The following is a 55,902-nucleotide window of genomic DNA, read 5'->3' on the forward strand; positions in this document are numbered from 1 at the left end:
AGCAGGCACGTGCTTCACGGGATGAGGGCAGCTTAACAGGTCGACTGGAGTACGCCGATAATGGCGGGGCAAAGTCGCCCAGCAATCGCGTATGCGATCCCTCGCAGGCTGGCGCACCTCTATTTCTGAAGTTTCACTTGCTTTATTTGGAGGGCTGGGATCACATATTTGAATAAGGAGACCTCCTTAAATCGAAAATTATGTAGTACTCGCTGCATAGTGATGCCTGCCGTCGAGCCCGTTGGCGAATGGCTGCCGCCCCGGCTCGACTCGCGGTGGTCCGTTGCAACCGCCGCGCGCCCGCGGCATGACGGCGCGATGGCGAGCGAGCACGGATCCGGAGAGATGAGGCGGGAGGACAAGGCCGGCAAGGCGCTGTCGGTGCTCGCGCGGCCCGAGGCGCTGACCGGGCGGGTCGCGGGACTGATCCGCCAGGCGATCCTGTCGGGCGAACTCGCCCCCGGCGAGCGGCTTAGCGTGCCCGAGCTGGCCCGCCGGCTGGGCGTCAGCCGGACCCCGGCGCGGGAGAGCCTGCTGCTGCTCGAACGCGAGGGGCTGGTGGTGCCGCGGTCGAGCGCGGGCATGGCGGTGATCGCGGGCGGGCGCGAGGAGATACTCGACCTGCTCGACATCCGCGAAGGGCTGGAGATCATGACCGCGCGCCGCGCGGCCGAGCGGATCGACGCGGCGGGCGTCGCGCGGCTCGAGGCGATCCTCGCCGATCACAAGGCGGTGCTGGAGGAGGGCGACCTCGCCCGGCATGTCGAGCTCGACGCGGCCTTCCATGCCGCGATCCGCGAGGCGGCGGGCAACGACCGGCTCGCCCGCCAGCTCGGCCAGATCGAGCTGCAGCTCCGCGTGCTCAACGGCCGCCTGTCGCGGGCCGAAGGCTGGAGCGGGCGCGCGGTGCTGGGCGATCACGATGCGATCGCCAGGGCGGTCGTCGCCCGCGATGCCGACGCCGCCGAGCGGCACATGCGCGCGCATATCGAGCGCACCCGCGCCTTCCATCTCCGCTCGCTCGCCACCGGCTGAAGCACCCCCGATCACCATCATGATGCTTTGACGCCGATCGCCCCCGGCGGCTTGCCGCGCGACCGGGGCGGGGCATGCTGCGCGTGGATCGGGGCGAGGGCCCCGGCGGGCGGAAGCGAGGAGAAGCGACATGGCGCAGGTCGAATGCGTGCTCGATATCAGGGCGGAGTCGGGCGAGACCCCGGTCTGGTCGGTGGCCGAGCAGCGGCTGTTCTGGGTCGACCAGCTCGCCTTCACGCTCAACGCCTTCGATCCGGCGACGGGACGCAACGAGGCCTGGACGATGCCGGCCCATATCAGCAGCTTCGCGATCCGGGGCAGGGGGGAGAAGCTGCTTGTGGCGCTGCGGACCGGGTTGTTCGACTTCGACCGGGCGAGTGGAGCGCTGACCCCGGTCGCGGCACCGCCACCCTATGATCAGGCGGCGCTGCGCTACAATGACGGTCGCTGCGACCGCCAGGGGCGTTATGTCGTCGGTTCGGTCGACCTCAGCTTCTTCGAGAACCGGATCCCGGGCCGAGCGGCGGTCTATCGGCTCGACGCTACGGGTCTGGCTCCAATCGTCAGGGATATCACCTGCTCCAACGGCCTGGCGTTCAGCCCCGACGGGCGGACCATGTACCTGGCCGACACCGTCCAGAACGCGGTGTTCGCCTATGATTATGACGTAGCGACCGGGACGCCCGGCAACCGGCGCGACTTCGTCCGCTTCGGCCCCGTCGAGGGCAAGCCCGACGGCGCCGAGGTCGACAGCGAGGGCGGCTATTGGGTCGCGCTGCTGATGAAGGGCGCGGTGGCGCGCTACACCCCCGACGGCAAGCTGGACCGGCTGATCCCGGTGCCGGTGCTGCAACCGACCAAGATCGCCTTCGGTGGGCCGGACCTCGCCACGCTCTACCTCACCAGCGCGGGCCATCGCCACCTGCCCGGCGATGAGCCGCTGGGCGACCAGGCGGGCGGGCTGTTCGCGATCGATACGGGCTTCAGGGGGATTGCCGAACCGCAGTTCGCATTTTAAATTTGCATGCAACATGTAAATTCGTTTAGGCGAAGGTCATGACGATCCAAGTTCTCGATCCCACCGCCTCGCTGGCGCACGATGTCGCCGATCCGGGGCCCGATGCCGGCGTCCTGAAGGACAAGCGCATCGCCATCCGCATCGACATGCTTTGGCGGTCCTGGGACTGGGTCAGCGCGATCTGGGCAGAGGGGCTGCGCGCCGAGGGCGCCGAGGTGACCTTCTGGCGGAGCTGCGGCCGGACCGGCGCCGAGGGCGAGGCCGCGGCGAGGGACTATGCCGCGCTGCTGCGCGAGAGCGACGCCGCGATCGTCGGCCTCGGCAATTGCGGCTCCTGCACCTCCTGGACGATCGCCGATGCGCTGGAGGCGGCTGCCACCGGCATGCCGACCATCGCCGTCGCCACCGCCCATTTCGAGGGGCTCGCCCATAATCTCGCCAAGCGGGGCGGCCGCTCGGGGCTCAGGCTCCACGTCCTGCCCTATCCGCTCGACATCCTTCCACGGGACCAGGTTGATGACATTGCAAGAGACCAATATCGATCGTTCCTGCGGAATTTCGGGGTGCGAGGCGGACTGGCTGAGCAGTCGGCGGCATGAGGTCGACGAGGATATCGTCGCCTTCAACCGCTTCGCCATGGCGCAGGGGTGGGGCGACGGCCTGCCGCTGATCCCGCCGACCGAGGCGCGGGTCCAGGACTTCCTGGTCGCTGGCGGGCGCTTCCCCGACGAGCTGATCGCCGTCCTGCCGCCGTTGCGCGCCGAATGCACCGTCGAGAAGATCGCGGTCAACGCGGTGATGGCGGGATGCACAGGCGACGCGATGCCGTTGCTCTGCGCCGCGATCGAGGCGATGGCCGATCCGAGTTTCGACTTGGCCGGGCTCAATGCCACGACCGGATCGGTCGTGCCGGCGATCATCGTCAACGGCCCGATCCGTAACGCGCTCGACATTCCCTATCAGGCGGGCTGCCTGGGCGGCGTCGCCGGTCCCGCGCCGGCAATCGGTCGGGCGATCCGGCTGATCATGCGCAACGTCGCGGGACAACTGATCAACGCCACCTCGCAAAGCGTGTACGGCACGCCGGGGCGGGTCGCCGGCATCGTCTTCGGCGAGTGGGAGGAGCGCTCGCCCTGGGCGCCGCTGGCCGAGCGTCGCGGCGTCGCGGGCGATGCGGTGACCGTCTACGGTGCGATGGGCACCGCCAATATCTGCGACGTGGTGGCGGACAGCGCCGACGGGTTCCTGGACATCATCGCCAAGTCGATGGCCTATCCGGGGGCCAACGGCTTCCTCACCTCCTCGGCCTTTTCGGAGACGCTGTGCGCGATCAACCCGGTCTGGGCCGAGGTGATCGCCAGGTCCTATCCCGACATGGCCGACGTGCAGGCCTATCTGTGGGACAAATGCGCGCTGCCGATCGACTGGTGGCGCCCCGAATATCGCGCCCCGATCGAGGCGCTGGGCCGGATCGGGGCCGAGGGGCGCGTCCACCTGACGCCGACGCCCGACGACGTCATCGTCATGGTCGCGGGCGGCCTGGGCGGGCTCCACGCGGCGATGCTGCACAGCTGGGGCACCTGCCTGACCGTGACCCGGCCGATCCGATGACGCCGGTCGTCATCGTCGGCGACCGGATCCGCACCCGCGACGAGGAGGTCGAGCGCGGCGCGCGGCTCGCGGCGGCGATGCACGCGGCGGGGGTGGGAGCGGGCGACGCCGTCGCGCTGCTGCTGCGCAACGACTTCGCGGTGCTGGAGGCCAATCTCGCGGTGCGGCGGCTCGACGCCTATGGCGTCCCGGTCAACTGGCACTGGCACGCCGACGAGATCGGCTATGTCCTGCGCGATTGCGCGCCGCGGCTGCTGATCGGCCACCACGACCTGCTCGAGGCGATCGAGGACCGCATTCCGGCCGGCCTGACAGTCGTCGCGATCGGCGGCGATCCGTCGCGCGGGTGGATCGACTATGACGACTGGATCGCCAGCCATGAATCTCATTCCGGCGCCGGCACGGGGCTGGGTTCGTCGATGGTCTATACCTCGGGGACGACCGGGCGGCCCAAGGCGGTGCGGCGGCTGCCCGCGTCGGGCGAGGAATCGGCGCAGCGCGCGCGGGTGCTCGCGGCGATCCACGACAGCGCCCCCGGCAATGTCGCGCTGGTCACCGGACCGCTCTACCATCTGTTCGGCCAGGCGCTGATGACCGCCACCTTCGGCGCGGGCGGGTCGGTGGTGATCATGGAGCGCTTCGACCCCGAAGCCTGCCTGGCGCTGATCGAGCGCCACCGCATCACCCACAGCGCGCTGGTGCCGACCTTGTTCGTTCGGCTGCTGCGGCTGCCCGACGCGGTGAAGGCGCGCTACGACCTGTCGAGCCTGCGCCACGTCGTCCATTCGGGGGCGCCCTGCGCGCCCGAGGTGAAGCGGGCGATGCTCGGCTGGTGGGGGCCGGTACTGCACGAGACCTATGGATCGACCGAGACCGGCGTCGTCACCAAGATCGGTCCCGCCGAATGGCTCGAACGGCCGGGCAGCGTCGGCCGCCCGGTGCTGACCGGCGAGGTGCGCATCCGCGGCGAGGACGGGGACTGGGCGCCGGCGGGCACGGTCGGCGACGTCTATCTGCGCATCCACGGCACCCCCGATTTCACCTTCCACGGCGATCCCGCCAAGCGCGCGGCTGTCGAATATGACGGCCTCATCACCTGCGGCGACATCGGCTGGCTGGATGAAGAAGGCTATTTGTTCCTGTGTGACCGCCGCGTGGACATGGTGATATCCGGCGGGGTCAACATCTACCCGGCCGAGATCGAGGCGGCGCTGCTCGAGCACCAGGCGATCGGCGACTGCGCGGTGTTCGGCGTTCCCGACGCCGAATATGGCGAGACTCCGGTCGCCTTTGTCGAGCCCGTCGGCGCGATCGACGCCGGGGCGGTGCGCGCCTTCCTGCGCGGCCGGCTGGCGGGCTACAAGGTACCGCGCCACATCGTCGTCACCGACCGGCTGCCGCGCGAGGAGACGGGCAAGATCATGAAACGCAAGCTGCGCGAGCAATTCCTGGCGACAGAGCAGGTCGATGGCTGATCCGGCGATGGCGGCGCTGGCCGGGCTCAAGGTGATCGACATGGCGTCGCTCTACGCGGCGCCGTTCGCCGCGACGATCATGGCCGATTTCGGCGCCGACGTGCTCAAGATCGAGCCGCCGGGCGGCGATCCGTTCCGCGACGGCAGGATGTGGCCGCTGGTTGCGCGCGGCAAAAGCTGCCTGGAACTCGACCTGCGCGCGCCCGAGGGGATCGAGGCGCTCAAGACGCTGGTCGCCGAGGCCGACGTGGTGGTCGAGAATTATCCGGCGGCGGTGCTGCGCAAGCGCGGCATCGACTGGGAGACGCTGTCGGCGATCAATCCCCGGCTGGTGATGCTCAGCGTCTCCTGCTTCGGCGCCGACGGGCCCTATGCCGACCGGCCCGGATCGGGCACGATCGGCGAAGGATTTGGCGGGCTGACCTGGCTGACCGGGGAGGGCGACGGGCCGCCGATGCTGCCCTCGGTCGCGCTGGGTGACGCGGTGGGTGCGATGAGCGCGGTGATCGGCGTGCTGTCCGCGCTCTACTGGCGCGAGCGGAGCGGGAAGGGTCAGCAGGTCGACGCCAGCCTCTACGAGCCGATCCTCCAGATCGTCGCCCATGCCGCGCAGCGCTGGTCGCCGGGCGATCCGCCGATGCGTTGCGGATCGAAGCTGCCCGGCGTGCTGCGCAACGTCTATGCGACCGGCGACGGCCATTTCGTCGCGCTCTCGGCCAGCACCGCGCGCCACCATGCGGATTTGATTGCGCTGGCCGGAGGCGGGGAAGGGGACGATGATACCCGTGTCGCGGCCTGGATGGCGGGCCGGACCCGAAGCGAGGCGATCGACGCGCTGGTCGCCCGGCGCATCCCGATCACGCCGATCAATGATCTCGATGCACTGCTCGCCGATCCGCACGTTCGGGCGCGCGACAGCCTGCGCCATGTGCGCAGCGATCGGCTCGGGAACCTCGCCCTGGCCGCGCCGTCGCCGCGCCTGTCGCGCACCCCGGCGCAGATTGGCGAGATCGATCCGCCGCTCGGGGCAGACTTCGACGCGGCACTGGCGCGATGGACGGCGGCCTGACACCGCCGCTGTGGGGGCGCCGGCGCTTCGCAGCGCATCTCGGCATCGCATCCCCCGATCGGCCGCTGCTCGAAGGCGGCATCGATCCGATCGCGCAGATCGAGCGGGCGCATGCGCTGGGCTTCGCCGGCATCACCGACAACGGCCTGATGCTGCGCCCGCCCGAGGTGCAGCGGCGCATGGGCGAGCGGCTGCGCGCCCTCGGCATGGAGATGGGGAGCTTCACCCATGACTCGCCTGGCGAGCGGCCGCGCTTCTTCTGGGGCGCGTCGCAGCCCGATCTCGATGCCGCGCTCGCGCCGACCTTCGCGGCGGCCGAGCGGGTCGGCGGCGTCGTCAACCTCGTCCTGCTCGATACCGGCGCCCCGCGCCCGGACCAGTTGGCGCGGGCGACCGACAATCTCGGCCGGGCGGCGATGCTGGCCCGAGAGCGCGGAATCCGCCTCGCGCTGGAGCCGGTCAGTCGCATCCGGGTACCGCTCGCGCTGGTCGAGCATATGGCCGAGGCGGCGGCGATCGTCGTCCGGATCGACGACGCTGCGTTCGGGCTGATCCTCGATAGCTGCCACATGGCGCTGGGCGGCGAGGATATCGCCGCCGCGATCCTGGCCCAGGCCGATCGCCTCCGCGTGGTCCAGATCGCCGACATGCCGGGCCGGGTCGAGCCGGGAGCGGGAGAACTGGACTTCGCATCGATCCTCGCCGCGCTCGATCGGATCGGATGGCAAGGAATGCTGGAGGCCGAGTTCGATCCGCTCGGCGACGAACCCGCGATGCTCGGGGCATTGGCCAGGCTGGGCTAGAGTCCGCCTTGGTAAATTGCACCGTTCGTCCCGAGCGCCTGCCTCGCAGGCAGTCGAGGGGCTCGACACGAACGGATGGTTTCGGTTCGTTCTACCCCTGGCTCTCGGGGACATGGACGGTCAGACCGTCGAGCGCGGGGGTGACCCGGATCTGGCAGGACAGCCGGGAGTCGGGCCGGCGGCCGCGCGCGAAGTCGAGCATGTCGGCCTCCCCCGGGCTGGGCTCGCCCACCGCCTCCAGCCAGGCGGGGTCGATATGGACATGGCAGGTCGCGCAGGCGCAGGAGCCGCCGCATTCGGCGACGATGCCGGCGACGCCGTGGCGCCTGGCGACCTCCATCAGCGAGAAGCCATTGTCGCCCCGCGCGATCGTCACCGTTCCGTCCGCATCGATGAATCTGATCTCGGTCATCCTGTATTCCTAGGGCTGGGAGCCCGTTTTCGTCTTCTATGTAGTGGCGGCATCATAGTTGCGATCCCTTGGTGGACGATCTTGCAACGAAGTGGCGCGCCCGGCCACATCCCGGTGACAGAAGGACGCCGGAACCGGCGCGGAGGAGGGATGATGCGAGCCGCCATGTTCCACGGCGCCGGCCGGCCGATGACGATCGAGGAGGTGCCCGATCCCGAGCCTGGCCCCGACGAGGCGGTGATCAAGGTGTGCCGCTGCGGCATCTGTGGTTCCGATATCAGCATGACGTCGGGCAGCTATGCCGATTATCCCGCCGGCACCACCCTGGGCCACGAATATGCCGGCGAGGTCGTCGCGGTCGGCAAGGCGGTGTCGAACCTCAAGGTCGGCCAGCGTGTCTCGGCGATGCCGGCCAAGGGGTGCGGCCATTGCGCGTCCTGCCTGGCCGGCTTTCCGCTGGGCTGTACCGCGATGGCGGGCATGATCGGCGGCTTCGGCCAATATATGCGGATCTACGCGCCGGCCGCGATCCACCTGCCCGATACGCTGTCGATGGCCGACGGCGCGCTGGTCGAGCCGCTTGCGGTCGGCCTGCGCGGCGTCGCTCTGGCCGAGTTGAAGCCGGGCGCGACGGTCGCGGTGCTCGGCGCCGGCGCGGTCGGGCTCGCCGCGATCTACTGGGCGCGGCTGCTCGGCGCCGGGCGCATCGTCGCCATGTCGCGCTCGGCGCGGCGAGCGGACCTCGCCACGGCGATGGGCGCCGACGGGTTCGAGGCGTTTGGTGAAGGCGAGGGCGACCGGCTGGCGGCGGCGCTGGGCGGTCTGCCCGACGCGGTGCTCGAATGTGCCGGGGCGGTCGGCCTGATGCAGAAGGCGGTCGAGCTGGTGCGGCCGGGTGGCACGATCGTCTCGCTCGGTTTCTGCGGAAGCCCCGACCCGATCATCCCGTCGCTCGCCACCTGGAAGCAGGTGACGATGAAATTCTCCTTCGCCTACGACCTGCGCGAGTTCCGGCATTGCGCCGACACGCTCGACGCCGGCCATGTCGCGCCGCGCATGATGATCAGCGAGACGATCGGGCTCGACGCGCTGCCGGTGAACTTCGAGGCGCTGCGCACCGGATCGACCCAGACCAAGGTCCATGTCGATCCGTGGATCGCGGCATGAGCGCGCAGGACCTGCTCGCGCCCGAAGCAATGCTCGCGGCTTCGGCCGTACGCACCGGCCTGTCCGACTTCGGCGATCCTGGCTTCCGCGAGGGGCTCGACCGGCTGCTGTCCGACATCCGCGCGCTCGACCTGCCCGAGGCCTTCGCCCAGGCGACCGCCTTCCGCATCGGCCAGTTCCTCGATGCACGCGCGATGGCGGTCGACGGGTTGCGGCGGCACGGCGAGGTGCGGTCGACGCCGATCCGCCAGCCGCTGATCATCGCCGGGCTGGTCCGCTCGGGCACCACCGCGCTCCACCAGCTGCTCTCGCTCGATCCGCAGTTCCAGGGGCCCGAGCATTGGCTGACGGTGGCGCCGATGCCGCGCCCGCCGCGCGACCGGTGGCAGGACATTCCGCAGTATCGCGCCGTCGCCGATGCGATCGCTGCCTTCGTCGCGAGCGCGCCCGAGATGCTCGACGACCATATGATGTCGGCGGAGGGGATCGAGGAATCGCTGTTCATCCTCGCCACCGGTTTCGCCAGCAACATGTGGCCGTCGATGTGGCCGGTGCCGCGCTACGACCTCTGGTATCGCGATCGCGACGACAGCGACAGCTATCGCTGGCTGGCCGACGTGCTGCGCCTGATTGGCAAGGGCGACGACCGCCGCTGGCTGCTCAAGAACCCGACCGATCTCTTCTCGCTCGGCGAGGTGCTGAACGTCTTTCCGGATGCGATGATCGTCCAGACGCATCGCGACCCAGTCGAGGCGATGCCGTCGATCTGCAACCTTATTCTCGCCGCGCAACGCGTCTTTGCGGGCGATCGCGCCGATCCCGTGGCGATCGGCGAGCGCGAGGCGGAGATGTGGGCGATGGCGCTCGACCGCGCCGAGCGGGTGCGCGCCGGCAGCGGCAATCGCTTCTTCGATATCGAGTTCCGCGATTTCACCCGCGACCAGCTCGGCACCGTCAAGCGGCTTTACGATCATTTCGGCCTGACGCTCGACGCGTCGACCGAGGCGGCGATGCAGGCCTGGCTCGACGCCCATCCGCGCCGCGCCACCGCCGGGCCGCGCTACCGGCCCGAGGATTTCGGCCTCACCGCCGACGGCCTGCGCGAGCGCTTCGCCGGCTATCGCGCTCGGCGCGGCTACGCCTGATCGTGAAGGAGACGGAGATGCAGAACCTGCTCGGCGGCACATTCCACCAGATCGCCTATGTCACCGCCGACTTCGATGCGGGGCTGGCGGCGCTGCGATCCGGCCATGGCATCGAGCACTTCCTGGAGCTGCGCGACATGCGCTTTCCGGTCGATCGGGTCGGCGCCGAGGCGCATTGCCATATCGCGCTCGGGCGGACCGGCGACCTCGAGATCGAGCTGATCCAGCCGCTCGGCGGCGCGGTCGACCTCTATCGCGAGCCGCTCGACCGGCCCGGCCCGCTGCACTTCCACCATGTCGCGCAGCGGCTCGACACGCTCGCCGAGCTGGAGGCGCTGCAGCGGACGGCGCGGGAACGCGGCTTCGCGATCCCGATCGATTCCCAATCCAACGGCATGACCTATTTCTACGCCGATGCGCGCGCGACGCTCGGCCATTATGTCGAATATATCTATGGCTCGCCCGACTATTGGGCGGCGGTCGGGGCGATGATCCCGGAGAATTGATGGCGAACCGCACATCCTGAGAGGTGGAAAGTGCCTTACCGCTCATCCTGAGGTGGGACTGAGCCTTGGCGAAGGCCCGTATCGAAGGATATTTGAGCCTCGAGCGCCCCTTCGAGACAGCATTTCGACTAGGCCAATGCTTCCTCAGGGTGAGCGGGGACACTCTCGGGAGGAGCGGAAGCTTAAGCACATACTGCGCTAGATCACCCCTTCGTCCCCGAGCGCATCGATCTCCGCCTCGCTCAGGCCCAGCTCCCCCGCGAGCACCGCGCGGGTATGTTCGCCCAGCATTGGCGGGGCGCGATAGTCGGTGATCGGCGTCGCGGAGAAGTTGAGCGGGCTGCGGATCAGGTCGAGATCTGGCTTGAGCGGGTGCGGCGCACGAACGCGCATGCCGCGATGTTGCGCCTGGGGATAGTCGAATACCTGCTCCAGGTCGTTGATCGGGCCGCTGGGGATGCCGGCTTCGCCCAGCTTCTCCAGCCAGTAGGCAACGGTATTGGTGGCGAAGATTGCGTCGAACACCTCGGTGATCTCGTCGCGATGCTGGACGCGCAGCACGTTGGTGTGGAAGCGCGGATGGGTGGCGAGCTCGGGATGGCCGACCGCGTCGCACAGCGCGACATATTGCTTGTCGTTGCCAGAGGTGATCATGATCGCGCCGTCGCTGCACGCGAACTTGCTGGTCGGCATCCCTCCATTGCCCTGGGTGCCGCGCCGCACCGGAACCTCGCCCGAGGTCAGGTAGATCTGGGCATAGTGCGACAGGGCGGAAATGCCGCAGTCGAGCAGGGCGACGTCGATATACTGGCCTTCGCCGCCGGCCGCATCGCGATGGTAGAGCGCGGCGAGCACCGCGTTGGCGACGTTGAGCCCGGTGAACAGGTCGATGATGCTGGGACCGACCTTCATCGGCCCGGCGCCAGGCTTGCCGTCGGGCACGCCGGTCACGCTCATCAGCCCGCATTCGCCCTGGAACACCGCGTCATAGCCCGGCTTGGCGGCAAGCGGCCCGGTCTGGCCGTAGCCGGTGACGGAGCAGTAGATGATGCGCGGGTTGGTCGCCTTCAGGCTTTCATAGTCGAGCCCGTAGCGCTTGAGGTCACCGACCTTGTAATTCTCCATCACCACGTCGCACGACAGGACCAGCTTGCGGATCAGGGCCTGGCCGCGCGGGGAGGCGATGTTGAGCGCCACCGACCGCTTGTTGCGGTTGACCGACATGTAGAAGGCGTTCTCGCGGGTGCGGTTGCCCTCGGCGTCGCGCAGATAGGGCTCGCCGAATATGCGGGCGTCGTCGCCGACCACCGGCCGCTCGATCTTGATCACATCGGCGCCCATGTCGGCGAGCACCTGCGATGCGAACGGGCCCGCCAGCACGCGGGTGAGATCGAGGACGCGGATATTCTCGAGGGGTAGTCTGGCCATGGTTCAACCTGCAATTGCCCGATCATCCCTCGTCATGGCCTGCGGCCATGGCAAGGGACGCCGCCCGCCTGTTCACAACCATGATATGCCGATCCGCGCGCTTTGCGGGAGGGCCGCGGCTCTCGCCTTTGCGGCGGGGTTGGTCCAATTGCTGGGCCGAGAACAACCGAGGATAGGATTGGAGGCCGCATGGGCGACATCTTGCGGGACACCCCGGCCGAAGGCGTCTGCCGGCTCACGCTCAACCGTCCGGACGCGCTCAATTCGCTGAGCTACGCCATGTATGGCGAGCTGATCGATCATCTGGAAGCGGTCCGCTACGATCATGACGTCCGCGTCGTGCTGCTGACCGGCGCCGGCCGCGCCTTTTGTGCGGGGCACGACACCCGCGCCGGCGGCGCTCCCGACTGGGTGGATGAGGGGCTGGGCAAGGCGCAGTGGCAGCGCCGGATCATGGACAAGCTGGGCCAGATCCCGCTGCGCATGCGCGCGCTGCCGCAGCCGGTGATCTGCGCGGTCAACGGCGCGACGGCGGGGGCGGGCTATGCGCTGGCGCTGGCCGCCGACATGACGATCGCCGCGCGATCGGCCAAGTTCGTCAACGCCTTCCACAATGCCGGCACCGGCCATGAACTGGGTTTCAGCTACATGCTGCCGCGCCTCGTCGGTGCCCAGCGGGCGGCGGAGCTGATGCTGACCGGCCGTGCGGTGATGGCGGAGGAGGCCGAACGGATCGGCCTGGTGCTGCGCTGCGTCGACGACGAGCGGCTGATGGACGAGGCGCTGGCGCTCGCCGACGCGGTGATGGCCAACAGCCCGATCGGCATCGCGCTGACCAAGAGCTCGATGTGGATCAACGCCGACGCGCCGAGCCTGGAGGCGGCGATCGAACTGGAGAACCGCGCCATCTTCATGAGCCAGTCGACCGGCGACACCGCCGAGAAGCGCAAGGCCTTCTTCGAGAAGCGCCGGCCCAATTTCACGGGACAATGAGATGAGCGCGATCGAACCGCTGCTGCGGCCGTTCGCGCTGCGCGGCCTGGACCTGCCCAACCGCGTCGTGATGGCGCCGATGACGCGCTACCGCTCGCCGGCCGGCGTGCCGACCGGGGAGGTGGCAAGCTATTATGCCCGCCGCGCCGCGACCGGCCTCGGCCTGATCCTGACCGAGGGCGTGGCGCTGCCGCATTATGCCGCCGCCGATCATCCCGACATCCCGCGCATCGACGGGGTCGAGGTGCTGCAGGGCTGGCGCAAGGTGATCGACGCGGTCCATGCGGCGGGCGGGCGGATCGTGCCCCAGCTCTGGCACCAGGGGCCGATGTGGAACGTCGAATATGCCGGCACCGGGACAGGCAATCCGATGCGGCCGTCGGGGATATGGGGCCCGGCCGACGGGGTGATCTCCTTCCGGCCCGAGGGCCGCGAGGCGAGCCTGGCGCCGGTGCCGCCGATGACCGACAGCGACATCGCCGACGTCATCGCCGCCTATGCGCTGGCGGCGCGCAACGCGGTGGCGCTGGGCACCGACGGCATCGCGATCCACGGCGCGCACGGCTATCTGATCGACACCTTCCTTTGGGACTATACCAACCGGCGCGACGACCGCTGGGGCGGCGATCCGATGCGCCGCGCCGCGTTCGGGGCGGAGGTGGTCCGTGCCATCCGTGCCGAGATCGGCGAGGCCCGGCCGATCGTTCTGCGCTTCTCGCAGTTCAAGATGCAGAACTACCAGGCGCTGCTCGCCGACACGCCGGACGCGCTCGGCGCGCTGCTGGGCCCGCTCGCCGATGCCGGGGTCGACCTGTTCGACGCCAGCCAGCGCTATTTCGACACGCCGACCTTCGAAGGGTCGAGCCTCAACCTTGCCGGCTGGGCGAAGAAGCTCACCGGCAAGGCGTCGATGACGGTGGGCGGCGTCGCGCTCGACAAGGCGCGGGGCAATGCCAAGCATATCGACGACAGCCAGCAGTCGGTGAACAACCTGCCGTTGCTGGTCGAGCGGTTCGAGCGCGGCGAGTTCGACCTGGTCGCGGTCGGCCGGGCGATCCTCAACGATCCCGCCTGGTTCACCAAGGCGGTGGCGGGCGAGCCCTTCCTGCCGTTCGATCCCGCCAGCCTGGAGCGGCTGACATGACCGCCATCGAGCAACGCATCGACCGGCTGGAATCGCAGGCGGCGATCCAGCAACTGCCGATCCGCTACGCCCTGGCGGTCGACGGGCGCGACCTTGACGCCTGGGTCGGGCTGTTCGTCCCCGACGTGAATTGCGGGCGGCGCGGATCGGGCCGCGCGGTGCTGCGCTCGATCATCGAGCCGGCGGTGCGGACCTTCTACCGCTCGATCCACCAGATATGCGGCCACCGGATCGAGTTCGACGATGCCGACCATGCCCATGGCGTGGTCTATTGCCGCGCCGAGCATGAGGCCGATGGCCAGTGGATCGTCATGGCGATCGCCTATTTTGATAGCTACGAACGGCGCGACGGCGCCTGGTATTTCGTCCGCCGGCAGGAGAAGCACTGGTATGCCGCCGACTGGCAGCGGCGCCCGACGGCGCCCTTCACCGGCTGGGCCGCGCATCCGCATCCGCCGACCCTGCCGCAGGAATTCGAGGCCTGGAATCCCTTCTGGGCCGAAGAGGCCGCAGACCGCATCGCCGCGCTGACGGCGCTTCCGACAGGAGACACAGTATGAGCAGCAACCGCCGTTTCGAGGGCCGCTCGGTGATCGTGACCGGCGCCGGATCGGGCATCGGGGAGGCGACCGCGCGCGCCTTCGCCGCCGAGGGCGGGCTCGTCACCATCGCGGAGCTCGACGGCGACAAGGGCCGCGCGGTGTGCGACGCGATCGTCGCCGATGGCGGCAAGGCCCGCTTCGTCGAGACCGACGCGACCGACGAGGCATCGGTCAGGGCGATGGTCGAGGCGGCCTGCGCCGCGCACGGCCCGGTCCGCCACGCCTTCAACAATGTCGGCGCGGCGAAGCTCGGCTCGCTGGAGGAGCTGAGCCTGGAGGACTGGAACTGGACCGTCCAGATCTCGCTGACCAGCACCTTCCTAGCGATGAAGCACGAGATACCGGTGATGAAGGCCAATGGTGGCGGGACGATTGTCAACACCGCATCGATGTCGGGCCGCATCTTCACCCCTTCGGCGCCGGCATCCTATTCGGCGGCGAAGGCGGGAGTGATCCACCTCAGCCATTATGCGAGCTGTACCTATGCGCGCGACAATATCCGGGTGAACAGCGTGCTGCCCGGTCTGACCGCCACGCCGCAGATCGCCTCGATGTTCACCTTGGAGCAGCAGGCCGAGGTCGCCAGCCACCACCAGATGATCCACCGCTGCGTCCAGCCGTCCGAGATCGCGGCGGCGGTGCTGTTCCTGTCGAGCGACGAGGCGGCGATGATCACCGGGCGCGGGATCGAGATTTCGGGCGGCGGGGCGCACGCTTCCTAGGGAGGGATCGGTTCAAGCCACCCATTCGTGTCGAGCCCCTCGACTGCCTGCAAGGCAGGCGCTCGGGATAAACTTCAGCCTTTGGCTGAAGTCGAGACACGTTCCGGGAGCCAACGTCCCTCGACTTCGCTCGGGACGAACGGATCGTGGTATCGGAACGCCCGCCGCCCCCCGTCACACCATCTCGTCCATCCTGATCCAGCGGCGCTCGGCGTCGGCCCGTTCGACCGCCTCGACCACGCGGTGGACGGCGGCGGCTTCGGTGAAGCTCGGCGATCCCTCGCCGCCCGATCGGATCGCGGCGGCCATGTTGGCGAACATCCAGTCCATCGCCACGAACGGGCGCGGGCCGGTCTCGCCGCCGATCGTGCCGGGCACTGCATAATAGGCGGGATCGATCTCCACCTCGGCGCAGGCGCGCTCGCCATAGGGCATCAGCCGCGCGTCGCCGGCATAGAGCTTGGCCGAGAGCAGGTTGCCGAAGCTGGAGTCGCTCAGCAGCAGCCGGCCGCGATCGCCCCAGACCTCGACCCGCCAGCCCTCGGTATCGGGCACGCACCAGCCGGCCTGGAGACTGCCGATCGCGCCGTTGGCCATGCGCAGCGTGGCGGTGCCCAGGTCGTGGGTCTCGGGGCGCAGCACGTCGCCATTGGGCAGGAACCATTCGGGCACGCCGGTCGCCAGCAGGCCGGTGGCCTCCTCGACCGGCCCGATCAGATGGGTGAGGAACAACAGCGAGTGGGTCGCGAAATTGCGCCAGCCGCTGCCGCCGCTGCTCTTCTCGGCCAGCCAGTAATAGGGGTCGGTATTGCCGGACCAGGCGCTGTAGCAATAGGGTTTGTCGTTCTCGACGATCAGCGGCAGGAACAGCTGGACGTGGAAGCCCAGCGGCTTGCCGATGAAACCGGCGTCGATCATCGCCTTCATCTGCTGGGCGGGCGGCGACCAGCGGAACTGCGCGTCGACCACGCCGACCACGCCCGCCGCCTTCTGCGCATCGCGCATCGCGTCGGCGTCGGCGACCGAGGTGGCGAAGGGCAGCGCATCATAGACGTGCTTGCCGTTCCTCAGCGCGGCCATCACCATCGGGAAGCGGAAGGAGGGGCGGGTGCCGACATCGATGATGTCGAGATCGGGATCGGCCGACATCTCCTCATGGTTCCAATAGGCCTTGGGAATGCCGAAATCGGCGGCGGCCTTTTCGGCGGTCTCGCGGCGAGAGGTGCAGATCGCCGCGACCTCGACCCCCTCGATCCTGCGCCACGCCGCGCCATGGACTTTGAGGCTCCAGTTCGCGCTGATGATGCCTACCTTGAGCGGCTTCGCCATAGGACCGTCTCCCTCTCTTTCCGATCGAGACTGGCCCAGTCCGCCGCGACGGAAAACCGCCGGCCACGGCCTATCACCTATGTGATCTTGCGGCTCGCGGCCGTCGCGCGGATTGGCGATGGCGCGCGCCGCCGCTTATGCCGATGCCCGAGAGGACAACGCATGGACCGGATCGATTTCAGCGGGCAGGTGGCGGTGGTGACCGGCGCGGGCGGCGCGCTCGGCAGCGCCTTCTGCCGCGAGCTGGCGAAGCGCGGGGCGGCGATCGTCGCCAATGATCTGGGCGGCAGCACCACCGGTGAGGGCGGGTCGACCGACTATGCCGACGCGATCGTCCGCGAGCTGCGCGCGGGGGGCGGAAGGGCGGTCGCGAACTATGACAGCGTCGCCTCGGCCGCCGGCGGACAGGCGATCATCGATGCGGCGCTCGAACATTTCGGCCGGGTCGACATCGTCATCAGCAACGCCGGCAACCAGCGCAACGCGCCGTTCGGCACGCTGACCGAGGAGGATATCGAGGCGGTCTACGCCGTCCATGTGAAGGGCGCGTTCAACGTCTGCCAGCCCGCCTATCGCGAGATGGTGAAGCAGGGCTATGGCCGGCTGGTGCTGGTCGGCTCGCAATCGGGGGTGTTCGGCAACCCGATGCGCGCCAATTACGGATCGGCCAAGACCGCGATGATCGGGCTGATGAACGTGATCGCGCAGGAGGCGCCCGCCGGCATCGCGGTCAACACGCTGTTTCCCAATGCCCAGGGCGGGCGGTTGGGCGGCACGCCGCTGGCCGAGCGGCCCGACATCGATTTCCTGAAGGCGGCGGGCGAACGGACCCGCCACTTCGCCGATGCGATGAAGCCCGAATTCGTCGCGGCGCTGGCCTGCTACATGGCGAGCCGCCAGTGCGACAGCTCGCAGAACATGTATTCGGTGCTGGGCGGCAAATATTCGCGGCTGTTCGTAGGGTTGACCGAGGGCTGGTACACGCCGGGCCCCGACGCGCCGAGCTGCGACGACATCCTCGCCCATATTGGCGAGATCGACGATCGCGGCCGCTATGCGGTGCCGCTGAGCGGGCTCGACGAGATGGACACGGTGCTCGCGGCGCGGCGCTCGGCCCATGGCTGACGGCGGGGTCGAGCATGGCGGGGATGCGGAGATGCGCGTCTCGGCCGGCGAGATACTGGCGATCGAGCCGGTCGGCGAGGACCGCTTCATCGGCGGCGCGGGCGGCGTCAACCATATCGGCACGGTGTTTGGCGGCCGTCTGGCGGCGCAGGCGCTGCTGAGCGCGGCCCGCACCGTCGAGGCGATGCCGCCCACCTCGCTGCACGGCTATTTCCTGGCGCCGGCGCAGATATCCCTGCCGATCGAATATCGGGTGGAGCGGCTGCGCGACAGCCGGCGCTTCGCCCATCGCCAGGTGACGGCGGTGCAGGAGGGGCGGGCGGTGTTCACGCTGCTCTGCCAGTTCCATGCGCCCGAGGACGGTTTCGTCCACCAGGCGGCGGCGATGCCCGACGTGCCGCCGCCGGAGGAGGTCCCGACCCTCCAGCAATTCGTGCGCGACAATGGCGACCGCCTCGATTTCGCGGCGATCCGCAACTTCTCCGGTGCGCTGCCGATCGAGATGCGCGCGATCGCGCCCGAGGCCTATTTCTACGAGCGGCCGCGGGAGCCGGAGCGCGCCTTCTGGTTCCGCCTGCCCGGCGCGGCGACGATCGACGATCCGCGCGAACAGGCCTGCCTGCTCGCCTATGCCAGCGACTATTGGCTGGCGGGGGTGTCGGCGACGCCGCATGGCTTCCCCACCAACAGCAGCTCGCTGCTGATCTCCAGCCTTGACCACAGCCTTTGGTTCCACCGTCCGGTGCGCTGCGACGAGGGGTTGCTCCACCACACGCACAGCCCCGCCGCCGGCGACGGCCTCGGCTTCGCGCAGGGGCGGATCTTCGATCGGAGGGGGCGGCTGGTGGCGTCTACTGCGCAGGAATGCCTGCTGCGCCAATTGCGGCCGGACGCGTAGCAAGGGAAGGAGATCAGGGCATGGCGTTCACGGATACCCCGCTGGCCCCGGCGATCGGATCGATCGTTGAGGGGCTCGACCTGTCGCGGGACATGAGCGAGCCGACGATGCGCCGGCTGCTCGCGCTGCTGTTCGATCGCGGCGTGGTGGTGATCCCCGGCCAGACGATCGACGACGCGGCCTATGTCCGCTTCGCATCCTTCTTCGGAACCCCGCTCGACTTCTTCATTCCCGAACATCGCAACGCCGATTTCCCGGCGATCATCCGCATCAACAACGATCCGGCGACCCCCGCCATGATGCGCGACGGCGCGGTCCACTGGCATTCGGACAGCAGCTATGAGAGCGTGCCGGGCTGCGTCACCATGTTGTTCGGCAAGGAGGCGCCCGACAGCGGCGGCGAGACCCACTTCGCCAGCACCAGCGCCGCCTATGCCGACCTGCCCGAGGCGACCAGGGCGCGGATCGACGGGCTGGTCGCGCGCCACGAGCTGGGCCGCGCGCCCTGGATCGAGGGCGAGACGCGGCCCGATCCCAACCGGCCCCCGCGCAAGACCGACGCGCCGAGCCATCCGCTGGTGATGGTCCATCCGGTGACGGGCCGGAAGGGCATATTCACTTCGGGCACCGCCTATGCGATCGAAGGGATGGACGATGCCGAGGCGACGGCGCTGATCCGCGAGCTGCGCGAGCACATCGTCAGGCCTGCCTATCGCACCAGCTACAAGGTCCGGCCCGGCGACATCGTGCTGTGGGACAATTTCGGCACCGTCCACTGCGCCAGCCCGATCGAATATTCCAACGAGGACGGCAAGCGCCGGCTGCTCCACCGGATCAGCACCAAGGGGGTGCCGGCGCTCTGTTCGTGACGCATCGTCCAGCCGGTCAGTCCGGCTGGCGTTCCGGATAGCGGCCCATCGCCAGATAGCAGCAGGCGGCGAGCGCGAACGAGGCCGAGGCGGCCATCAGCGCGAAGTTGTAGTTGCCGAAGATATCGTAGCCCTTGCCGATCATGCTGGCGCCGAAGGCCACGCCCAGCGCGATGCCGAGGGTCGAGACGCCGTAGATCGAGGCATAGCTGCGCAGCCCGAAATAGCGGGCGATCATGAAGGCGACGATATCGATCTCCGCACCCTGGCCGAGGCCGATCAGCAGGATCGCGCCGTAGAACATCACCGGCGGCACATGGTCCTGCAGCAGGAACAGGCAGCCGACCGCCGGCAGTGCGTTGAGCACGAAGGCGACGGCGGGCGCCCAGAAGCGGTCGACCAGCAGCCCGCTGAGCAGCGCCCCCGCGGCGGCGGCCAAGCCGAGGGTGGAGACCGCCGCCACCGCCATCGACGCCTCCAGCCCCTTCGAGACGGCAAGCGGCTTCATCTGCGACATCAGCGAGACGACCGGCACATAGTTTAGTACTGCCGCGGCGGTGAGGATGCGGACCTTGGGCTGGGCGAGCAGCACCCGCCAGCTGTCCGCCAGGCCATGGGCGGCGGTGGCGCCGACCCGTTCCTGCGCCTTGGTCGGCACCCAGAACCAGACCAGCGGCAGCGCCACCACCAGGACCAGGCTGCCAAGCAGAAGAAATCCGCCGGCAGTGCCGTAGTGGCTGATCACCGGGAACAGCGCCATCGGCACCAGCGCCCCGGCGATGGCGAGCCCGGATCGGCCGATCGCCAGGGCGGTGCCGCGTGTATGGTGGAAGGCACCGCTCAGGATGCGGGTGAAGGTGATACCGGTGGTCGACATGCCGACCAGCGAAAAGAAGAAATAGGCCGCGTAATAATAATCGAGCGACCCGCGCATCAGCGCGAGCAGCCCATAGCCGATCGCGGTCAGCACCAGCCCGGTCGACAGAACCGGGCGGACGCCGAAACGATCGGTGAGCGCACCGACCACGGGCGCGGCGAAGGCGGTGACCAGGCCGAAGCTGTGGACCAGCGCGATCTGTCCACGCGACCAGCCGAACTGGGCCTGGAGCGGCTCGACGAACAGGCTCGAGACCGCGGCGTAGAGCGAATAGCTGATCGATCCGCCGATCAGCGCGGCGAGGCCGGGCCGCCAGGCCTGGCGCCACTCGTGGACGACCATCGCCCCATGCGACCGGCCGTCGTGCGCTTCGCCCATTACCGTCCGATCAGCACGCACATCCGCTCTCCCGTTTCATATGGAGCAGTCCTGCGCCTGCGACACGCGGCGCGCAAACCGAATGACGGCACGGCACCGGCCCTACGCATATGTGTACATCCCGTGCGGCCCATTGCCACCTGTCAGACCCGTCACCACGATCGCCGGAGGAGGAGAGAGGCATGTCGGACATTCTGGTCGAACGCCGCGACGAAGGCGTCGCGGTGGTGACGCTCAATCGCCCGCAACGGCTCAACGCGCTGACCCGCGAGGCCGTCGCCGCTCTCAACGCCACGCTCGACGGCATCGCTGCCGACGCCGGCTGTCGGGCGGTGATCCTGACCGGCGCGGGGCGCGGCTTCTGCTCGGGACAGGACCTCGCCGCCGCCAACGCGCGAAAGGGCGACCGGGCAAGCGGCGTCGTCGAGAAGCTGTTCTGGCAGGAGCAGTTCGCCGGCATGGGCAAGCGGCTGCGATCGATGCCGCAGCTCGTGATCGCGGCGGTCAACGGCCCGGCGGTGGGGGCGGGGATGGCGATCGCGCTGAGCGCCGACGTCCGCATCGCCACCCCTTCGGCGCGCTTCCTGGTCGCGGCGGTGCGGATCGGCCTGTCGGCGGGGGAGAGCGGGATCAGCTATCTGCTGCCGCGCATGATCGGCATCTCGCGCGCCTTCGACATATTGCTCACCGGCCGGCCGATCGAAGCCGAGGAGGCCGAGCGGATCGGGCTGGTGCTGCGGCTGGCCGAGCCGGCGGCGCTGGTCGACGAGGCGATCGGCTACGCGCGCGCGGTGCTCGCCAACAGCCCCTATTCGGTCGCGCACAGCAAGAAGCTGATGTGGGAGAATCTGGACGCCTCGTTCGATGCGGCGATCGGGGCGGAGAACCGCACCCAGATCCTCGCGACGATGACGCAGGACTATGCGGAGGCGACCGCCGCCTTTGTCGAAAAGCGCCCGCCGCGCTTCGAGGGACGCTGACGCAAGGGAGGATCGATGGACCTGGGTCTGACAGGCAAGCGCGCGCTGGTGACGGGCAGCAGTTCGGGGATCGGCGCTGGTATCGCGCGAATGCTGGCGGCGGAGGGCTGCGCGGTCGTCGTCCATGGCCGCGATGCCGCGCGCGCCGAGGCGGTGGCGCGTTCCATCCGAGACGCCGGAGGCGAGGTCGACTGCGCGATCGGCGATCTGGCCGGTGACGCCGGTGCCGATGCCGTCGCCGCCCGAGCGGGCGCGATCGACGTCCTCGTCAACAACGCCGGAGGCGCGGCCGGCACGAGCGCGCAGAGTTGGGCACAGGTCGAGCTGGCGGCTTGGATCGAGACCTATCAGGGCAATGTCGGCTCCGCGGCGCGGATGATCCAGCGGCTGCTGCCGGGGATGCGGCAGCGCGGCTGGGGACGGATCATCAACATCGCCAGCGCCGCCGCGACCCAGCCGATCGCCTTCGGCCCCGATTATGGGGCCGCCAAGGCGGCGGTGATCAACCTGACGTCGAGTCTCGCCAAGGCATTGGGACCCTGCGGCGTCACCGCCAACAGCGTCAGCCCAGGCATCATCCTCACTCCGGCGGTCGAGCGATGGCTCGACGGGCTGCGCGAGCCGATGGGCTGGCAGGGGCTCGACCAGGCCGCGCTGGAGAGGAAGGTGACCGAGACGATGGTGCCGACCCTGGTCGGCCGTATCGGCCGGGTCGAGGATATCGGCCACGCGGTCTGCATGGTGGCGAGCCCGGCCTCGGGCTACATGACCGGCGCCAACATCCGCATCGACGGCGGCCAGGTGCAGAGCATCAACTGAACCGGGAGGACGCGGCGATGGACCTTCGCCTGACGGGTAAACGCGCACTGGTGACGGGCAGCAGTTCGGGCATCGGCGCGGCGGCGGCGCGCATGCTCGCCGAGGAGGGCTGCGCGGTCGTCGTCCACGGCCGCGATCCCGCGCGTGCCGAGACCGTCGCAGCCGGGATCAGGGAGGCGGGCGGCACCGCCCATGTCGCGCTCGGCGATCTCGCCACGCCGGACGGCGCCGATGCCGTGATCGCCGCGGTGCGGGCGATCTGGCCCGACGGGCCGGACATCCTCGTCAACAATGCCGGCGGCTCGGCTGCGAGCCCGCAAGCTTGGGAGGAGATCGCCGACGAGACCTGGCTCGCCAGCTACCAGAAGAACGTCGTCGCGGCGGTACGGCTGATCCGGGCCTTCCTGCCGGCGATGAAGGCGCGCGGCTGGGGGCGGCTGATCCAGGTCGGCAGCGCCAGCGGAGCACAGCCTGTGCCGGTACTGCCCGACTATGCAGCGGCCAAGGCTGCGATCAACAATATGAGCGTGGCGCTGGCGCGGACCCTGGCCGGCAGCGGCGTCACCGCCAACACCGTGTCGCCGGGCCGCACCCTCACCCCGGCGGTCGAGCGCGCCTTTGCCGGACGCGGCGCCAATGCGGCCTGGAGTGCCGACCAGGGCGACGGCGGCAGCGCCGGAGCCGTGGCGATCGGAACGCCAGAGGACATCGCCTTCGCGATCTGCACGATCGCGAGCCCGCGCTCGGGCTTCGTTACCGGCGCCAATATCCGCGTCGACGGCGGTCAGGTGAAGGGCGTCAACTGAGCCCGGCTGGGCGCGCGGGACAGTCATCACATCCCTGATCAGAAGGGGGCGGGTCTGATCGGGCGGGGTCAGGGCTGGTGGACGGGGCGCAGACACAGCGTCACGATCATGTCGATGCCCTCCGCCAGGAAGCTATCCTCGGGCATGACCGGCCGGCCTTCGGCGAGGTCGCAGTCGCGATCGAAGATCATGTCGAACAATGAGCAGCAGGCATAGCGGAGGCGGTGCATCAGCAGGTCGTGGGGAATATCCCCCGCCAGGTCCTTGAGCAGGCCGATCGCCTCCAGGCTGGCTGGGGTCGTCCCCATTTCACGCGCGCGCAGCTCCTGCCCCTGACGCCAGCGTAGCGCATGGCGGAAGAAGGCGGTGTAGCGGTGGACGCCCCGGGCATCGAGCAGCTCGTAATTGGGTTGCACCAGCAGGCGTGCCACGGTGTGCGGATCGCGGGTCTGGCCACGCTCATATATCTGGCGCAGAAGCATTTTCCGACGTGCTTCGAGCGCCGGCAGCCGATGCTGCCAGATCGCCCGGATCAGCTCGGCCCGATCGCCGAAATGATAGTTCACCGCCGACTTGTTGGCGACGTTCGCCTCCAGCCCGATCTGGCGCAACGACACCGCGTCGATCCCGTGGCTGCCGAACAGCCGTTCGGCGGCTTCGATGATCGCCATGGGCGTCGATTTATAGGGACGGGAAGGGTGGCCGGCCATGTCGATGGGGGTGCGCCGAACACCCCGCGCGGTCAAGCGGTTCGCGTTTCGGCACCGGCCCTCGTCGGGGGTGCGCCGCGGCGAGTGCGGCACCTCCGCGACGGCCGGCGAGACGCCCGCCGGCCGGGTTCCGACATATATCAGATAGACGATGAGGCGGCTTCCTTGCCGGCCGGACTCTTTGGGGCGGGGCACGAACCGGATATCAGGATGGGGCGAGGCCAGAGAATGGCCCGGGGATCACCGTACCAACCTAGCCATTTAGATTTTTTGGGGAGGAAGCATGCGCTGTCGCACCATTTTCTTGTCGGGCTGCGCTTTCGCGCTGAACGCGCTGCCGAGCGTGGGCATGGCCCAGACCGCCGTGCCGCCGCAGGCCGCCGAGGCGGCTGACGTTGACGCCGGTGAGATCGTCGTCACGGCGCGGCGTCGTGAGGAATCCATCCAGGACGTGCCGATCTCGGTCTCGGCCCTGTCGGGTGACCAGCTTCGCCGCCAGGGCGTCACCGACGCCCAGTCGCTGCAATATGCGACGCCGTCGCTGTCCGTCACCAGCTCGCAGAGCCAGCGCAACACCGTGGCCTTCGCGCTGCGCGGCCAGCGCACGCAGGAGACCCAGCTCTTCACCGACCCGCCGGTGGGCACTTATTTCGCCGAAGTCGTGCAGCCGCGCCCCTATGGCTTCGGCAAGACCTTCTTCGATCTTCAGTCGGTCCAGGTGCTCAAGGGCGTCCAGGGCACGCTGTTCGGCCGCAACATGACCGGCGGCGCCGTGCTCGTCGAACCGGCGCATCCCGAGCTGGGCTCGTTCAGCGGCGAGGTCCGCGGCCAGTACGGCAATTACGACATGAAGGACCTCTATGGGGTCGTGAACATTCCGGTCGGCGACAATTTCGCGATCCGCGTCGCCGGCAAGACCCATAAGCGCGACGGCTGGGCCCGCGAGGTGACCACCGGCCGCGACTATGACAACCAGAATTTCAACACCTTCCGCGTCTCCACCTTGTGGAAGCCGATCGAGGGGCTGGAGACGCTGACCGTCGGCGACTGGTACAAGTCGAAAGAGCACGGCACCGCCGCGTTCATCACCGACCTGCGCCTGCCTTCGGTCATCTCCAACTATGAAGGGTTGCGCGCGGCGGGGGCGATCACCGCCAACATCCCGGCGCAGTACGCCGCCGCCCGCGACATGTTCTACAAGAAGCACTTCACCCTCGACATGGGTGCGGGCGAGGGCGGCAATCTCGACGTCTTCGGCAAGCCCTATGAGAACATCAAGAACTGGGGCATCACCAACAAGACGACCTGGGAGCTGAGCGACACGATCACGCTGAAGAACATCTTCGGCTATCGCCGCCTCCAGCGCGACCAGGTGCAGGATTATGACGGCATTCCCGCCTTCCTGATCACGCCCTATCAATATGCGCGCAGCCGCAACATCAGCGAGGAATTCCAGATCCAGGGCAAGGCCTTCGATCGGAAGCTCGATTACATCGCCGGCCTCTATTATTTCGAGGAGAAGGGCAAGGACGGCTCGCTGGCCAATACGCTGCCGGAGCTCAACATCGCCGGTGCACGCCAGAACCCGCGCACCGCGTCCGCGACCCAGTTCGTCACTGCCAATCCTGGCGTCGGCTATTCGCGAACGGCTGCGGCTTTCCTCGCCGGCACGTTCCACGCGACCGATCAGCTCAGCCTGTCGGGCGGCCTCCGCTATAATTACGACAAGCGCAAGATCACCGTTTCGCCGTCGCAGCCGTTCCGGTCCAATCCCGCCGGCGGTACGGGCGTCTGCTCGTTCGACATCGACGCGGCGACCGCCGGCACCCAGACGGTTCCGTTCGACCAGTGCTCGTTCACCAACCAGAAGTCGTTCAAGGAATGGACCTACGACGCGACCATCCAATATGAGCCGTCGGCGAACGTCACCGCCTATGCCTCCTTCCGGCACGGTTTCCGGGCGGGCGGCTTCTCGACCCGAGCGACCAGCTACGTCACGCTCGCGCCGTTCCTGCCCGAGTTTGTGGACGAGTATGAGATCGGCTTGAAGACCAACACGCGGATCGGATCGTCGGGCCGCCTGACGACCAGCACCGCGCTGTTCCGTCAGGACGGGTCGGACGTGCAGAAGCAGCGTGCGACCTTCGTGAACGGCAACGTCTTCACGATCGTCGATAACACCGCCAAGCAGCGCAATACGGGTGGCGAGTTCGAGGCGACCCTGAGCGTACCCAACTTCTCGCTGACCGGCTTCTACTCCTACACAAAGGTCAAGATCCTGCGCGGTGGGGCGACCTCGGCGATTGGGCCCGAGATCGCGCAGCGCGGCACGCCGAAGAACCAGGCGGGCTTCACCGCCACCGTGTCGCCGCCGATCTCGGAAGATATCGGTCAACTGAACCTGATCGGCAACTTCACCTGGCGCAGCAAGAACTATCTCGACGATTTCGAGGTGAGCGCCCTCCAGCCGGCCTTCGCGCTGGTCAACCTGCGCGCCGAGCTCAACGACATCGGCGGATCGAGGGCTTCGCTCGCGTTCTTCGTGAACAACGCGACCAATGAGGTCTATCGCCAGGGTGTCCTCGGCCTCGTCGCCGAAGGCCTGGGCTTCTCGTCGAGCGTCTATGGCGAGCCGCGCATGTATGGCGTCGAGCTGGGCTACAAATTCTAACCCCTCGGTCCGTAAGACCGAAACTCCTGCAGGGGCGCACCATGTGCGCCCCTGTTTTCTTTTCCGGGGAGGATATGCATGGTGGAGATCGTCCATCCGCCGGCCCTGCCGCTGCCGCTGACGCCCGAGCAGGTCGACGCCGGCTGGCTGACCCGCGCGCTGGGGCAGACCATGCCCGGCGCCGTGGTGGCCGCTGCCGACATCGTCGACATCGTCTGGGGGACATCGACCAAGATCAGGGTCCGCGTCGACGGGCATGACGGGCAGGGGGCGGCGCTGCCCGCCACGCTGATCGTCAAGGGCGGGTTCGAGGAGCACAGCCCCAGGATGGCGGCGATGTATTCCAATGAGGCGCGCTTCTACGCCGACATCCAGCCATATGTGCCAATGCCGTCGCCGCGCTGCTGGTTCTCGGGATCGGACCCGGCATCGCACCAGTCGATCGTGATCATGGAGGATCTGCGCCGCGACGGGCTGATCTTCTGCGATCCGCTGCAACCCCAGGATTTCGAGCGGATCGCCCGCCGGCTCGAGGTGATGGCCGGCTATCACGCCGCGACCTGGCAATCGCCGCGTTTCGAGCCGGGCGGATCATGGTCGGACATCCATAGCCGGTTCGAAAGCTGGGGCCTCGACTATATGCGCCGCTATCTCGTCGCCGACGTCTGGGCGCACTACATGGCCTCGCCGCGCGGGGCGGCAACGTCGCGCCGCTTCCATGATCGCGGCTGGATGGAGCGCGCGCTGCTGCAAATCGGCGAGATCCAGCACGCGCAGCCGCGATGCCTGATCCACGGTGACACCCATCTCGGCAATCTCTACGTCGCCGAGGACGGTACGCCGGGCTTCTTCGACGCACAGGTGGCGCGCACAGCCTGGCATCACGAAGTGTCCTACCACATCGTCTGCGCCGCCGACCTCGCCGATCGCGCGGAATGGGAGCGGCCGCTGCTCGATCGCTATCTGCGGGCAATGGCAGCCCATGGCGTTGAACTCGACGCCGAGGCGGCGTGGCTCGACTATCGCCGCTCGATCGCCTGGGGACTGTTCATCTTCCTCACCAACGAGGTGCGGTTCCAGACCGAGTCCGTGAACACCGCCTATGCCGCCCGCTTCTCGCAGGCCGCGCTGGATCACGAGCTGAGGGAATTGCTGCCCTAGGGCCCCTCGATCAGGCTGTGGCCGGTCATCGCCGCGATCTGGCTGACCCCGGCGTCGACCGGCAGCAGCACGCCGGTGATCAGTCGCGCCTCGGGCGAGGCGAGGAACAATGTCGCCGCCGCGACGTCCCAGGCGTCGCCCTCGATGCCGAGCGGGCCGACCTTGCGGCGCTTCTCGCGCAGCGGGGCGAGCTGCGGGTTGTTGGCGACGTGCGGGGTGTGGAGATGGCCGGGGGAGACGATGTTGGCGCGGATGCCCTGCCGGCCATAGACGGTCGCGATCTCGCGGGTGAAGGCGTCGAGTGCGGCCTTGGCCGGGCCGTAGCCTAGCGATCCGTGCGCGCGCTGGCCGGCGGTGGAGGAGATGTTGACGATCGCCTTGCCGCGGCCCTCGATCAGCGCCGGGATCGCTGCCCGGCACATATGGAAGGCGCCGGTCAGGTTGATGTCGACGATCTCGCGCCAGGTCGCGTCGTCGATGTCGGCGAGCTTCGGCCCGCCGAAGCCCCGGCCGACATTGTTGACGAGGATGTCGAGGGTGCCGAAGGCGGCCAGCGCTTCGGCGACGATCCGTTCGCAATCCTCCGCGTGGGTGACGTCGCCCGCGCAGGCGAAGGCTTCGCCGCCGAACGCTTCGATTATCGCGACGGTGCGCTCGGCATTGGCGCGGTCGCGGGTAACGACGCAGACCCGGGCGCCTTCGCGCGCGAACAGCAGCGCGATGGCGCGGCCGTTGCCCATCTCCTCGCCAGGCGCGCCAGCGCCGGTGACGATCGCGGCCTGGCCGGCGAGGCGGTCGTAATAGCTCAGGGGTTCGGGCATGCTCGCCTCCTCAGATCGCGCTGCGGCCGCCGTCGATGAGATAGGCGCCGCCATGGATGTGCGGCGCCTCGTCCGAGGCGAGGAAGGCGACGAGCGCGGCGACCTCCTCGGGCTCGCACAACCGCCCCTGCGGCGACCGGGCGACGAGCATCTCGATCATCTCGGCGCTGCTGTTGGCGAGGATGTCGGTGTTGGTGGTACCGGGGCAGACGGCGTTGATGCGGATATTGTCGCGCGCATATTCGGCGGCGGCGGCACGGGTCATCATCAGCACCGCGCCCTTCGAGGTGATGTAGGGGCTCGACAGCGCGGTCGCGCGGAAGCTGCCGGTCGAGGCCATGTTGACGATCGATCCGCCGCCCTGGCGCAGCATGTGTGGGATCACCGCGCGCTGCATCAGGTAGACGCCGCGCACATTGACCCCCATCACCTTGTCCCAGTCCTCGAGCGGCTGCTCGTGGAGGCGGAGCCGCCGGGGGTTGCCGATCCCGGCATTGTTGACCAGCACATGGACCCCGCCGAAACGCGCGACGACCTCGGCCACCATGGCGTCGATCGCCGCCGGATCGGCAACGTCGCAGATCAGGCCATGGGCATCGGTACCCGCCGCCGCGACGGCGGCATCGAGCTTGTCCGCCTTGACGTCGGTGCCGACCACGACCGCGCCTTCGCTCGCGAGCCGCGCCATGCAGGCCCGGCCGATTCCCGCGCCGGCGCCGGTGACGATCGCGATCTTGCCCTCGAAGCGCCGGTTCATGCCGACGCTCCCTGCTCGATCATATGCTGGTCGATGCGCGCGTTGAGCTTGGTGACGAGCGCGCGATCGCTGAGTTCGACGAAATAGCCGAGCTGCGCGACCGTATCGAGATGGATCACCGCGGCGTCGCCATTGGGCATCGTCGCGCCCCAGCTCTCGAACACGCATTCGACGCCGCCGGGCCGCTGGCCGAGATCGTCGACCGCATAGCCGAGGTGGAAGATGCCTTCGCCGCGCGTCTCCAGCCATTCCCTGGCATTGCCTTCGCCGATCACCGGCTCGATCATCTCGAGATAGACGTCGCCCCATCGGGTGAAGGCGTTGCGGTTCGCGAAGCGGCCGCGCCAGTCGCGGTAGCGCCCCTCATAATCGGTATCGAGCCGCCAGAAGGGGCCGAGGCCGAGCAGGCGGCGATAGTGCTCCATCCCTGCGTCGATGTCGCGGACGACGACGCCGATCTGATAGAAATCCCCCTCGAATTTCATGGTCTGGTTCTCCGTCATGCGAGGTCGTGGCGCGCGATGTAATCGGCGAAGCGCTCGCGGACCTGATCGTCGGTGATGCCGAATTCGCCCGACGAATAATCGTGCCGGCCATGCTTGCCCTGCGGGTTGTCGCCGATGAACGCCTGCATTGCCGCCTCGGCCTCGGCGCCGAGCGTCAGGCCGAAATGGCGGTAGATTCGCCGCACCGTGCCCAGCTTGTCGGCGATCAGGTCGCGATAGTGGACGTCGAGCACCGCCACGCCGGGATGCCGCTCGCGCGCCTCGCGCATCCGCTCGACCGCGCGGGCGAAGATGTCGAGCCGGATCGGGCCGGTCTCCGCCTTCTCGAACAACTGGCCGTTGCGCCAGATCAGGCTCGCGCCGGATGCGATCGTCTCGACCGGGTTGCGGTGGAGCACCACCACCCGTGCATCGGGGAAGACGCGCAGCATCGCGTCCATGCCGTAGCTGTGCGAGGGATTCTTGAGCAGCCAGGTGCGATCGCGCGCCCGCGCGCCCATCAGCCGGAGGTTGTCCTTGTAGCGGCGGTAGGAGGGCTCCTCGTCCGCCTCGTACCACCAGCGGCGATAGTCGGGCAGCGGCAGCGTCGAATTGAAGGTGTTGGTCATGAAGCTCTGGCTCATGACGGTGATGCACTCGTCGGCCAGCGCCGCGCCCATGTCGTGCGCGGCGCGCAGGCCGGGATTGGCGGCGAAGGTCGCCTCCAGCCGGTCGTGGACCTGGCGGAACTGGGGGTGCTCCTCCCATTCCTCTCGGGGCGGACGGATCAGGGGCGCCTCGCCGACCCAGCGCGGCGTCCACTGGAACTGCGGATCGACCGACATCAGGAAGTGGAGGATCGTCGTGCCGCTGCGCGGCAGGCCGGTGATGATCAGTGGCGCGGGCACCGGATCGTCGAGCAGTTCGGGATGCGCGTTCCACCCGGCCTGCGAGGCGAGGCGGCTGACCAGCAGGTTGATCGCCATCGCGCCGAAGCGCGGGGCGATCCGATCGCGGCGCGGACTGGCCTTGATCGCGTCGATCAGCACGCCGAGCCCCTCGCGATAGCCGTCGTCGCCGAAATCGGAGCGGCCGGTGCGCGCGATCGCTTCCTCGTGCAGCGCGTCGGCGTCGGTCGGGTCGAAGCCGCTCATCGCTGGAATCGCCGGGCGAGCTGTTCGCGACGCTTCGACAGCGTCGCGCGGCGGGCGCCGGCATCGATCGCCGGGTGATCGGCGGGCAGGGCGCCGCGGACGGCGTCGATCTTGAGCAGGCGCGAGACCGGCGTCGGGATTGCCTGGTCGGGCCGGAACCAGCGATAATGGAGGAAGCCGCGCCGGGCGCCGCCGGTGTCGAGCCAGTTGGGCACCCCCGGATCGCGCGCCGAGATCACGAAGCGCGCCTTGCCGTCGCCGTCTACATGCGCCTGACGGGCGTTGAGCGAGGTCTGCCGGTTCATGATGTCGGGTGCTTCCCACCACATATTGTAGAGGGTGAAGCTCCAATAGGGACCGTCGGGCAGGTCTGTCTCGATCAGGATCGCCTCGTCCTCCGCGAGGTCGAGGCAGATGATGCCGTAATAGAGCCAGGCCTTGCCGCCGCTCATCGGCGGCTTGAAGTTGCGGACCCCGGGCGGCTCGGTGCTCGGCGGGGTGATGATGTTCGCCGGATTGTCGGCGCGGACATTGGCGGCGCGCTGGTTCCACCAGCGGGCGGCGGCCAGGAACAGGCGGGTGGCGTTGGCGATCTGGTCGGCGAGCCGGTCCGCGGAGAGGGCGGGAGGATAGGCCGGCGCGTCGGGGTCGATCCGCTCGATGGTCAGCCAGCCCGGCGGCAGGTCGCGATCCCAATCCCAGTCATAGCGGCGCACGGTGATGCCGTTGCCGGCGGTGGGATATTGATCGGGCACAGAGGTATCGCCGGCCAGCCCGGGAGCGATAGGCGTCCAGTTGCCGGGGTGCTCCTCGGCCGAGACGATCACCTCGAAGTCGCCATTGGCGGCGGTGGCGATATCGTCGTGCCACAGCCGGCCGATATTGACGCTGCGCCCTTCGCCGCCATTGTTGCCGCGCAGCCGATAAGTCGCGTTGCCGCGCAGCGCGGCCATGAAATAGGCGATATTGTTGTCGGGCCCGCCATAGCGGTAGCGATCGTCCATCTGTCGCAGGAACAGGGGGAAATCGGGGTCGTTGAAGTCAAGCCTATGCTGCAGGCTCATCGCGGCGAGCCGTGCGATCGAGCGCAGCAATTCGGCCAGCTCACCGCCGTCGGCCGGATCGCCGAGCACGCCGTCGATCGCCTCCGACGCCACCTGCTTGAGCGCGTCGCAATGGCCGTTCCACGCCGCGCGCAGCTTTTCCCGTTCCTCGGTGCCGATCGCCATTGTCCTCTCCCGCTATGGGATGAGGATCGCGCGGTCGGCGGCTCTCGACCAGTAGCTTTCAGGACATTATCATAGGCAAAAGTGACAAGTCCTGCCGATCTCCTCCGCATCGCCATGCTGTGCGATCCCGACACCCAGCGCGCCAGCCTGGCGCCGCTGCGCGACCTTGCCCGGCTTTCGGAGCGGCTCGCGAGCGAGCTCGACGGGCAGGCCGGGATGCAGCCGCTCCACCTCGACCTGCTCCACGACGCGCGGCTTGGCGAGGCGCCGCTGTCGGAGAGCCGTCCGCTCGTCTTGCGCCCCGGCGGCGAGCGCTACGACCTGGTCTATGTGGCGGCCGGCGAGGACCCCGCGACCGGCGACCAGTGGGAGGAGGCACGGCTCAGCGAGTGGCTACGCTGGCAGCATGATCACGGCGCCTGGGTGGTGGGGCTCGGCTCGGGCGTGCTGGCGCTGGCGGCGGCGGGGCTGCTCGACGGCGGCCCGGCCTCGATCCCGCCGCGCCATGCCCGACTGGCACGCCAGCTCCATCCGAACATCCGGCTCGCCCATGTCGGCGCGATCGCCGAACATGGCCGGGTGCTGACCGCTGCCGAGCCTTCCTCGGTGTTCGCGCTGGTGGTGGCGATGACGCGACGCTTCCATTCGCACGGCCTCGCCGAGCGCTATCGCCGCGCCTGCGGCCTGCCCGAGACGGCGGTGCCCGACAATGCGCTGCTGCCGATGCGCAGCAACCAGGACCTGCTCATCGCCGAGGCGCGGGCCTGGATCATCGCCCATATGCACGACGATATCGACACGAACGCGGTGGCGGCGCAGTTCCACGTCAGCGCGCGGACCCTGACGCGCCGATTCGAACGATCGATGGGGATCAGCCCGGCGCGCTACTTGCGCGAGGCGCGGCTCGACGCAGCCCGCTCGATGCTGCACCGGACCCGCTTCTCGATCGAACAGATCGCGCATCTGGTCGGCTATCGCGACGTCGGCTTCTTTCGCGACCTGTTCCGCAAGAACAGCGGCTGCTCGCCACGCGCCTATCGCATGGCGGCTCAGGCCGGAACCGCCTCCGCGAGCTGATCGCGCAGCACGAATTTCTGGACCTTGCCCAGCGGCGTGCGCGGGAAATCCTCGACCAGGAACAGGTGGCGCGGCACCTTGTAATTGGCCATGCGCTCGCGGCTCCAGGCGGTCAGCTCGGCGAGCGACAGTTCGGCACCGGGGCGCGGGATCACGCAGGCGGCGCAGACCTCGCCCATCCGATCGTCGGGCCAGCCGATCACGCAGACGTCGGCGATCGCCGGATGCGCTCGCAGGGCGTGCTCGATCTCGGCCGGATAGGCGTTGAACCCGCCGACGATGACGACGTCCTTGAGCCGGTCGAGGATGCGGACCGTGCCGTCGTCGTTCAGGCAGGCGACGTCACCGGTGTGCAGCCAGCCGTCGGCATCGATCGTCGCGGCGGTCTGCTCCGGGTCCTCGAAATAGCCTTGCATGACGTTGGGCCCGCGCACCAGCAGCTCGCCGCTCTCCTCGGCGATCCGCACCTCGACGCCGGGCAGCGGTATGCCGACCGTCCGGGCGATCGTCTCGAAATCGCTGTCGGGATAGTTGACGGTCACCAGCGCGGTCGTCTCGGTCTGTCCGAAGCTCGTCAGGAAGAGGTCGAAGCCGAACACCTCGCGCCCCGCCTTGATCAGGTCGACCGGGACATTGGCCGCGCCGGTGTGGCCGACGCGCAGCGAGGAGATGTCGTAGTTGGCGAAGCGCGGATGCTCCATCAAGCTGGTGAAGATGGTCGGCGGCCCCATAAGCACGCTGATCCGTTCGCGCTCGATCAGCTTCAGCACGGCTTCCGGATCGAAGCTGGCGACCGGAAAGACGGTCATCCCAGCGACCAGGCCCGACACCCAGCCCGACCGATAGCCGAAGCTGTGGAAGAAGGGGTTGACGATCAGCGCCCGATCGCCCGCGCGCAGGTCGTTCGAGCGGTTCCAGTTGGCGACCATCCACAACGCCTGGCCGTGATTGTGCATCGCGCCCTTGGGGAAGCCGGTGGTGCCGCTCGTGAACAATAGGTCGGCGATGCTGTCGGGGCGGACCGCGGCGATGCGCGCCGCCAGTTCGGCGTCGGTGCATCGGTCGCCCTCGAACGCCGCGAGCGAGGCATCGTCGAGCAGCACGATCTCGCGCAGGTTCGGCAGCGCGGCGACCGGGCGGACGGCGCCCGCGCCGCCGCCGGCCTGGCGCAGCATCGCGGCATAGTCGTTGCCCAGGAAGCCGGCGACCGTGAACAGGATGCGCGCGCGCGTCTTGCCAAGCGCGTAGAGCGCCTCGCCGCCCTTGAAGCGGGTGTTGATCGGCACCATGATCGCGCCGATGCTCTCGATCGCCGAGGCGGCTACCATCCATTCGGGGCTGTTGGGCGCCCAGATCGCCACCCGGTCACCATGGCCGACGCCATGCGCCACCAGCGCTCCGGCGAGCCGGTTCACCCGATCCCGAAATGCCGCGAAGCTCGTCGCCCGGCCGTCCTCGCCGATGACGAAGGGGGTGTCGCCATAGGTTGTGGCGACATGGGCGATCAGCTCGGGCAGCGTGTGATCGAGCGAAATGGTCAGCCCGGAGAAATGCGGGCTCGCCGCGTCGTCCATGGTCAGAGCAGGCCGCGCTCTTCCGAGGTCTGCAGCCCGTCCGGCGATACGCCCGCCTCGCGCATCGCCTCGATCACCGCGCTGGTGGCGGTCGCGATGCAGGGGAAGCCGACATAGGGGGCGAGTTGGACGAGGATTCCCTCCAGCTCTGCCACGGTCAGGCCGTTGGCGATGCCGATCTTGACGTGGTTCTTCAGCTCGAGCGGCTGGCGTTGCGCCACCAGCATCGAGATGATCGCGATGCTCTTCTCCTTGCGGCTGATGCCCTCATGCTGCCAGGCGTCGTGGAAGCAGGCCGTGGCCGCCATGCGGGTGATCGGCGCGCCGAACCGGTCGGAGGCGGCGGAATCGCGGAACGCCGAGCCGAATTTTTCCCCCATGATCCCGGTGATGAAGCCGATGCCGGCTTCCTGCTTGTCGTCGAGCTTGGCCACGCCGTTCCTTTCCGTCGCGATGTCGTGTCGTTTATTCTGCGGCGGCCAGCGCATCCGCTGGCGCGGGGCGGCCGTGGCGGACCAGCCGGCCCGGCAGCTTGCCGGTCGGGCGGCCGCGCCGATAGGTGATCTCACCCGAGACGATCGTCGCCTCATAGCCGTCCGACTGCTGGCTGAGCCGTTTGCCGCCGGCGGGAAGGTCATGCTTCACGCGCGGCGCGTAGAGGTGCAGCCGGTCGAGGTCGATCAGGTTGATGTCGGCCTTGTAGCCGGGCTTGATCACGCCGCGATCGAACAGGTTGACCGTCTCGGCGGTCTCGCGGCTGAGCATGCTGACGGCCTGCTCGATCGGCATCTTGTGGCTGTCGCGGACATATTCGGACAGCATGTAGGTCGGATAGGCCGCGTCGCAGATCATTCCGTAATGCGCACCGCCGTCGCCCAGGCCCAGCACCGTGCCGGGCTTGCCGAACAGGTCGACCGCCGCATCGAAGCGGTTGTTCTCGGTATTGCCCATCGGGCAGTAGATGATCGCCTTGCCGTTCTGGCGCAGCAACTCGTCATACATCAGCTCGCGCTCGTCGATGCCCAGCGTCTCGGCACGCGCCTTGATGCTGTCGCTCGGGTGCGGGTTGTAGTTGGGCGGATCGCCGAGCGGAAACAGGATGTGGGTCTGCTGGACGACCCAGAGGAAGAAGGGGTTCGGATCCTCGGGCTGCTCGGACAGGAGCTGCTTGCGGAAGACGGGATCGCGCATCCGCGCCACCTTCTCCTCCAGCGGCAGATGCTCGATCTGCTTGTAGCTGGGGTTGAGCGAGAAGGGGTGGTAGCTCAGTTCGATGCCGAACAGCATGCCAATCGGGCGCGGGAAGAACTGTCCGTGGATGCGGCGCCCTTCCTGTCTGGCCCGCGCGAGGCCGTCCAGCAGCGGCTCCGGACCGCCGACCACCTGCGATCCGGTGAACAGGCTGAAATTGACCGGCTTGCCGCCCGAGGCCTCGTTGAGCGTCTCGATGACCTCCCATTCGTGCGGGGTGGGCAGGTTGGTGTTGGGGATGATCTGGAACACGCCCGCGCCGGCGTCCTTCAGTCCCTCGGCCAGTGCCTTCAGTTCGTCGATCTCGGTCTTGGTCGAGGGGGCGGGGCGGCCGTCGCGGAAGCTGTGTGCGAGCTGGCGCGAGGTGGTGACGCCGAGCGCACCAGCCTCGATCGCCTCGCGCGTGATGCGGCGCATCTCCGCCAGGTCGGTCTCCGTCGGCGGCTCCAGATCGGTGCCGCGCTCGCCCATCACATAGACACGCAATGGGCTGTGCGGGAGCTGGGCGGCGAAATCGACGTCGGTGCGCCGGGTGTCGAGGAAGTCGAGATATTCTGGGAAGGTCTCCCACTTCCAGGGAACGCCGTCGGTCATCACCACCTCGGGAATGTCCTCGACGCCTTCCATCAGCTTGACCATCAGCTGGCGATGCTCGGGGCGGGACGGTGCGAAGCCGACGCCGCAATTGCCCATCACCACCGTGGTCACGCCATGGTTGGAGGAGGGAGCGAGCGTGTTCTCCCAGGTGACCTGGCCATCATAATGGGTATGCACGTCGACGAAGCCCGGCGTCACCACCAGGCCCGCTGCGTCGATCTCCTCGCGGCCCTTGCCCGCCACCGCGCCGACCGCGGCGATGACGCCGTCCTTGATTGCCACGTCGGCGTGGAAACCAGGCCTACCGGTGCCGTCGACGACCGTGCCGCCACGGATCACGATGTCAAATTGCGCGCTCATCCACATCCTCGCTTTTGCCCTGGAAGGCGCCGCATTGGGGCGTCCGCGATCCGGCCACGGCCGATCCTGCTGGGCTTCCCCAACGAAGATAAGGTGCGGGGGAGGGGCGTCAACCGCGGCGTCGCCCCGGCCCCCGGCGTGCGCCGACTCATCGGTCATCTGATGGGATGACGCGGGTGCCATCAGATGGCCGATGGACGCGGCCGGCTTCTATTCGGTCCAAAAGCGGTAGCGTATAGCCCGCTCGAACAGGCGGCGCGGCGACAAGAGGTCGGACCCGCACGCGCTTCACCAGCCATAATGGAGTCGTGATGTCTTCCCAAGCACAGCTCAAGCCGGCCGACCGCACCCCGCTCTATTCGGGGCCGATCTTCGATGCCGACACCCATTTCTGGGAAACCGACGAGGCGTGGACCCGGTATCTGCCGCGCGACGCGGCGGAGAAATACGGCATCAGCTTCAAGACCGGCGATGATGGCGACTTCGCCATGTATGTCGGTCCGCGCAAGGTGGAGATCAGCGCCGATCACCTGTTCGAGGACGGGCGAGTGCCGGCGCCGGGCAAGCTCCACGAATGGCTGCGCGCGATGAAGGAGGGCAAGGCGGAGATCGACCTGCACGTGCCCAAGACGGCCGATATGATGGAGCCCGCCGCGCGGGTGGCGAAGCTCGATGGCTGGGACGTAAGATCGTCGATCCTGTTCATCGGCAACATGATCACCGCGATCAGCTTTCTCGACGATCCGCGCTACGCCTATCCGGTGCTCAACGCCTATAATGGCTGGATGTACGACCAGTGGAAGTACAACTACGACGATCGCATCTACACCGCGCCGATCGTCACGCTCGATGATGTCGACGAGGCATGCAAGCAGCTGCGCGGGGTGATCGAAAAGGGCGCCAAGCTGATCCTGATGCCCATGGGCCCCTATAACGGCAAGGCGCCCGCGCATCCCGACCACGACCCGTTCTGGGCGATTGCCAACGAGGCTGGCATCCGCGTCGTCTTCCACGTCTCCGAAGCGATCTACATGAAGCACCACATGGCGGTGTGGGGCGAGCCGGTGCAGCAGTCGCGCATCAAGCAGACCGCCTTCGTCTGGATGCACGGCTATTCCGAGCGCCCGGTGGTCGAGACGCTGTCGAGCTTCATCTTCTGGAACTTCTTCGCGCGCTTCCCGAACGTGAAGCTGCTGTCGGCCGAGAACGGCGCGGAGTGGGTGCCGGCGATGCTCACCAAGATGGACAAGTGCCGGGGCATCGCCAAGAACGGCTTCTGGCCCGGCGGCCAGCTCAAGGACCGCCCGAGCCGCATCTTCGCCGAGCATGTCTCGGTGGTCGCCTATCCCGAGGACGACCTCCGCTCGATCGTCGAGCAGGTCGGCACCGCCGACTGGCTGCTGATGGGATCGGACTATCCTCACGCCGAAGGCGTCGAGGAACCGCGCATCTTCGCCGACGAGGCATGTCGTGGGCTCTCGGCCAGAGATACCCGCAAGATCATGTTCGAGAACGGCATGCGCTTCATGGGCCTGCCTTACTAGCGGCCGGCCATCAATCCCCGGAAAGAAGCTCCGGTACGGCTGTCACCGGCCGGCCGGACGCTTCATGTCCGGCGTCGATCAGCAATTGCAGGAAGCCGTCATAGCTGTTCCGCATGCGGACGAGCGGGGCGGCGAGCATCATCGCGCCGATCGGCTCGTCGTCGGGGCCGAACACAGGCACCGACATGGCGGCGGTGTCGCTCAGCATCTCGCCGAAGCTGGCGCAATAGCCGATCCGCCGAATCTCCTCGAGATCGGCCATGATCTCGGGAACGGTGATCCGGGTGCTCTCGGTCAGCGGGCGGAGCTTGGCCCGCTTGAGATAGGCGCTGACGCGGGCCGGCGGCGCATAGGCGAGCAGTACCCGCCCCGCCGCGCTGGCATAGAGCGGCGCGCGGATGCCGACATGCATCGCGTAGCGGACCGGTTGGGTGCTGTTGACCGCCTCGGTATAGATGGCCTGGCCGATCTCCCAGTCGGCGATCGCGAAGCCGACCGATTCATGGGTGGTCCGGGCAAGCGCCTTGAGCGGCTGGCGGACGACCTCGGGCGCCGACCAGGTCGACATGATACGGCCAGACAGGCGATAGGCGACCGGCCCCAGCCGGTAGCGGCCTTCCTCCTGCACGAGATAGCGCAGGTCGCACAGGCCGCGCAGCGTATCGAGAAAGGTGCTCTTGGGCACCGCCATGGCGGCGCTGATCTCGGCGAGGCCGAGCCCGTCGCGATGCTTCGACAGCAGCATCAGCAGGTCGAGCACGCGCCCGATCGCCCTGGGTCCCTTGACCGTCCGCGCGTCCGCCTTCGGTGATGTCGTCATCGTGGAATTCCCCATTTCCCTGTCGGATGCATAAACGTTCGAAAAATCGAACACAATTCGAAAAAGCTTTGCGCATCATGTCCGTGATGCTACACCCCCTTCAGGATCAGCGAGTCTCAGGAGAGGGAGAGCATCGATGGCCACCAGCGATTCACGGACGATCAAGTCGGCACACCGCGTCCTCGAAATCCTCGAATATTTCGACCAGGACCGTCGCCACGCCACGGTGATGGATATGTCGCGGACCTTGTCCTATCCGCAGTCGAGCACGTCGGAGCTGCTGCGCTGCCTGACCCGGCTCGGCTATCTTCACTACAACCGCTTCCGCCGCACCTACAGCCCCACCGCCCGCGTCGCCCTGCTCGGCGCCTGGGTGAAGCCGGCGCTGTTCCGCGGCGGCCCGGTCCTGTCGGCGATCGACCGGGTGGCCGACCTTGTCGGCGAGACCGTGATCCTGTCGACGGCGTCCAACTATGTCGTCCAGCATCTCCACGTCATCCACGGGCAGGAGGAGGACGCGATCGACGCGCATGTCGGCGATACGCTTCCGCTGCTGCACAGCCCGCAAGGCAAGCTGCTGCTGTCGAGCTATCAGAACGACCATATCCGCTCGGCGGTCCATCGCCTCAACGCCGAGGAGAGCGACGCCTCGCGCCATGTCCGTCTCGCTGACGTGATGGAGGAGATGGCGGCGTTGCGCGAGAAGGGCTGGCTGGTCACCGACCAGGCCGATGGGTCGGGCTGCATCGCAGTCCTGCTGCCGGCGCGGCGCGGCATGGATAGGCTGGTGATCAGCGTGCTTGCCTCGCGCGAGGTGATCGAGCAGCGTTCGGGCGAGATCATCGCCGCCCTGCTCGACCATCGCGACGAGATCGACGCGGTCGAGGGCGCCGAGGTGCGGGAGATGGCCGAGAGCAATCTCGCCCGCATGAACGATAATGTGAAGATCGTGAGCTATCGCCGCCACTTCGCCTGAGGTGACGGCAAAGCGATGAGCCCGCCCGCCAATATCGGCCTGCTGGCCGGGACGGCGGGCGACATCCGTTTCGAACCACAGCCGATGCCCGCCGCGCCGGGGCCGGACGGCCTGACCGTCCGGATGCTGTTCGCGCCGGTCAATCCAGCCGACCTGCTGGCCATCGATGGTGGCTATGCCTTCGCGCTTGACGCCGACGCGCCGTTGGGCGCCGAGGGCGTCGGCGTCGTCGAGCAGGTCGGATCGCGGGTGAGCGACCTCAGTCCCGGCGACCTCGTCCTTCCGCTCGATCGCGGAAACTGGACCCGCCGTCGCGCACTGGCGCGCGATCGGGTGATAGCGGTTCCGTCGAATATCGATCCCCGGCAGGCGGCGATGATGCGGATCAATCCCGCCACTGCCTGGCTGCTGCTCGACGCGAGCGGCGCGGGGCCAGACGATTGCCTCGTTCAGAACGCCGCCGGCTCGGCCGTCGCGCATTGGGTGCGCCGGCTGGCCGCCCTGCGCGACATCGCGGTGATCGACGTCGTGCGTCCCAACTCCTCTGCGGCGGGCCTCGCCGATGACGAGCATCTCGAAGCGACGGTGAAGGTCGCCAGCGGCGGCCGCCCCGTCCGTGCCGCGCTCGACTGCGTCGCCGGCGATGCGACCGGCCGGATGGCGGCTTGTCTGGATACAGACGGGACGGTCCTCGTTTTCGGCCATCTCTCCGGCGAGCCCTCGCGGGTTCGTTCGCAACTGCTCACCGGGCGCGGCCTGACGGTGCGGGGTTTCAGCCTGCGTCCCGCCGAGGCGAGGATGACGCCGGCCGCGCGCGACGCGATGGTCGCCGCGCTGTGGGCCGTGGCCGGGCAAGGCGGGGCGGACCTGCCGATCCGCGCCGTCTTTCCGCTGGCCGAAGCGGAGCGGGCGATCGCGCTGGCGCGGACGCCGGGACGGGGCCGGGTGCTGCTGGATCTCGACGCGATATCGGGCATGTGAAGGCTTCCGGCCGTCGCGTTGACAGCACCGTCGTCAATCTGGTGGGGACAGGCTCGACCAACGGGATTTTTTGCCGATGAATCTTGAGTTCACGCCCGAGGAGATCGCTTTCCGCGACGAGGTCCGCGCCTTCTTCCGGGAGGCGCTGCCCGACGATCTGCGGCGCAAGATGATCAACCGCGAGCATCTGGAGAAGGACGACACGGTCCGCTGGCAGCGCATTCTCAACGCGCGCGGCTGGGCGGTCACGCACTGGCCCGTCGCCTATGGCGGCCAGGCCTGGACCCCTGCCCAGCGCTACATCTTCCAGGAGGAGATGGCGCTGGCCCATGCGCCAGAGGGATCGCCCTTCAATGTCAACATGATCGGTCCGGTGCTGTGCCGCTTCGGCACCGACGAGCAGAAGCGGCGCTTCCTGGCCGCTACCGCCAATCTCGACATCTGGTGGTGCCAGGGCTTTTCGGAGCCGGGCGCCGGATCGGACCTCGCCAGCCTGAAGACCAGCGCGGTGCGCGATGGCGATCATTATGTCCTCAACGGCCAGAAGATCTGGACCACCCAGGCGCAGCATGCCGACTGGATGTTCGGCCTGTTCCGCACCGACGGCAGCGGCAAGAAGCAGCAGGGGATCACCTTCCTGCTGCTCGACATGAAGACGCCGGGAATCACCGTGCGCCCGATCGAGACGATCGACGGTGGCCATGACGCCAATGAGGTGTTCTTCGACGACGTCCGTGTGCCGGTCGCCAATGTCGTGGGCGAGGAAGGCAAGGGCTGGGACGTCGCCAAGCATCTGCTGGGCAGCGAGCGCAGCGGCATCGCCCGCATCGGCCTCTCGAAGGAGCGGCTGTCGCAGCTCCGCAGCCTGGAGCGGCGGCTCGCCGCCGAAGGCGTGCTGACCCCGGCCGAGCACGAGCGGCTCGCCTTCAAGCTTGCCGAGGTCGAGGTCGAGTTGCGCGCGCTGGAGCTGACCCAGCTCCGCGTCGTCTCGGCAGATGCCCATGGCGGCGGCGCCAATGCCGCCGCCTCGATCCTGAAGGTCAAGGGCACCGAGATGCAGCAGCGCATGACGGAGCTGGTGCTCGAACTGGCCGGCCCCGCCGGGCTGGCCACGGCAGGGCATGACTGGGTGTCCGCGGCAGCGCCTTTCTACTTCACGATGCGCAAGGTCTCGATCTTCGGCGGATCGAACGAGATCCAGAAGAACATCATCGCCAAGACGATGCTGGGGCTGTGACACGCAATGGATTTTGAACTTACCGACGAGCAGAAGATGCTCAGCGAGACGGTCACCCGCTTCGTGGCGGAGACCTACGATTTCTCGAAGCGCGAGCATGCGCTGCGCAGCGCCGACGGCTGGAGCCGCGAGGCCTGGGCCGCGCTTGCCGAGATGGGCCTGCTCGGCCTGCCCTTCGCCGAGGAGGACGGGGGTTTCGGCGGCAGCGGCGTCGAGATGATGCTGATCATGGAGGCGCTCGGCCGCGGCCTGATGGTCGAACCCTATTTCGCGACGGTCGTGCTCGCCGGCGGCGTGCTGCGGCACGGCGCCTCGGCGGCGCAGCGCGCGGCGATCGTGCCGGGGGTGATCGCCGGGGAACGCATCCTGGCGCTCGCCCATGACGAGGCGGGGCAGGCGCGCCACACGCTCGCGGCGCGGACGACCGCCCGCCCGGCCGGCGACGGCTGGATCATCGACGGCGCCAAGATCGCGGTGATCCACGGCCAGAGCGCCGGCACGCTGATCGTCAGCGCGACGACGGGGGAGGGGCTGGGCCTGTTCCTCGTCGACGCCAGGGCCGACGGCGTCTCGATCGAGGCCACGCGCGGCTATGACGGGGTACCGGTGGCGTCGGTCCGGCTGGCGGGCGTCGCGGTCGGCGCCGACGCGCTGATCGGCGAGGCGGGGACCGGTGCTGCGATCCTCGATCGGTCGTTCGACGAGGCGCGCGCCGCTCTGGTCGCCGAGGCGGTCGGCGCGATGGCCGAGACGTTCGACATCACCGTCGACTATCTCAAGACCCGCCAGCAGTTCGGCGTCGCAATCGGCAGCTTCCAGGCGCTCCAGCACCGCGCGGTCGACATGCTGATGCAGCTCGAACTGTCGCGCAGCATGGCGGTGCTCGCCGCTCTGTCGCTGGACGGCGATGCGGACCAGCGCCGCCGCAACATCGCCGCTGCCAAGGCGCAGATCGGCAAGTCGGGCCGGATGGTCGGGCAGGAGGCGGTGCAGATGCACGGCGCGATCGGCATCACCGCCGAGTATAAGGTCGGCCACGCCTTCAAGCGGCTGACCGCGATCGACGCGCTGCTGGGCGACCGCGACCATCATCTGGCGCGGCTCGTCGAACTGGGCGGGGTCTATCCGGCGGAGTGACTGCTCCGCCGGCTGCTGTGCAGTTAGTTTCAGTAGGATTGAAACCGTCCGTGCCGAGCCCCTCGATTGCCTGCAAGGCAGGCGCTCGAGGGGCTCGACACGAACGGACAGTTCACAATCCGAAATTGAATCTATTTCTTTGTTTTACCGCTCCAGCGATCGTCAGCCTTCCGAGGCCTTGCGCAGCATCACCGCACGGTCGCAGTCGCGGACCACCACCAGCCGCATGCCGGGCACGGTATAGTCGGCGAACCCTTCGAACGGCTCGCGCTTGCCGGGGTGCAGCACGCGGATGAAGGTGTCGGCGTCGACCTTCAGGGTGAGTTCGCCCCGCGCACCGGCATCGACGGTGATCGAGTCCGGCGTCACCGCCATTACCGTTGCCGCGATCGCGCTGGGGTTGGCGGCCGACTGGACGCGCGAGTCGAACGAGATGCGCAGCCGGTCCGAACGGTTCGGCATGCCGCAATGGGGCGTGTAGGGATTCACGATCAGCACGTCGCCCGGCATATAGTCGGTGGTCGCCCAGGCATCGTCGGGGATCGCGTCGCGTGGGATCGGGTAGGGCGCCGGCTTGGCGGTGTTGTGGAAATAGCCGCGCTTGTTCTGGCCGACCGCCAGCGCCAGCCCGCCCATCTCGCGCGTGCAAGGCGTCAGCGTGATCCACACCGGCTTATAGTCCTGGATGCCGGGGCTGTAGAAGCCGTCCTGGTGGACGACGGTGGTCGGCCCGTTGGGCGGATAGGTGCGATACTGCACGATCGGTACCGCGCAGGCTGGCTCGCCCAGCACCTTCTCCATCACCGCGAGATTGGCGGGATGTTCGATCAGCCGGGCGGCGATTCCCGAATAGAGATCGCTTTCCTCCATGCCCCCGTCGAAGGCGCCGCCAATATATTTTCCTTCCGGATCGTCGGCGCGGGCGAGGCCGAGTTTCTCCGCCACCCTGAGCATCGCGTCGCGGGCCTCCGCGACCGACGCCTGGTCGAACACGCCGCGCAGCAGGATATAGCCATTTTCGTCGTAGAAGCGCTCCAGCGCCGCATGGTCGTCGAGCAGATGGTTGCAGCTTTCGAGCTCGCGGTCGGGCCGCACATCGGCGACCTTGATGTCCTCGGCCTCGGGCCGGTTGAGCGCTGCGACGGTCATGATCCTCTCCGTTGGTACGAGACTCGGCGCACTTTGGCGTCACACCCCAGAAGATACTTTCCAGCACCGAAAGTGAGGGATGTTTTCCGGCAATAGCCGGATGAAACCGATCATGGCTCGCGGTCCTGATCGCCCGCCAGCAACGCGAGCATCGCCATCAGCAGCGCGTCCTGCCGTCGAGCGATCTCCCCGACGCTGCGGCCGGCGGCGGCGGCATCCATCTGCCGCACCAGTTCGGCCTGCAAGGCGGGATCGCCGAGCGGCGGATCGGCCATCGTCTCCCAGCGCTTGAGGATGCCGGGCACGAATTTCGGCAGGAACTCGGCGAGGCCGCCCGCGCCGCCCGAGGTGTGGAAGGTGGTGAACTGGCCTTGGATCGCCCATTTGAGCGCCGGGCCGAAGCGGATCGCCTTGTCGACGTCCTCGACGCTGGCATAGCCCTCCGCCACCAGCCGCACCGCCTCGCGGAACATCGCGCTGGTGAGCCGGTTGCCGATATGGCCGAAAACCTCGCGGTTGAGGCGGATCGGCTCCTTGCCGAGCGCGGCGTAGAAGGCGAGCGCCGTGTCGACTGCCGCCGCGTCGGTCGCGTCGCCGCCGCCGACCTCGACCAGCGGGATCAGATGGACGGGGTTGAACGGATGGCCGAGGACGAAACGGGCGGCGGTGGCGAGGTCGGCCTGGAGATCGCTGATCGGCAGGCTGGAGGTGCTGCTGCCGACGAGCACATCCGCGGGGGTGACCCGATCGAGCTCGGCGAACAGCGCGCGCTTTACGTCGCTTCGTTCGGGGGTGCTTTCCTGAACAAAATCAGCGCCTTCGATGGCGCTCTCGATAGTCTCATGGAAGCTCAGCCGCCCCGACCAGTCATCGTCGGCGGGGGCCAGTCCCAACGCTGCCATCTGCGGCCAGGCCTGGGCGACATGGGCGCGGGTCCGGGCATCGGCACCGGGGGCGGGATCGTGCAGCCGCACCGCCCGGCCGCTGCCGAGGAAGGCGGCGACCCAGCCGCCCCCGATCACGCCACCGCCGATCGCCGCGACGGTGCCGATCGCCTGCTGGCCGCGATACCCGCCCATGCCGATCAATAGCCCTTGAAGACCGGCTTTTCCTTGTTGGCGAAAGCGGTGGTCGCGGCCTTGTAGTCGTGGGTCATCATCGTCATCGCCTCATAGGCGATCGACAGCTCGCCGGTCAGGTTGACCTGGTCGCGGATGCACTTGTTGACCGCGGCCTTGGACCAGCGCACCGCCCAGATCGGCTGTCCGGCGATCTCGCGGGCGATCTTCATCGCCTCGTCGAGCACCTGCTCCTTGGGGAAGGCATAGTTGACCAGACCGATCTCCTCGGCCTTCTTGCCGTCCAGGAGCTTGCCGCGCATCAGATATTCCTTGGCCTTCTGCGGACCCACCAGCAGCGGCCACATCACCGACCCACCGTCGCCGGTGACGAGGCCGACGCGGACATGGGTGTCGCCCAGCCGGGCGTCCTCGGCGACAATGCTCATGTCGCAGAAGGCGAACAGCGAGGTGCCGAGGCCGATCGCGTCACCGTTGACCGCGGCGATGATCGGCTGCGGCGTCATCAGGATCTGGTCCCAGATACGCAGCGTGTTGATCGGCACCCGCAGCGCGTATTTCAGGCCATATTCGGTCTGGGCGCGCTCGGCCATCAGCTTGATGTTGCCGCCGGCGGAGAAGGCCTTGCCGGCGCCGGTGAGGACGATAACCTTGATCCGCTCGTCGCGGGCGAGCTTCAGCCAGATGTCCTCGAGCTGCCAGTGGTTGTGCGGACCGACCGCGTTGAGCGTGTCGGGGTCGTTCATGGTGACGACGGCGACGCCGTCCTCGCCGATGTCGACGGTCAGGAAGTCGAACTCGCTATAGTCGATCTCGCGCTGGAACTCGTTGTCGCTCATCATAATCTCCTCAAACCCTTTGGAGCCGGCGCGCCGGCGCGATGCTCAGGCGGCGGCGCGGCTCTTCTGCCATTCGGAAAAACCCTGTCCCTTCTCGGCCAGCTCGACCAGCAGCGGGGCTGGCTCGAGCGAGGGATCGTCGGGCGTGTCGGCGGCGAACTCCCGCAGGCGGGCGACGATGTGCGCCAGCCCGGTCTCGTCGGCGTAGAACATCGGCCCGCCCAGGTGGCGCGGCCAGCCATAGCCGTTGATCCAGACCAGATCGACGTCGGACGGCCGCAGCGCGATACCTGCCTCGACGATCCGCGCGCCTTCGTTGATCAGCGGAAACAGCAGCCGTTCGACCATCTCGTCCTCCGACATCTCGCGCCGGTCGATGCCCAGCTTCGCCGACGTGGCGACGATCAGCGCGTCGGTGTCGGGGTTTGGGCGGGGGGTGCGATCGCCCGGCTCGTAGCGATAATAGCCCGATCCGGTCTTTTGGCCGAGCTGACCGCTCTCGACGATCGCGTCGGCGATCGGGAAGGGCGTCCCGCGCCGCTTGCGGATCGCATAGCCGATGTCCAGGCCCGACATGTCGTTGGTGGTCAGCGGCCCCATCGGGAAGCCGAGATTGGTGAGTGCGGCATCCACCTGCGGCGGGAAGGCGCCGCGCTGGAGCAGTCGTTCGGCCTGGGCCGAGCGCTTGGCGACCATCCGGTTGCCGATGAAGCCGTCGCAATTGCCAGACCATACCGGCACCTTGCCGATCTTGCGGCCGACCGCCATCGCGGTGAGGATCGCCTCGGGGCTGCTCTTCGCCGCCTGCACCACCTCCAGCAGTTTCATCACATTGGCCGGTGAGAAGAAATGCATGCCGACGAAATCCTCGGGCCGGTCGAGCACCGATGCGATCTCGTCGACATCGAGCGCCGAGGTGTTCGAGGCGAGCACGGTACCTGGCTTCACCCGCTTCTCCAGGTCGGAGAATATCTCCTTCTTGACCGCCATATCCTCGAACACGGCTTCGATCACCAGGTCCGCGTCGGCGACGGCGGCGCGGTCGGTCGCCGGGGTGATCAGCGCGAGGCGCCGGTCGACCTGCTCCTGGCTGATCGAGCCCCGCTTCATCGAGGTGGCGTAGTTGGCCCGGACCCGGTCCAGCCCGCGGTCGAGCGCCTCCTGCGTCGTGTCGACGATGACGACGGGGATGCCGGCGCCGGCGAAACACATCGCAATGCCGCCGCCCATCGTGCCGGCGCCGATGATCGCCGCCTTGGCGACGTCGCGCGCCTTGGCGTCCTTGGGCAGGCCGGGAATCCGGCCGGCCTCGCGCTCGGCGAAGAACAGGTGGCGCAGCGCGCGCGACTGGCTGCCCGCCATCAGCACGCGGTTGGCCTCGGCGTCGATCGCCATCGCCTCGTCGAAGGGCAGGGTGAAGGAGCGGCGGACCGAGGCGACGTTCGCGGCCGGCGCTTCCTGGCCCTTGCTGCGCGCGGTGAGCTTCGCGGCCAGCGCGTCGAAGGCGCTCGGATCGGCGCGGGTGGCGGCGATCTTGTCGTCGCGGCGGCTGACCGCCACCGCCGGCAGCTTCTCGTCGATCACGCGGCGGGCGAAGGCCGCGCCGACCGCATCAGGGGTGCCGTCCTCGACCGCGTCGAGGATACCGAGCGCCAGTGCCTGGGTGGCGCCGACCGGCTTGCCCGACAGCACGAATTCGAGGGCCTTCTCCGGCCCGATGATGCGCGGCAGCCGCTGCGTCCCGCCGCCGCCGGCGAACAGGCCGAGATTGATCTCGGGCAGGCCGACCTTGGCCGAGGGGACGGCGACGCGGAACGGGCAGCCGAGGGCGGTCTCGAAACCGCCGCCCAGAGCGGTGCCGTGGATCGCGGCGATCACCGGCTTGGGCGAGCTCTCGATCGCGAGGATCATCTCCTGGAGGGTCGGGGGCACGCGCGGCTTGTTGAACTCCGTGATGTCGGCGCCGGCGAAGAAGGTGCGCCCTTCGCAATAGAGCACGATCGCCTTGACCGCGGCGTCGGCGTTCAACTGTTCGAGTGCCTGGACGACGCCGCTGCGCACCGCCTGTCCCAGTGCGTTGACCGGTGGGTTGTCGCTGCGGATGAAGCCGATGTCGCCGTCGATGCGCGTGGAGATCTTCTCGTTTACCTGGGTCATGATGGCTTGGTCGGGCCCCGTGCTGCTGGCTATGGTCGTGCCTCGCAGAAGCTATCCGCGGCCCGCGCTGTCAAGCAAAGCGCCAGGCGCCGCCAGAGGTATCGAGAATGTGAAGCTTTGTCCGGCCGCCTTCGCATCGTGCTGATCGCGATTTAGGCGGACGATGCGATGATGCGCGGCCGCGCGATACCAAGGGAAGCCTTTTGATGCAGTTCGATCTGACCGAAGAACAGTCCATGTTCCGGGATGCCGTCGCGGCGTTCGCGCAGCGGCACCTGGCGGCCGGTGCCCTGGAGCGCGCGCATAGCGACGATTATCCATGGGAAGTCGCGCGGATGATGGCCGAACAGGGCCTGATCGGCATCACCATCCCGGAGGAGAAGGGTGGCCTCGGCGGATCGCTGATGGACGCGGTGATCGCGATCGAGACGATCGCATCGGTCTGCCCTCGCTCGGCGGACGTGGTGCAGGCCGGCAATTTCGGCGCGATCCGCACCTTCGCCCAGTTCGCGAGCGACGCGCAGAAGGAGCAGTATCTGGCGCCGTTGCTGAAGGGCGACGGCCTGATCTCGGTGGCGATGACCGAACCCAATGCCGGATCGGCGGTCACCGAGCTGACGACCACCGCGGTTCCCGACGGCGACGGCTTCCGCGTCAGCGGGCAGAAGATCTTCACCACCCACGGCACCCATGCCACCGTATTCCTGGTCTACGTCCGCTACGGGCCTGGCACCGGCAATATCGGTTCGGTGCTGATCGAGCGCGGGCAGGAGGGGTTCAGCTTCGGCAAGCCGGTACGCTTCCTGTCGGGCGAGGAGTGGAACCCGCTGTTCTTCGACAATGTCTATGTGCCGAAGGACAAGGTGCTGCTGGGGCCGGGCGGGTTCAAGCAGCAGATGTCGGGCTTCAACGTCGAGCGGATAGGCAACACCGCGCGTAGCCTGGCGCTGGGCCGCTACGCCTTCAACGCGGCGGTCGAACATGCCAAGACGCGCAAGCAGTTCGGTCGCGCGCTCTGCGAGTTCCAGGGCCTGCAATGGAAGTTCGCCGAGATGAAGCTGAAGCTCGATGCGGCGCAGCTATTGCTCTACCGGGCCGCGACCAACGCCGACAAGGGCCTGCCCTCGCCGGACGAGACGGCGATCGCCAAGGTCGCGTGCAACCGGGCGGGATTCGACTGCGCCAATGAGGCGATGCAGGTCATGGGCGGTGCCGGCTACAGCCAGGACGGGCTGGTGGAATATTGCCTGCGCCGCACGCGCGGCTGGATGATCGCCGGCGGCGCGATAGAGATATTGCTCAACCGGATCGCCGAGGGCGTTTTCGATATGCGGTTTCCCCAGGGGCCGGCCAAGGCCTGACGCAGAACCGGGGAGAGGATGGAGCCATGAACGAGATCAGCAAGGTGAAGACGGCGGACGGGACGGTGCGGCCGGATTATGTGCCGGCCGATGCCTATATCTCCCCCGATTATGTGCGGCTGGAGAAGGAACGGCTGTGGCCGCGCGTCTGGCAGATGGCCTGCCGTGAGGAGGAGATTCCGAACCCCGGCGACTTCTACACCTACGATATCGCCGACGAGTCGATCGCCGTGGTGCGCAAGACCGACGGCGCCATCGCGGCCTATCACAATGTCTGCCCGCATCGCGGCCGGCGGCTGACCGCCGGCTGCGGCCGGATGGGCAAGTTCCATTGCAAATATCATGGCTGGCAGTGGAATCTCGACGGCAAGCCGACCGAGGTGGTCGACCGCAAGGACTGGGGCGAACTGCTCCAGGATAGCGAGATCACGCTGCACCAGGTGAAGAGCGCGAGCTGGGGCGGCTGGGTGTTCATCAACATGGACCCCGACAGCGAGAGCCTGGATGAGCATCTGGGCGAGGCCAAGACCCTGCTCGATCCGTTCGAGATGGATCGGATGCGCTATGTCTGGCGCAAGCGGATCACCATGCCGTGCAACTGGAAGACCGCGCAGGAGGCCTTCATGGAAGGCTATCATGTGCAGACGACGCACCGGCAGCTTCTGCCCTATCAGGACGACTACACCTTTTCCCGCGCCTATGGAAAACACGCCATGTTCGGCTATGCGCCGACCGCGCTGTTCGGCCTGCCGAGCCCGCGGATCAGCGACCAGAGCGGCGACATGCGCAAGGGTCTCTACGAGTTCAACAAGGAGATCTGGGATACGCTGAAGGCGACCACGACCGATGAGATGCTGGCGGCGGGCCGGCGGCTGATGGAGTTGCCCGAAACCGCGACGCCGTTCGAGATCTACGTCGCCTTCGCCAAATTCCACCGCGAGGAATCGGAGAAGTCGGGCCGCCCCTGGCCCGCCATCACCCCCGAACAGCAGATGGCGGCGGGGACCGACTGGAACATCTTCCCCAACCTCGTCTTCCTCCAGCAGCCGACCAACGTGCTATTCTACCGTGCCCGCCCGAACGGCGACGATCCCGACAGCTGCATCTTCGAGGTCAACGTGCTGGAGCGTTTCGCACCGGGCGCCGAGCCCCGCAATGTCGAGGTCGAGGTCGCCGACGACTGGCGCAAGGTCGACTGGGGGCTCATCCTGGAACAGGACTTCCAGAATATGGAGGCCGTCCAGAAGGGGATGAAGTCGCGCGCCTTCAAGGGCGCGCGGCCGAGCCCGGTTCAAGAGGTCGAGATCAGCAATTTTCATGCGACCTTGCTCGCCTATCTGCACGGGGGTCAATGATGGCGGCAAAGGGCTGGGACGAGACGGCGGACTTCGTGATCTGCGGCTCGGGCGGCGGATCGATGGCGGCTGCGCTGTACCTCAAGTCAATCGGCAAGCAGCCGCTGATCCTGGAGAAGACCGACAAGCTGGGCGGATCGACCGCCATGTCGGGCGGCGTGCTGTGGATTCCCAACAACCATCTCCTCGCCCGCGACGGAATCAAGGACAGCCATGAGCTGGGCCGCACCTATATGGACGCGACGGTCGGCAACGACGCAGGCCCGGCCGCCTCGCCCGAGCGCAAGGAAGCCTATCTGCGCAACGGGCCGGTGATGATGAAGTGGCTGGAGGAGCAGGGCATGCAATGGCTCCGCACCGAAGGCTGGGCCGACTATTACGACGATCGTCCCGGCGGTTGCACCCGCAGCCGGTCGGTCGGCGCGCCGATGCTCGACGCCCGCGCGATGGGGCCGCTGTTCGACAAGCTGCGCCTCGGCCCGATGGTGATGCCGCTGCCGACCGACAAGGCGGGGATCATCGGCCTCGCCACCCGCACGCCGAAGGGCATGTGGGAGGGAATGAAGCTGCTGTTCCGGATGTGGCTGGTGAAGAGGCGCGGCGCGCCGATGCTTAGCTTTGGCGGCGCGCTCCAGGGGCGCATGCTGATGCTCGCCGACAAGGCCGGCATCGACATGCGGACCAACCATGGCGTGGTCGAACTGGTCGAGGAGAAGGGCCGGATCACCGGCGTCGTCGTCGAGCATGAGGGCAGGACGCTGCGGATCGGCGCGCGCGACGGGGTGCTGATCAATGCGGGCGGCTTCTCGAGAAATGCTGAGATGCGCAAGAAGTACGGCCCGCAGCCCAGCTCCGTCGAATGGACCAATGCCAATCCCGGCGACACCGGCGAGATGATCCAGATCGCCGAGAAGCATGGTGCGGCGCTCGACCTGATGGACCAGGCATGGTGGGTGCCCGGCACGATGCTGCCCGAGGGCGGGCCCGCCAACATGCACAACACCGACATCTCCAAGCCGCACTGCATCATCGTTAACCGCCAGGGGCGGCGCATCCTGAACGAGAGCGGCTCCTATATGGAGAACGGCCAGCGGCTCTACCGCAATGACGTGCCGGCCTATGTCATCCTCGATAGCCGCCACCGCAAGCGCTATGCCTGGGGCTATTATCCGCCGGGCAAGACGCCGCAATCCTGGCTCGACAGCGGCATGATGAAGACCGCCGACACGATCGAGGAGCTGGCCGCGAAGGCGGGGATCGATCCGGCCGGGCTCAAGGATGAGATCGCGAAGTTCAACCGCTATTGCGAGACCGGCAAGGACCTGGACTTCAATCGCGGCGGGCGCGGCTACGACAACTGGTTCGGCGATCCGACCGTCAAGCCCAACCCGAACCTGGGCAAGATCGACAAACCGCCCTTCTATGTGATGGAGATAGTGCCCGGCGACGTCGGTACCAGCGGTGGTATCCTGACAGACGAGCATGCGCGCGTGCTGCGCGCCGACGGCTCGGTGATCGAGGGCCTCTACGCCACCGGCAACTCGACCGCCTCGGTGATGGGGCGCTGCTATCCGGCGGCGGGCGCGAGCATCGGCGCCTCGTTCGTCTTCGCCTGGATCGCGGCGCACCATGCCGTCGGCGCCAACGACTAGGCGGATGGGCTCAGCGGCGCCGGGCCTGCGACGCCTCGCGCCACTGCGTCGCGGTCATGCCGGTCTGCTGGCGGAACATCGTCCGGAACAGGCGGCTGTCGGAGAAGCCGACCAGCTCGGCGATCCGGTCGATCGAGCGGTTCGACTTCTCCAGCATCCGCGTTGCCGCCTGCAGGCGCAGATGCTGGATATAGCTTTTCGGGCTCATCCCCAGCGCCTTGCGGAAGCGCCGGACCAGCGTCGGCTGACTGGTCGACAGCGCTTCCGCCAGCTCCTGGATACCGATCCCGCCGGTGAAGCGCTGCTCGAGCCAGATCTGCGCGCGGGCGACGAGCGGGTCGCTCGCCAGCAGATGCTCCTCCTCGCGGTCGAGCCCCATGATCGAGGTCAGCCAGCGGCCGACATCGGGCGACAGGGTGCGTTCCATCACCCGGACGATCAGCGACAGGTCATTGGCCATGCCGTTGGCGATCAGCAGGTCGCCATGGTCGGCGAGGCCCAGCCGCTCCTCGGCGCGGTGGCGCGGGAACAGCGCGCGGGCGACCGGCTGGAGCGCGCGGGCGATCGGCACGGCGACGTCGCGGGTCAGCCCCGCCGCCATCAGGATCAGCGCCGAGGCGCCGCTCGCGCCGATCACCGCGCCGCCGTCCGCCTGGCGCTGGAGCCAGGGCAGCAGCTCATGGCTGCGCGCCAGCCGTTCCTCGAGCGCCGGGATGCCCATGACGCGGAAGGCGGGCAGCCAGATGAAGGCGTGGTCGTCGACGCTGCTGATCGCGCCATCGACCTCGAGCCGGCGGCCGTCGCTCATCCGGATCGGACCGCCGTCGAGCGAGAGGATACGGAGCCGCGTCTCCATCCGCATCGGGCCGCTGCCGGCGAACACCTGTTCGATCCGGTCGCGGGCGAGGATGAAGCTGTCGGTCAGCGCGCCGACGCTGGCGTGATAGGCGCCGTCGAGCGCGACGAGGGCGAAATCGGGCATCGCGCGACCATGACGGAAAACAGCCGCTTATTGCAAGATATCATCCTGTCCGGCCGTGGCGGCGGCCGGGATAGTCGGATCGACGAGAACAGCGCGCGACGCCGGGCGATCGGTCGTGCCGCGCGGACAGGAGAGTTGCGATGAACATGGCCGCCGCGCGCCTCATCCCCGAGATGGGCGAATTCAACGTCTCCAACCATCTGCTCGGCGACCAGCCAGGGCTGAAGGCCGCCTGGGAGCGCGACGGCTACTGGTTCTTCCGCGACGTGCTCGACAAGCAGGCGATCGCCGAGCTCCGCCAGATCTACATGGACTATCTGGGCGAGCTGGGCGTCGCCGACCCGCAGGACCCGGAGGCCCGCTACAACGGCGCCGACCTGTCGGTGATGCCGGCGATGGTCAACGAGACCGCGATGAACGAGCGCCGGGTCGATCGGGTGCTGCACCGCGATCCGCGCATCGCCGCCTTCTTCGAACGATTGTTCGGCTGCGATCCCTTCTGGGTGCCGTTCACCGTCCATCGCCAGGTGCCGCCGGCCCGCGATCGCGATGCGCGGCGGCTGGAGTTCATCCACCAGGACGGCACCTATAATGACGGGCTCGACTTCCTGATCTGCTGGATTCCGCTGGCCGAGATCGCGCCCGAGGTTGGCGGGCTGGCGCTGGTCGAAGGGGTGCACCGGCGCGGCAGCCTCCACCGCAAGGACGGCATGAAGATCCTGCCGATCGCAGAGGAGGATATGGAGGTCGGGCGCTGGCGCAGCACCCATTACCGCCCCGGCGACGTGCTGCTGATGGACCTCAACACGCCCCATTCGGGCATCGCCAACCATTCGGACCGCTTCCGTCTGTCGGTCGACACGCGGATCATGCCGTCGGACGGCAACCTCCCGGTGGTCGGCACGATCGCGGCGGTCAGCGCCGAGGGCGTCACCATCGGCGATCGCGCGTTGCGCTTCGACGCGACCAGCTTCGTGCGCGGCCTGCGCGGCGACCAGATGCCGCTCGCCGATATTCCCGGCCGCTATCGCGTCGGGCAGGAGGTGATCGCCGCCGTCACCGGCGACCTCGTCCGCAACATGCGGCCCATCCAATAAGCTTCGAAGGACAGCCCATGCCCGAACCCACCCGCTATCTCGGCCGGCTGGCCGGCAAGGCCGCGATCGTCACCGGCGCCGGAGCGGCGGAGGACGAGATCGGCATCGGCCGTGCCATCGCCTTCATCATGGCGCGCGAGGGGGCGAAGGTCGCCTGCGCCGATCTCGACGGCGCGCGCGCCGAGGCGACCGCCGCGCAAATCCGCGCCGAGGGCGGCGAGGCGATCGCCGTCGCCGCCGACGTCAGTCTGCCCGAGGATTGCGAAGCGCTGGTAAAGGCTACGGTCAAGGCCTTCGGACAGCTCGATATTCTCGTCAACAATGTCGGCATCTCGGTGCCGACCAACCTGGAGACGATCACGCTCGACCTGTGGAACCGGACGATCGCCGCCAACCTGACCAGCGTCATGCTGATGAGTAAATATGCGGTGCCGGTGATGGCGGAGCGCGGCGGCGGATCGATCGTCAACATCTCGTC

General features: G+C 68.0%; 52 protein-coding genes (1 of these 52 only partly in view). 33 read left to right on the forward strand and 19 right to left on the reverse strand.

Going from position 1 to position 55,902, the window contains the following annotated elements; genetic code table 11:
• Window positions 1-345 precede the first annotated feature (345 nt).
• The 7 genes from B5X82_RS02670 (at window position 346) to B5X82_RS02700 (ending at window position 7,011) form a co-directional block, all read left to right on the forward strand.
• Complete coding sequence (locus B5X82_RS02670) at window positions 346-1,035, forward strand: GntR family transcriptional regulator (protein ID WP_235862577.1); 690 nt, start codon at window positions 346-348, stop codon at window positions 1,033-1,035.
• Between the two features lie 130 nt (window positions 1,036-1,165).
• Window positions 1,166-2,053, forward strand: a complete 888-nt coding sequence (locus B5X82_RS02675) for an SMP-30/gluconolactonase/LRE family protein (protein WP_079646471.1) — start codon at window positions 1,166-1,168, stop codon at window positions 2,051-2,053.
• A gap of 38 nt (window positions 2,054-2,091) precedes the next feature.
• Entirely contained in the window at window positions 2,092-2,652 is a 561-nt protein-coding gene (locus tag B5X82_RS02680; protein WP_079646472.1) for a UGSC family (seleno)protein, read from the forward strand.
• A complete protein-coding gene (locus tag B5X82_RS02685) occupies window positions 2,570-3,664 on the forward strand; it encodes a hypothetical protein (RefSeq protein ID WP_223811333.1) in 1,095 nt (364 codons plus the stop codon). The genes B5X82_RS02680 and B5X82_RS02685 overlap by 83 nt, the downstream gene beginning before the upstream one ends.
• Window positions 3,661-5,139 (forward strand): AMP-binding protein, encoded by a 1,479-nt coding sequence (locus B5X82_RS02690; protein WP_079646474.1) that lies wholly within the window; start codon window positions 3,661-3,663, stop codon window positions 5,137-5,139. The genes B5X82_RS02685 and B5X82_RS02690 overlap by 4 nt, the downstream gene beginning before the upstream one ends.
• Complete coding sequence (locus tag B5X82_RS02695) at window positions 5,132-6,208, forward strand: CaiB/BaiF CoA transferase family protein (protein ID WP_079646475.1); 1,077 nt, start codon at window positions 5,132-5,134, stop codon at window positions 6,206-6,208. Before B5X82_RS02690 ends, B5X82_RS02695 begins: the two co-directional genes overlap by 8 nt.
• Window positions 6,193-7,011, forward strand: a complete 819-nt coding sequence (locus tag B5X82_RS02700; RefSeq protein ID WP_079646476.1) for a sugar phosphate isomerase/epimerase family protein — start codon at window positions 6,193-6,195, stop codon at window positions 7,009-7,011. Before B5X82_RS02695 ends, B5X82_RS02700 begins: the two co-directional genes overlap by 16 nt.
• Window positions 7,012-7,102: 91 nt before the next feature.
• Here the strand turns inward: B5X82_RS02700 and B5X82_RS02705 are convergent, their stop codons facing one another.
• Complete coding sequence (locus tag B5X82_RS02705) at window positions 7,103-7,423, reverse strand: 2Fe-2S iron-sulfur cluster-binding protein (RefSeq protein WP_079646477.1); 321 nt, start codon at window positions 7,421-7,423, stop codon at window positions 7,103-7,105.
• Between the two features lie 150 nt (window positions 7,424-7,573).
• On the opposite strand from B5X82_RS02705, the gene B5X82_RS02710 reads away from it, so the two are divergent.
• From B5X82_RS02710 to B5X82_RS02720, 3 genes are read left to right on the forward strand one after another with little or no spacing between them, the layout of a single operon-like run.
• On the forward strand, window positions 7,574-8,590 hold the full coding sequence (locus B5X82_RS02710) for a zinc-binding dehydrogenase (RefSeq protein ID WP_321185797.1): 1,017 nt from the start codon (window positions 7,574-7,576) through the stop codon (window positions 8,588-8,590).
• Complete coding sequence (locus B5X82_RS02715; protein WP_079646478.1) at window positions 8,587-9,735, forward strand: sulfotransferase family protein; 1,149 nt, start codon at window positions 8,587-8,589, stop codon at window positions 9,733-9,735. Before B5X82_RS02710 ends, B5X82_RS02715 begins: the two co-directional genes overlap by 4 nt.
• Before the next feature lie 17 nt (window positions 9,736-9,752).
• The gene (locus B5X82_RS02720) at window positions 9,753-10,241 is read left to right on the forward strand and encodes a VOC family protein (protein WP_235862578.1); all 489 of its coding nucleotides are present in this window, start codon (window positions 9,753-9,755) and stop codon (window positions 10,239-10,241) included.
• Between the two features lie 198 nt (window positions 10,242-10,439).
• Here the strand turns inward: B5X82_RS02720 and B5X82_RS02725 are convergent, their stop codons facing one another.
• On the reverse strand, window positions 10,440-11,669 hold the full coding sequence (locus B5X82_RS02725) for a CaiB/BaiF CoA transferase family protein (RefSeq protein WP_079646480.1): 1,230 nt from the start codon (window positions 11,667-11,669) through the stop codon (window positions 10,440-10,442).
• Window positions 11,670-11,858: 189 nt separating this feature from the next.
• Here B5X82_RS02725 and B5X82_RS02730 point away from each other — a divergent pair, with 189 nt between their 5' ends.
• From B5X82_RS02730 to B5X82_RS02745, 4 genes are read left to right on the forward strand one after another with little or no spacing between them, the layout of a single operon-like run.
• On the forward strand, window positions 11,859-12,662 hold the full coding sequence (locus B5X82_RS02730; protein WP_079646481.1) for an enoyl-CoA hydratase/isomerase family protein: 804 nt from the start codon (window positions 11,859-11,861) through the stop codon (window positions 12,660-12,662).
• Window position 12,663: 1 nt separating this feature from the next.
• The gene (locus B5X82_RS02735) at window positions 12,664-13,806 is read left to right on the forward strand and encodes an NADH:flavin oxidoreductase (RefSeq protein ID WP_079646482.1); all 1,143 of its coding nucleotides are present in this window, start codon (window positions 12,664-12,666) and stop codon (window positions 13,804-13,806) included.
• Window positions 13,803-14,366, forward strand: coding sequence for a nuclear transport factor 2 family protein (locus tag B5X82_RS02740; protein WP_079646483.1), 564 nt, complete (start codon window positions 13,803-13,805; stop codon window positions 14,364-14,366). The genes B5X82_RS02735 and B5X82_RS02740 overlap by 4 nt, the downstream gene beginning before the upstream one ends.
• A complete protein-coding gene (locus tag B5X82_RS02745) occupies window positions 14,363-15,130 on the forward strand; it encodes an SDR family NAD(P)-dependent oxidoreductase (protein WP_079646484.1) in 768 nt (255 codons plus the stop codon). Before B5X82_RS02740 ends, B5X82_RS02745 begins: the two co-directional genes overlap by 4 nt.
• A 174-nt stretch (window positions 15,131-15,304) precedes the next feature.
• Here the strand turns inward: B5X82_RS02745 and B5X82_RS02750 are convergent, their stop codons facing one another.
• On the reverse strand, window positions 15,305-16,459 hold the full coding sequence (locus B5X82_RS02750) for a Gfo/Idh/MocA family protein (RefSeq protein WP_079646485.1): 1,155 nt from the start codon (window positions 16,457-16,459) through the stop codon (window positions 15,305-15,307).
• Between the two features lie 162 nt (window positions 16,460-16,621).
• Here B5X82_RS02750 and B5X82_RS02755 point away from each other — a divergent pair, with 162 nt between their 5' ends.
• From B5X82_RS02755 to B5X82_RS02765, 3 genes are read left to right on the forward strand one after another with little or no spacing between them, the layout of a single operon-like run.
• Entirely contained in the window at window positions 16,622-17,584 is a 963-nt protein-coding gene (locus B5X82_RS02755) for an SDR family NAD(P)-dependent oxidoreductase (RefSeq protein WP_079646486.1), read from the forward strand.
• Complete coding sequence (locus tag B5X82_RS02760) at window positions 17,577-18,482, forward strand: acyl-CoA thioesterase (protein WP_079646487.1); 906 nt, start codon at window positions 17,577-17,579, stop codon at window positions 18,480-18,482. The genes B5X82_RS02755 and B5X82_RS02760 overlap by 8 nt, the downstream gene beginning before the upstream one ends.
• A 20-nt stretch (window positions 18,483-18,502) precedes the next feature.
• Window positions 18,503-19,351, forward strand: a complete 849-nt coding sequence (locus B5X82_RS02765; protein WP_079646488.1) for a TauD/TfdA dioxygenase family protein — start codon at window positions 18,503-18,505, stop codon at window positions 19,349-19,351.
• A gap of 16 nt (window positions 19,352-19,367) precedes the next feature.
• Here the strand turns inward: B5X82_RS02765 and B5X82_RS02770 are convergent, their stop codons facing one another.
• Complete coding sequence (locus tag B5X82_RS02770) at window positions 19,368-20,627, reverse strand: MFS transporter (protein WP_235862579.1); 1,260 nt, start codon at window positions 20,625-20,627, stop codon at window positions 19,368-19,370.
• A gap of 161 nt (window positions 20,628-20,788) precedes the next feature.
• Between B5X82_RS02770 and B5X82_RS02775 the strand changes: the two genes are divergently transcribed.
• Genes B5X82_RS02775 through B5X82_RS02785 form a run of 3 tightly spaced genes read left to right on the forward strand, consistent with a single transcriptional unit; the run spans window position 20,789 to window position 23,211 of the window.
• The gene (locus B5X82_RS02775; protein WP_079646489.1) at window positions 20,789-21,586 is read left to right on the forward strand and encodes an enoyl-CoA hydratase/isomerase family protein; all 798 of its coding nucleotides are present in this window, start codon (window positions 20,789-20,791) and stop codon (window positions 21,584-21,586) included.
• Window positions 21,587-21,601: 15 nt separating this feature from the next.
• A complete protein-coding gene (locus B5X82_RS02780; RefSeq protein WP_079646490.1) occupies window positions 21,602-22,405 on the forward strand; it encodes an SDR family NAD(P)-dependent oxidoreductase in 804 nt (267 codons plus the stop codon).
• 17 nt (window positions 22,406-22,422) lie between these two features.
• Window positions 22,423-23,211 (forward strand): SDR family NAD(P)-dependent oxidoreductase, encoded by a 789-nt coding sequence (locus tag B5X82_RS02785; protein ID WP_079646491.1) that lies wholly within the window; start codon window positions 22,423-22,425, stop codon window positions 23,209-23,211.
• Window positions 23,212-23,279: 68 nt separating this feature from the next.
• Here the strand turns inward: B5X82_RS02785 and B5X82_RS02790 are convergent, their stop codons facing one another.
• Entirely contained in the window at window positions 23,280-23,882 is a 603-nt protein-coding gene (locus B5X82_RS02790) for a TetR/AcrR family transcriptional regulator (protein WP_079646706.1), read from the reverse strand.
• Between the two features lie 322 nt (window positions 23,883-24,204).
• On the opposite strand from B5X82_RS02790, the gene B5X82_RS02795 reads away from it, so the two are divergent.
• Together B5X82_RS02795 and B5X82_RS02800 are read left to right on the forward strand one after the other, a co-directional pair.
• A complete protein-coding gene (locus B5X82_RS02795) occupies window positions 24,205-26,592 on the forward strand; it encodes a TonB-dependent receptor (RefSeq protein WP_079646492.1) in 2,388 nt (795 codons plus the stop codon).
• 78 nt (window positions 26,593-26,670) lie between these two features.
• Window positions 26,671-27,753 carry a protein kinase family protein gene (locus B5X82_RS02800; RefSeq protein ID WP_079646493.1) on the forward strand — a complete coding sequence of 361 codons (1,083 nt, stop codon included), beginning with the start codon at window positions 26,671-26,673 and terminating at the stop codon, window positions 27,751-27,753.
• Here B5X82_RS02800 and B5X82_RS02805 read toward each other — a convergent pair.
• From B5X82_RS02805 to B5X82_RS02825, 5 genes are read right to left on the reverse strand one after another with little or no spacing between them, the layout of a single operon-like run.
• Window positions 27,750-28,574: an SDR family NAD(P)-dependent oxidoreductase gene (locus B5X82_RS02805; protein ID WP_079646494.1), complete on the reverse strand. Its 825-nt coding sequence runs from the start codon at window positions 28,572-28,574 to the stop codon at window positions 27,750-27,752. The two genes, B5X82_RS02800 and B5X82_RS02805, sit on opposite strands and share 4 nt — an antisense overlap.
• A 10-nt stretch (window positions 28,575-28,584) precedes the next feature.
• A complete protein-coding gene (locus tag B5X82_RS02810; protein ID WP_079646495.1) occupies window positions 28,585-29,331 on the reverse strand; it encodes an SDR family NAD(P)-dependent oxidoreductase in 747 nt (248 codons plus the stop codon).
• Window positions 29,328-29,816, reverse strand: coding sequence for a VOC family protein (locus B5X82_RS02815; RefSeq protein ID WP_079646496.1), 489 nt, complete (start codon window positions 29,814-29,816; stop codon window positions 29,328-29,330). The genes B5X82_RS02810 and B5X82_RS02815 overlap by 4 nt, the downstream gene beginning before the upstream one ends.
• Before the next feature lie 14 nt (window positions 29,817-29,830).
• Window positions 29,831-30,970 carry a sulfotransferase family protein gene (locus tag B5X82_RS02820; RefSeq protein ID WP_079646497.1) on the reverse strand — a complete coding sequence of 380 codons (1,140 nt, stop codon included), beginning with the start codon at window positions 30,968-30,970 and terminating at the stop codon, window positions 29,831-29,833.
• A complete protein-coding gene (locus tag B5X82_RS02825; protein WP_079646498.1) occupies window positions 30,967-32,199 on the reverse strand; it encodes a DUF1214 domain-containing protein in 1,233 nt (410 codons plus the stop codon). Before B5X82_RS02825 ends, B5X82_RS02820 begins: the two co-directional genes overlap by 4 nt.
• Before the next feature lie 81 nt (window positions 32,200-32,280).
• Here B5X82_RS02825 and B5X82_RS02830 point away from each other — a divergent pair, with 81 nt between their 5' ends.
• Window positions 32,281-33,276 carry a helix-turn-helix domain-containing protein gene (locus tag B5X82_RS02830; RefSeq protein WP_235862580.1) on the forward strand — a complete coding sequence of 332 codons (996 nt, stop codon included), beginning with the start codon at window positions 32,281-32,283 and terminating at the stop codon, window positions 33,274-33,276.
• Here the strand turns inward: B5X82_RS02830 and B5X82_RS02835 are convergent.
• The 3 genes from B5X82_RS02835 to B5X82_RS02845 are packed head-to-tail and all read right to left on the reverse strand — an operon-like array spanning window position 33,249 to window position 37,058.
• On the reverse strand, window positions 33,249-34,850 hold the full coding sequence (locus tag B5X82_RS02835) for an AMP-binding protein (RefSeq protein ID WP_079646500.1): 1,602 nt from the start codon (window positions 34,848-34,850) through the stop codon (window positions 33,249-33,251). The genes B5X82_RS02830 and B5X82_RS02835 overlap by 28 nt on opposite strands.
• A gap of 2 nt (window positions 34,851-34,852) precedes the next feature.
• Entirely contained in the window at window positions 34,853-35,284 is a 432-nt protein-coding gene (locus B5X82_RS02840) for a carboxymuconolactone decarboxylase family protein (RefSeq protein WP_079646501.1), read from the reverse strand.
• A 31-nt stretch (window positions 35,285-35,315) separates the two neighbouring features.
• The gene (locus B5X82_RS02845; protein WP_079646502.1) at window positions 35,316-37,058 is read right to left on the reverse strand and encodes an N-acyl-D-amino-acid deacylase family protein; all 1,743 of its coding nucleotides are present in this window, start codon (window positions 37,056-37,058) and stop codon (window positions 35,316-35,318) included.
• A gap of 311 nt (window positions 37,059-37,369) precedes the next feature.
• Between B5X82_RS02845 and B5X82_RS02850 the strand changes: the two genes are divergently transcribed.
• Window positions 37,370-38,602, forward strand: coding sequence for an amidohydrolase family protein (locus tag B5X82_RS02850; protein WP_079646503.1), 1,233 nt, complete (start codon window positions 37,370-37,372; stop codon window positions 38,600-38,602).
• Between the two features lie 10 nt (window positions 38,603-38,612).
• Here the strand turns inward: B5X82_RS02850 and B5X82_RS02855 are convergent, their stop codons facing one another.
• Entirely contained in the window at window positions 38,613-39,422 is an 810-nt protein-coding gene (locus tag B5X82_RS02855) for an IclR family transcriptional regulator (protein WP_079646504.1), read from the reverse strand.
• A 136-nt stretch (window positions 39,423-39,558) separates the two neighbouring features.
• On the opposite strand from B5X82_RS02855, the gene B5X82_RS02860 reads away from it, so the two are divergent.
• From B5X82_RS02860 to B5X82_RS02875, 4 genes are all read left to right on the forward strand, one after another.
• Window positions 39,559-40,398, forward strand: coding sequence for an IclR family transcriptional regulator (locus tag B5X82_RS02860; RefSeq protein ID WP_079646505.1), 840 nt, complete (start codon window positions 39,559-39,561; stop codon window positions 40,396-40,398).
• 15 nt (window positions 40,399-40,413) lie between these two features.
• Entirely contained in the window at window positions 40,414-41,379 is a 966-nt protein-coding gene (locus B5X82_RS02865; RefSeq protein WP_079646506.1) for an MDR family NADPH-dependent oxidoreductase, read from the forward strand.
• Window positions 41,380-41,455: 76 nt separating this feature from the next.
• Entirely contained in the window at window positions 41,456-42,616 is a 1,161-nt protein-coding gene (locus B5X82_RS02870; RefSeq protein ID WP_079646507.1) for an acyl-CoA dehydrogenase family protein, read from the forward strand.
• Window positions 42,617-42,622: 6 nt separating this feature from the next.
• Window positions 42,623-43,753: an acyl-CoA dehydrogenase family protein gene (locus B5X82_RS02875; RefSeq protein ID WP_079646508.1), complete on the forward strand. Its 1,131-nt coding sequence runs from the start codon at window positions 42,623-42,625 to the stop codon at window positions 43,751-43,753.
• A 162-nt stretch (window positions 43,754-43,915) separates the two neighbouring features.
• Here B5X82_RS02875 and B5X82_RS02880 read toward each other — a convergent pair whose 3' ends face one another.
• The 4 genes from B5X82_RS02880 to B5X82_RS02895 form a co-directional block, all read right to left on the reverse strand.
• A complete protein-coding gene (locus B5X82_RS02880; RefSeq protein WP_079646509.1) occupies window positions 43,916-44,902 on the reverse strand; it encodes a phytanoyl-CoA dioxygenase family protein in 987 nt (328 codons plus the stop codon).
• A gap of 110 nt (window positions 44,903-45,012) precedes the next feature.
• The gene (locus B5X82_RS02885; RefSeq protein WP_079646510.1) at window positions 45,013-45,981 is read right to left on the reverse strand and encodes a 3-hydroxyacyl-CoA dehydrogenase NAD-binding domain-containing protein; all 969 of its coding nucleotides are present in this window, start codon (window positions 45,979-45,981) and stop codon (window positions 45,013-45,015) included.
• Between the two features lie 5 nt (window positions 45,982-45,986).
• On the reverse strand, window positions 45,987-46,820 hold the full coding sequence (locus B5X82_RS02890) for an enoyl-CoA hydratase/isomerase family protein (RefSeq protein ID WP_176152445.1): 834 nt from the start codon (window positions 46,818-46,820) through the stop codon (window positions 45,987-45,989).
• A 45-nt stretch (window positions 46,821-46,865) separates the two neighbouring features.
• Entirely contained in the window at window positions 46,866-48,977 is a 2,112-nt protein-coding gene (locus B5X82_RS02895) for a 3-hydroxyacyl-CoA dehydrogenase NAD-binding domain-containing protein (RefSeq protein WP_209045300.1), read from the reverse strand.
• A gap of 206 nt (window positions 48,978-49,183) precedes the next feature.
• On the opposite strand from B5X82_RS02895, the gene B5X82_RS02900 reads away from it, so the two are divergent.
• Genes B5X82_RS02900 through B5X82_RS02910 form a run of 3 tightly spaced genes read left to right on the forward strand, consistent with a single transcriptional unit; the run spans window position 49,184 to window position 53,345 of the window.
• Window positions 49,184-50,338 carry an acyl-CoA dehydrogenase family protein gene (locus B5X82_RS02900; protein ID WP_079646512.1) on the forward strand — a complete coding sequence of 385 codons (1,155 nt, stop codon included), beginning with the start codon at window positions 49,184-49,186 and terminating at the stop codon, window positions 50,336-50,338.
• Window positions 50,339-50,364: 26 nt separating this feature from the next.
• Window positions 50,365-51,693 (forward strand): aromatic ring-hydroxylating oxygenase subunit alpha, encoded by a 1,329-nt coding sequence (locus tag B5X82_RS02905; protein ID WP_079646513.1) that lies wholly within the window; start codon window positions 50,365-50,367, stop codon window positions 51,691-51,693.
• Window positions 51,693-53,345: an FAD-binding protein gene (locus B5X82_RS02910; protein ID WP_079646514.1), complete on the forward strand. Its 1,653-nt coding sequence runs from the start codon at window positions 51,693-51,695 to the stop codon at window positions 53,343-53,345. The genes B5X82_RS02905 and B5X82_RS02910 overlap by 1 nt, the downstream gene beginning before the upstream one ends.
• A 10-nt stretch (window positions 53,346-53,355) precedes the next feature.
• Here the strand turns inward: B5X82_RS02910 and B5X82_RS02915 are convergent, their stop codons facing one another.
• On the reverse strand, window positions 53,356-54,327 hold the full coding sequence (locus B5X82_RS02915) for a GlxA family transcriptional regulator (RefSeq protein WP_079646515.1): 972 nt from the start codon (window positions 54,325-54,327) through the stop codon (window positions 53,356-53,358).
• A gap of 140 nt (window positions 54,328-54,467) precedes the next feature.
• Here B5X82_RS02915 and B5X82_RS02920 point away from each other — a divergent pair, with 140 nt between their 5' ends.
• Window positions 54,468-55,424: a phytanoyl-CoA dioxygenase family protein gene (locus B5X82_RS02920; protein WP_079646516.1), complete on the forward strand. Its 957-nt coding sequence runs from the start codon at window positions 54,468-54,470 to the stop codon at window positions 55,422-55,424.
• A 17-nt stretch (window positions 55,425-55,441) separates the two neighbouring features.
• Window positions 55,442-55,902, forward strand: partial view of an SDR family NAD(P)-dependent oxidoreductase gene (locus B5X82_RS02925; protein WP_079646517.1) — the 5' portion only. 358 nt of this gene lie beyond the right edge of the window; only the first 461 of its 819 coding nucleotides appear in the window; the start codon lies at window positions 55,442-55,444; its stop codon lies off the right edge, out of view.

This window comes from Rhizorhabdus histidinilytica (assembly GCF_900167915.1).
In the GTDB taxonomy this organism is placed as follows: domain Bacteria; phylum Pseudomonadota; class Alphaproteobacteria; order Sphingomonadales; family Sphingomonadaceae; genus Rhizorhabdus; species Rhizorhabdus histidinilytica.

Coding starts and splice junctions, on each gene's coding strand:
- B5X82_RS02725 (WP_079646480.1), bottom strand. CDS start 11,669: ATGGCCAGACTACCCCTCGAGAATATCCGCGTCCTCGATCTCACCCGC.
- B5X82_RS02785 (WP_079646491.1), top strand. CDS start 22,423: ATGGACCTTCGCCTGACGGGTAAACGCGCACTGGTGACGGGCAGCAGT.
- B5X82_RS02815 (WP_079646496.1), bottom strand. CDS start 29,816: ATGAAATTCGAGGGGGATTTCTATCAGATCGGCGTCGTCGTCCGCGAC.
- B5X82_RS02790 (WP_079646706.1), bottom strand. CDS start 23,882: ATGGCGATCATCGAAGCCGCCGAACGGCTGTTCGGCAGCCACGGGATC.
- B5X82_RS02690 (WP_079646474.1), top strand. CDS start 3,661: ATGACGCCGGTCGTCATCGTCGGCGACCGGATCCGCACCCGCGACGAG.
- B5X82_RS02710 (WP_321185797.1), top strand. CDS start 7,574: ATGATGCGAGCCGCCATGTTCCACGGCGCCGGCCGGCCGATGACGATC.
- B5X82_RS02915 (WP_079646515.1), bottom strand. CDS start 54,327: ATGCCCGATTTCGCCCTCGTCGCGCTCGACGGCGCCTATCACGCCAGC.
- B5X82_RS02875 (WP_079646508.1), top strand. CDS start 42,623: ATGGATTTTGAACTTACCGACGAGCAGAAGATGCTCAGCGAGACGGTC.
- B5X82_RS02800 (WP_079646493.1), top strand. CDS start 26,671: ATGGTGGAGATCGTCCATCCGCCGGCCCTGCCGCTGCCGCTGACGCCC.
- B5X82_RS02805 (WP_079646494.1), bottom strand. CDS start 28,574: ATGCCCGAACCCCTGAGCTATTACGACCGCCTCGCCGGCCAGGCCGCG.
- B5X82_RS02845 (WP_079646502.1), bottom strand. CDS start 37,058: ATGAGCGCGCAATTTGACATCGTGATCCGTGGCGGCACGGTCGTCGAC.
- B5X82_RS02825 (WP_079646498.1), bottom strand. CDS start 32,199: ATGGCGATCGGCACCGAGGAACGGGAAAAGCTGCGCGCGGCGTGGAAC.
- B5X82_RS02680 (WP_079646472.1), top strand. CDS start 2,092: ATGACGATCCAAGTTCTCGATCCCACCGCCTCGCTGGCGCACGATGTC.
- B5X82_RS02920 (WP_079646516.1), top strand. CDS start 54,468: ATGAACATGGCCGCCGCGCGCCTCATCCCCGAGATGGGCGAATTCAAC.
- B5X82_RS02900 (WP_079646512.1), top strand. CDS start 49,184: ATGCAGTTCGATCTGACCGAAGAACAGTCCATGTTCCGGGATGCCGTC.
- B5X82_RS02720 (WP_235862578.1), top strand. CDS start 9,753: ATGCAGAACCTGCTCGGCGGCACATTCCACCAGATCGCCTATGTCACC.
- B5X82_RS02860 (WP_079646505.1), top strand. CDS start 39,559: ATGGCCACCAGCGATTCACGGACGATCAAGTCGGCACACCGCGTCCTC.
- B5X82_RS02700 (WP_079646476.1), top strand. CDS start 6,193: ATGGACGGCGGCCTGACACCGCCGCTGTGGGGGCGCCGGCGCTTCGCA.
- B5X82_RS02670 (WP_235862577.1), top strand. CDS start 346: ATGAGGCGGGAGGACAAGGCCGGCAAGGCGCTGTCGGTGCTCGCGCGG.
- B5X82_RS02685 (WP_223811333.1), top strand. CDS start 2,570: ATGACATTGCAAGAGACCAATATCGATCGTTCCTGCGGAATTTCGGGG.
- B5X82_RS02740 (WP_079646483.1), top strand. CDS start 13,803: ATGACCGCCATCGAGCAACGCATCGACCGGCTGGAATCGCAGGCGGCG.
- B5X82_RS02735 (WP_079646482.1), top strand. CDS start 12,664: ATGAGCGCGATCGAACCGCTGCTGCGGCCGTTCGCGCTGCGCGGCCTG.
- B5X82_RS02705 (WP_079646477.1), bottom strand. CDS start 7,423: ATGACCGAGATCAGATTCATCGATGCGGACGGAACGGTGACGATCGCG.
- B5X82_RS02775 (WP_079646489.1), top strand. CDS start 20,789: ATGTCGGACATTCTGGTCGAACGCCGCGACGAAGGCGTCGCGGTGGTG.
- B5X82_RS02745 (WP_079646484.1), top strand. CDS start 14,363: ATGAGCAGCAACCGCCGTTTCGAGGGCCGCTCGGTGATCGTGACCGGC.
- B5X82_RS02855 (WP_079646504.1), bottom strand. CDS start 39,422: ATGACGACATCACCGAAGGCGGACGCGCGGACGGTCAAGGGACCCAGG.
- B5X82_RS02780 (WP_079646490.1), top strand. CDS start 21,602: ATGGACCTGGGTCTGACAGGCAAGCGCGCGCTGGTGACGGGCAGCAGT.
- B5X82_RS02715 (WP_079646478.1), top strand. CDS start 8,587: ATGAGCGCGCAGGACCTGCTCGCGCCCGAAGCAATGCTCGCGGCTTCG.
- B5X82_RS02870 (WP_079646507.1), top strand. CDS start 41,456: ATGAATCTTGAGTTCACGCCCGAGGAGATCGCTTTCCGCGACGAGGTC.
- B5X82_RS02910 (WP_079646514.1), top strand. CDS start 51,693: ATGGCGGCAAAGGGCTGGGACGAGACGGCGGACTTCGTGATCTGCGGC.
- B5X82_RS02890 (WP_176152445.1), bottom strand. CDS start 46,820: ATGAGCGACAACGAGTTCCAGCGCGAGATCGACTATAGCGAGTTCGAC.
- B5X82_RS02765 (WP_079646488.1), top strand. CDS start 18,503: ATGGCGTTCACGGATACCCCGCTGGCCCCGGCGATCGGATCGATCGTT.
- B5X82_RS02905 (WP_079646513.1), top strand. CDS start 50,365: ATGAACGAGATCAGCAAGGTGAAGACGGCGGACGGGACGGTGCGGCCG.
- B5X82_RS02880 (WP_079646509.1), bottom strand. CDS start 44,902: ATGACCGTCGCAGCGCTCAACCGGCCCGAGGCCGAGGACATCAAGGTC.
- B5X82_RS02810 (WP_079646495.1), bottom strand. CDS start 29,331: ATGAACCGGCGCTTCGAGGGCAAGATCGCGATCGTCACCGGCGCCGGC.
- B5X82_RS02820 (WP_079646497.1), bottom strand. CDS start 30,970: ATGAGCGGCTTCGACCCGACCGACGCCGACGCGCTGCACGAGGAAGCG.
- B5X82_RS02850 (WP_079646503.1), top strand. CDS start 37,370: ATGTCTTCCCAAGCACAGCTCAAGCCGGCCGACCGCACCCCGCTCTAT.
- B5X82_RS02885 (WP_079646510.1), bottom strand. CDS start 45,981: ATGGGCGGGTATCGCGGCCAGCAGGCGATCGGCACCGTCGCGGCGATC.
- B5X82_RS02675 (WP_079646471.1), top strand. CDS start 1,166: ATGGCGCAGGTCGAATGCGTGCTCGATATCAGGGCGGAGTCGGGCGAG.
- B5X82_RS02835 (WP_079646500.1), bottom strand. CDS start 34,850: ATGGACGACGCGGCGAGCCCGCATTTCTCCGGGCTGACCATTTCGCTC.
- B5X82_RS02755 (WP_079646486.1), top strand. CDS start 16,622: ATGGACCGGATCGATTTCAGCGGGCAGGTGGCGGTGGTGACCGGCGCG.
- B5X82_RS02695 (WP_079646475.1), top strand. CDS start 5,132: ATGGCTGATCCGGCGATGGCGGCGCTGGCCGGGCTCAAGGTGATCGAC.
- B5X82_RS02760 (WP_079646487.1), top strand. CDS start 17,577: ATGGCTGACGGCGGGGTCGAGCATGGCGGGGATGCGGAGATGCGCGTC.
- B5X82_RS02750 (WP_079646485.1), bottom strand. CDS start 16,459: ATGGCGAAGCCGCTCAAGGTAGGCATCATCAGCGCGAACTGGAGCCTC.
- B5X82_RS02795 (WP_079646492.1), top strand. CDS start 24,205: ATGCGCTGTCGCACCATTTTCTTGTCGGGCTGCGCTTTCGCGCTGAAC.
- B5X82_RS02865 (WP_079646506.1), top strand. CDS start 40,414: ATGAGCCCGCCCGCCAATATCGGCCTGCTGGCCGGGACGGCGGGCGAC.
- B5X82_RS02730 (WP_079646481.1), top strand. CDS start 11,859: ATGGGCGACATCTTGCGGGACACCCCGGCCGAAGGCGTCTGCCGGCTC.
- B5X82_RS02895 (WP_209045300.1), bottom strand. CDS start 48,977: ATGACCCAGGTAAACGAGAAGATCTCCACGCGCATCGACGGCGACATC.